This window comes from Nostoc sp. CALU 1950, from assembly GCF_051172895.1.
GTDB lineage: Bacteria > Cyanobacteriota > Cyanobacteriia > Cyanobacteriales > Nostocaceae > Nostoc > Nostoc edaphicum_A.
Window position 1 is genome coordinate 1 of the sequence record NZ_JBDNJQ010000039.1, and the last position, 51169, is coordinate 51169.

At 40.5% G+C, this 51169-nt stretch carries 41 protein-coding genes and 2 pseudogenes; 24 read left to right on the forward strand and 19 right to left on the reverse strand.

From position 1 onward, the window contains the following. The 5 genes and pseudogenes from ABF638_RS13175 to ABF638_RS13195 form a co-directional block, all read right to left on the reverse strand. Positions 1-928: pseudogene (locus ABF638_RS13175) on the reverse strand (hypothetical protein); the annotation flags it as partial. 889 nt (positions 929-1817) lie between these two features. After that, positions 1818-3140, reverse strand: coding sequence for an inorganic phosphate transporter (locus ABF638_RS13180; RefSeq protein WP_435023138.1), 1323 nt, complete (start codon positions 3138-3140; stop codon positions 1818-1820). 170 nt (positions 3141-3310) lie between these two features. Further along, positions 3311-4357, reverse strand: a complete 1047-nt coding sequence (locus ABF638_RS13185; protein WP_435023139.1) for a zinc-dependent dehydrogenase — start codon at positions 4355-4357, stop codon at positions 3311-3313. 57 nt (positions 4358-4414) lie between these two features. Beyond that, a complete protein-coding gene (locus ABF638_RS13190) occupies positions 4415-5251 on the reverse strand; it encodes a PIN domain-containing protein (RefSeq protein WP_435023140.1) in 837 nt (278 codons plus the stop codon). Positions 5252-5255: 4 nt separating this feature from the next. Continuing rightward, on the reverse strand, positions 5256-5717 hold the full coding sequence (locus tag ABF638_RS13195) for a helix-turn-helix domain-containing protein (protein ID WP_435023141.1): 462 nt from the start codon (positions 5715-5717) through the stop codon (positions 5256-5258). Between the two features lie 171 nt (positions 5718-5888). On the opposite strand from ABF638_RS13195, the gene ABF638_RS13200 reads away from it, so the two are divergent. From ABF638_RS13200 to ABF638_RS13210, 3 genes are all read left to right on the forward strand, one after another. Beyond that, positions 5889-7658: an FAD-dependent oxidoreductase gene (locus ABF638_RS13200; protein ID WP_435023142.1), complete on the forward strand. Its 1770-nt coding sequence runs from the start codon at positions 5889-5891 to the stop codon at positions 7656-7658. A 107-nt stretch (positions 7659-7765) separates the two neighbouring features. Further along, entirely contained in the window at positions 7766-7993 is a 228-nt protein-coding gene (patX, locus tag ABF638_RS13205) for a heterocyst-inhibiting protein PatX (protein WP_069071274.1), read from the forward strand. Between the two features lie 104 nt (positions 7994-8097). Further along, on the forward strand, positions 8098-8328 hold the full coding sequence (locus ABF638_RS13210; protein ID WP_435023143.1) for a hypothetical protein: 231 nt from the start codon (positions 8098-8100) through the stop codon (positions 8326-8328). 546 nt (positions 8329-8874) lie between these two features. Here the strand turns inward: ABF638_RS13210 and ABF638_RS13215 are convergent. Continuing rightward, positions 8875-9774 (reverse strand): ferritin-like domain-containing protein, encoded by a 900-nt coding sequence (locus ABF638_RS13215; protein ID WP_435023144.1) that lies wholly within the window; start codon positions 9772-9774, stop codon positions 8875-8877. Positions 9775-10179: 405 nt separating this feature from the next. On the opposite strand from ABF638_RS13215, the gene ABF638_RS13220 reads away from it, so the two are divergent. Next, the gene (locus tag ABF638_RS13220; protein ID WP_012411649.1) at positions 10180-10380 is read left to right on the forward strand and encodes a hypothetical protein; all 201 of its coding nucleotides are present in this window, start codon (positions 10180-10182) and stop codon (positions 10378-10380) included. 122 nt (positions 10381-10502) lie between these two features. On the opposite strand, the gene glnA is transcribed toward ABF638_RS13220, so the two are convergent. Further along, positions 10503-11924 carry a type I glutamate--ammonia ligase gene (gene glnA, locus ABF638_RS13225; RefSeq protein ID WP_181929153.1) on the reverse strand — a complete coding sequence of 474 codons (1422 nt, stop codon included), beginning with the start codon at positions 11922-11924 and terminating at the stop codon, positions 10503-10505. A 357-nt stretch (positions 11925-12281) separates the two neighbouring features. Here glnA and apcB point away from each other — a divergent pair, with 357 nt between their 5' ends. The 4 genes and pseudogenes from apcB (at position 12282) to ABF638_RS13245 (ending at position 14895) form a co-directional block, all read left to right on the forward strand. Continuing rightward, entirely contained in the window at positions 12282-12791 is a 510-nt protein-coding gene (gene apcB / locus ABF638_RS13230; protein WP_069071277.1) for an allophycocyanin subunit beta, read from the forward strand. Between the two features lie 212 nt (positions 12792-13003). Beyond that, positions 13004-13426: pseudogene (locus ABF638_RS13235) on the forward strand (XisH family protein). A 215-nt stretch (positions 13427-13641) separates the two neighbouring features. Further along, positions 13642-14076: a DUF29 family protein gene (locus ABF638_RS13240; RefSeq protein ID WP_435023145.1), complete on the forward strand. Its 435-nt coding sequence runs from the start codon at positions 13642-13644 to the stop codon at positions 14074-14076. Continuing rightward, positions 14077-14895 carry a TlyA family RNA methyltransferase gene (locus ABF638_RS13245; RefSeq protein WP_435023146.1) on the forward strand — a complete coding sequence of 273 codons (819 nt, stop codon included), beginning with the start codon at positions 14077-14079 and terminating at the stop codon, positions 14893-14895. Positions 14896-15009: 114 nt separating this feature from the next. On the opposite strand, the gene ABF638_RS13250 is transcribed toward ABF638_RS13245, so the two are convergent. The 3 genes from ABF638_RS13250 to ABF638_RS13260 form a co-directional block, all read right to left on the reverse strand. After that, complete coding sequence (locus ABF638_RS13250; RefSeq protein WP_435023147.1) at positions 15010-15267, reverse strand: Calvin cycle protein CP12; 258 nt, start codon at positions 15265-15267, stop codon at positions 15010-15012. Between the two features lie 307 nt (positions 15268-15574). Beyond that, on the reverse strand, positions 15575-16930 hold the full coding sequence (locus ABF638_RS13255; RefSeq protein WP_435023148.1) for a GTP-binding protein: 1356 nt from the start codon (positions 16928-16930) through the stop codon (positions 15575-15577). A 160-nt stretch (positions 16931-17090) separates the two neighbouring features. Next, positions 17091-17432 carry a hypothetical protein gene (locus tag ABF638_RS13260; RefSeq protein ID WP_435023149.1) on the reverse strand — a complete coding sequence of 114 codons (342 nt, stop codon included), beginning with the start codon at positions 17430-17432 and terminating at the stop codon, positions 17091-17093. Between the two features lie 128 nt (positions 17433-17560). On the opposite strand from ABF638_RS13260, the gene ABF638_RS13265 reads away from it, so the two are divergent. Next, positions 17561-17743, forward strand: coding sequence for a hypothetical protein (locus tag ABF638_RS13265; RefSeq protein WP_181929162.1), 183 nt, complete (start codon positions 17561-17563; stop codon positions 17741-17743). A gap of 937 nt (positions 17744-18680) precedes the next feature. Then, complete coding sequence (locus ABF638_RS13270; protein WP_435023150.1) at positions 18681-19742, forward strand: PDDEXK nuclease domain-containing protein; 1062 nt, start codon at positions 18681-18683, stop codon at positions 19740-19742. Positions 19743-19955: 213 nt separating this feature from the next. On the opposite strand, the gene ABF638_RS13275 is transcribed toward ABF638_RS13270, so the two are convergent. Beyond that, positions 19956-20657 carry a prolyl oligopeptidase family serine peptidase gene (locus ABF638_RS13275; RefSeq protein ID WP_435023151.1) on the reverse strand — a complete coding sequence of 234 codons (702 nt, stop codon included), beginning with the start codon at positions 20655-20657 and terminating at the stop codon, positions 19956-19958. 395 nt (positions 20658-21052) lie between these two features. Beyond that, positions 21053-21388 carry a hypothetical protein gene (locus tag ABF638_RS13280; RefSeq protein WP_435023152.1) on the reverse strand — a complete coding sequence of 112 codons (336 nt, stop codon included), beginning with the start codon at positions 21386-21388 and terminating at the stop codon, positions 21053-21055. A gap of 809 nt (positions 21389-22197) precedes the next feature. On the opposite strand from ABF638_RS13280, the gene ABF638_RS13285 reads away from it, so the two are divergent. The 7 genes from ABF638_RS13285 (at position 22198) to ABF638_RS13315 (ending at position 31935) form a co-directional block, all read left to right on the forward strand. Further along, positions 22198-22983 (forward strand): HAD family hydrolase, encoded by a 786-nt coding sequence (locus ABF638_RS13285; protein WP_435023153.1) that lies wholly within the window; start codon positions 22198-22200, stop codon positions 22981-22983. A gap of 265 nt (positions 22984-23248) precedes the next feature. Next, on the forward strand, positions 23249-24427 hold the full coding sequence (locus ABF638_RS13290; RefSeq protein WP_435023154.1) for a DNA double-strand break repair nuclease NurA: 1179 nt from the start codon (positions 23249-23251) through the stop codon (positions 24425-24427). Between the two features lie 91 nt (positions 24428-24518). Beyond that, positions 24519-25106 carry a Uma2 family endonuclease gene (locus ABF638_RS13295; protein ID WP_435023155.1) on the forward strand — a complete coding sequence of 196 codons (588 nt, stop codon included), beginning with the start codon at positions 24519-24521 and terminating at the stop codon, positions 25104-25106. A gap of 420 nt (positions 25107-25526) precedes the next feature. Further along, positions 25527-28220, forward strand: coding sequence for a PAS domain S-box protein (locus ABF638_RS13300; protein ID WP_435023156.1), 2694 nt, complete (start codon positions 25527-25529; stop codon positions 28218-28220). An 89-nt stretch (positions 28221-28309) separates the two neighbouring features. After that, positions 28310-29368 carry a substrate-binding domain-containing protein gene (locus ABF638_RS13305; protein ID WP_435023157.1) on the forward strand — a complete coding sequence of 353 codons (1059 nt, stop codon included), beginning with the start codon at positions 28310-28312 and terminating at the stop codon, positions 29366-29368. Continuing rightward, positions 29365-31128: an ATP-binding protein gene (locus tag ABF638_RS13310; RefSeq protein ID WP_435023158.1), complete on the forward strand. Its 1764-nt coding sequence runs from the start codon at positions 29365-29367 to the stop codon at positions 31126-31128. Before ABF638_RS13305 ends, ABF638_RS13310 begins: the two co-directional genes overlap by 4 nt. A 21-nt stretch (positions 31129-31149) precedes the next feature. Then, positions 31150-31935, forward strand: coding sequence for an FHA domain-containing protein (locus ABF638_RS13315; RefSeq protein WP_435023159.1), 786 nt, complete (start codon positions 31150-31152; stop codon positions 31933-31935). A gap of 28 nt (positions 31936-31963) precedes the next feature. On the opposite strand, the gene ABF638_RS13320 is transcribed toward ABF638_RS13315, so the two are convergent. The 6 genes from ABF638_RS13320 to ABF638_RS13345 form a co-directional block, all read right to left on the reverse strand. Continuing rightward, positions 31964-32662 carry a zinc-dependent metalloprotease family protein gene (locus ABF638_RS13320; protein WP_435023160.1) on the reverse strand — a complete coding sequence of 233 codons (699 nt, stop codon included), beginning with the start codon at positions 32660-32662 and terminating at the stop codon, positions 31964-31966. A 7-nt stretch (positions 32663-32669) separates the two neighbouring features. Continuing rightward, complete coding sequence (locus ABF638_RS13325; protein WP_435023161.1) at positions 32670-34067, reverse strand: TerD family protein; 1398 nt, start codon at positions 34065-34067, stop codon at positions 32670-32672. A 100-nt stretch (positions 34068-34167) separates the two neighbouring features. After that, positions 34168-34740 (reverse strand): TerD family protein, encoded by a 573-nt coding sequence (locus tag ABF638_RS13330; protein ID WP_069071297.1) that lies wholly within the window; start codon positions 34738-34740, stop codon positions 34168-34170. Positions 34741-34809: 69 nt separating this feature from the next. Further along, positions 34810-35412, reverse strand: a complete 603-nt coding sequence (locus ABF638_RS13335; RefSeq protein WP_435023162.1) for a TerD family protein — start codon at positions 35410-35412, stop codon at positions 34810-34812. 183 nt (positions 35413-35595) lie between these two features. After that, positions 35596-36171: a TerD family protein gene (locus tag ABF638_RS13340; protein WP_435023163.1), complete on the reverse strand. Its 576-nt coding sequence runs from the start codon at positions 36169-36171 to the stop codon at positions 35596-35598. Between the two features lie 433 nt (positions 36172-36604). After that, a complete protein-coding gene (locus ABF638_RS13345; RefSeq protein WP_435023164.1) occupies positions 36605-38779 on the reverse strand; it encodes a DEAD/DEAH box helicase in 2175 nt (724 codons plus the stop codon). Between the two features lie 351 nt (positions 38780-39130). Here ABF638_RS13345 and ABF638_RS13350 point away from each other — a divergent pair, with 351 nt between their 5' ends. The 7 genes from ABF638_RS13350 to ABF638_RS13380 all read left to right on the forward strand — a co-directional run bounded on the left by ABF638_RS13350 (position 39131) and on the right by ABF638_RS13380 (position 49953). Beyond that, positions 39131-39721 (forward strand): PEP-CTERM sorting domain-containing protein, encoded by a 591-nt coding sequence (locus ABF638_RS13350; RefSeq protein ID WP_435023165.1) that lies wholly within the window; start codon positions 39131-39133, stop codon positions 39719-39721. 562 nt (positions 39722-40283) lie between these two features. Continuing rightward, the gene (locus ABF638_RS13355; protein WP_435023166.1) at positions 40284-41573 is read left to right on the forward strand and encodes a glycosyltransferase family 4 protein; all 1290 of its coding nucleotides are present in this window, start codon (positions 40284-40286) and stop codon (positions 41571-41573) included. Between the two features lie 459 nt (positions 41574-42032). Next, complete coding sequence (locus tag ABF638_RS13360) at positions 42033-42656, forward strand: TetR/AcrR family transcriptional regulator (protein ID WP_435023167.1); 624 nt, start codon at positions 42033-42035, stop codon at positions 42654-42656. 317 nt (positions 42657-42973) lie between these two features. Then, a complete protein-coding gene (locus ABF638_RS13365) occupies positions 42974-44581 on the forward strand; it encodes an efflux RND transporter periplasmic adaptor subunit (protein WP_435023168.1) in 1608 nt (535 codons plus the stop codon). Between the two features lie 174 nt (positions 44582-44755). Continuing rightward, positions 44756-47947: an efflux RND transporter permease subunit gene (locus tag ABF638_RS13370; protein ID WP_435023169.1), complete on the forward strand. Its 3192-nt coding sequence runs from the start codon at positions 44756-44758 to the stop codon at positions 47945-47947. Between the two features lie 82 nt (positions 47948-48029). Further along, positions 48030-48479, forward strand: a complete 450-nt coding sequence (locus ABF638_RS13375; RefSeq protein WP_435023170.1) for an RpiB/LacA/LacB family sugar-phosphate isomerase — start codon at positions 48030-48032, stop codon at positions 48477-48479. A gap of 91 nt (positions 48480-48570) precedes the next feature. Further along, complete coding sequence (locus ABF638_RS13380) at positions 48571-49953, forward strand: carotenoid oxygenase family protein (protein ID WP_435023171.1); 1383 nt, start codon at positions 48571-48573, stop codon at positions 49951-49953. A 415-nt stretch (positions 49954-50368) separates the two neighbouring features. Here ABF638_RS13380 and ABF638_RS13385 read toward each other — a convergent pair whose 3' ends face one another. Further along, entirely contained in the window at positions 50369-50938 is a 570-nt protein-coding gene (locus ABF638_RS13385; RefSeq protein WP_435023172.1) for a hypothetical protein, read from the reverse strand. Positions 50939-51169 lie beyond the last annotated feature (231 nt).

Here is a 51169-nt window from a genome sequence, read left to right on the forward strand (position 1 = left end):
CCCTTTGCGACAAATCTTTGCTGGGAATAGAAATTGGGTTCGCGGCGGTTTCTCTGACAACCGTCGCCTCTGGCGGTGTTTCCCTTTGCGACAAATCTTTGCTGGGAATAGAAATTGGGTTCGCGGCGGTTTCTCTAACAACCGTCGCCTCTGGCGGTGTTTCCCTTTCTAAAAATTTATTCTGGATTGGGGAAATTGGCTCAGGGGAATTTCTTACTACTTCGCTAGACGGTGGGGGGGATGTCTGAAAAGAACTGTTTTTTTCTGGCTCCGTAAACTGCAAAACAGTAGGTATACCTGATGTTGCTGGTTTACGTGAAGTTTCTTCTATAGTTTTTTCTAGTTCTCCATGCAGCCGATTAACAAATTCCGTCAAAATCGTTTCGCCTTGCTGCTGCTGGCTGTACATCCGTGACAACTGCTGGGAAAGATTACTTTGATAGTTTTTTAGCTCTTGTTGCAGCGAGTTAAAGGTAACAGTAACGGTATCATCCAGACTGTCAAACATGTGTTCGACTTTTTCATTGATTTCACCTACTACATTGCTGCTCACTTCAGCAGACTTCAGCGCAGCTTGTTCGTAAGATTTGCCCTCTATGTTTTGGTTAGCTAAAGTTGCCAGAGAGGATTGCAGTTGTGAAGATATATGTTTTGCCAGAACTTCTGCCAGCTGACGAATTAACACTTGCTGCTCAGTGATTTGGCGCACTTGTTGTAAATGCTCTTTTTCCTCTACCAAGCTTTGAATCTCATCAGATAACCGATTTTTTTCTGACTGAAGCCGCTTTACGTCTTCCTGCAAGGCTCTGAGAACATTCTGCTGAAGATTTTCTAAGTCTTCAACTACAGCCCAAAGAGCATTTTCCGCTGCTCTGGATAGTTCGCCTCTGACTCTCGGATTTTCTGGTTGCTTCTCGAATCGCCCCATTAGCTTCTAACCTCTAACACCTTGACGATAAAGCTGCTTCCGGTACACTTTATTGGCGGTCATCCTAATTTCCTGTATTTTGTCAGATAAATTAAAAATTTTAACAGCACTTCCGCATTTCAACGTAATTCTGTCATACTAGACACAGGTTGGCAAAGTATCAAGTTTGCTCCACGGCTTAGTACACCGTATTCTCTTCAGCATTTACAAGTATTTATCCATTCGATTTTGGATTTTAGGTTTTAGATTTTTGAATTATCACCACCACTGAAAGTCCCTTGAACTAAGACTTTTTTTATTTTTGGCCAGCTTAATTTTCATCAATATATTTGCCAATGAGATTTTTACTTTGAAATAAATCTCACTCCAAATAAATATTTATTGTTTTGCTGCCAATAATAATTGTCAAAGACTTGCAGATGCGTACCCTATCGCCACCAAATTGTCTGACTTGCGAAACTAGCTGTAAATTTGTGTGGAATGTAACTTGTGTGACAGTTTATATCTCTAAATGGAGATTAAAGTATCTTTCTGTGGAAATTCAAAGTTACGCTATCCCCTGCACAACATTCTAAATGAATGAGCAGCAATTCTGCAAAAACACGCTTTTTTGGCGTTGTTGCAGTCTAGGTTTTACTTTGAGTAAATGCGGTAGAGGAAAAAGTTAGGAAAATATTATTGAAGAAGAATTCAGGAGTCAGAATTCAGGAGTCAGAATTCAGACCCGCCACTGTCTTGTTGACCACTAAAGCCTTGATTTAGTGGGGGTCTTAAACCCCTGGATTCAGACGCGACGCTCGATGACTCGCTACCGCTGCGCTATCCACCAGTCGCACAAAATTTATTCTGAATTCTGGCGACTGACGCATGTATTCTGTTTCGATAATTCTTAGAAGAATAAAATCCGGGCGATGCTAAAAATGGCAGCACTAAGAACAGCACTCACGGGGATTGTAATTAGCCATGCGGCGGCAATGCCTTTTAGTGTTTGAAACTTAATCGACTTGATATTTTGTACTAGTCCAATACCAACTACACCACCGACGAGAGCGTGGGAAGTTGAGGCTGGTAAACCTAGCCGTGAGGCGATGAGGATGGTGGTAGCAGTTGCAAGTTCGGCACAAAATCCACTACTAGGTTGCAAGGCAATGATGTTTTCGCCAATGGTAGCGATGACTTTTTTACCCCAGACAGCTAAACCACCAACAATACCAGCACCACCAAGAATTAAAATCCACAGGGGGATAGTAATACCATCAGTAGGTACGCTACCAGTGCGATTGATGTAAACGATCGCAGCTAAAGGAGCGATCGCATTTCCCACATCATTAGAACCATGAGCAAAGGCTACGAAGCAAGCACTTAGTAGTTGGAATCGTCCGAATATTTTTTCTACGGGATTGGGGATTGGGGATGGTGGGGCCCCCTCTGGGGATAAGGGGTAATGGGGACTGGGGATTAGGGATTGGGAAGTGAGAAACACTTCTTGCGTCTCTTTTAACTGTCGCCAACTAATGATTGTGAGTCCAACTGCTGCTACTGAACCGGTTAACAGTGGAATGTCGTAAGCGGGGATGTTGAAACCAACTTGCTCAATTACAAAATTGGTGAGCGGTTCAGTCAGAGATGGTAATACAATCACGCCGAATACACCTAGCAGAGCAGTACTCAACCAGGGAATCCATTCTTGTAACTGGACTACTTGATTAGGTTGATCTAAAATCCAGTGCTTGATTTGACTGTAAAATAAAGCGGCGATCGCACCACTAATTAATGGTGTCAAAATCCAGCCAATGGTGATGAAGCCAATTGATGACCAATCAATTGCACCTGCTCCCAAAGCTACCCAACTAAATCCAGCGATCGCACCAACAACTGCATGAGAAGATGAGACTGGTAAACCGCGTGATGTAGCAATTTGCAACCACACACCACAAGAAATTAGTACCGTTACCATCCCAGTAACGAATATTTGGGGTGTAGCTGCGAATAAGGCGGGATTAGCAATTTTCGTTGCGAGAGTTTCCGTTACCTCATGTCCAAACAACACAGCACCCGTAAACTCTAATACCCCAGCAATTATTATCGCTTGTTTGAGGGTAACGGCTTTGGAACCTACAGAGGTTCCCATCGCGTTAGCGACATCGTTTGCTCCGAGATTCCAGGCGACGTAGAAAGCTAGTAGAGCTACGAGAGGTAAGGTAATAAGCATTTTGTTGGGGACAAGGGGAGAGTGGGAGAGTTCGGTTAAGGCAAGAGACGCGATAAATCGCCGTCTCTACAAAGACTGATTATTGTAGAGACGGCGATTCATCGCGTCTTTGTGATGATTTATCTTAACCTAACCGTATTGGGATGAAACTTGAGCTTTTTAGGGTGAACTTACGGATAAATCAATATTTTATAAGTTTCCGCAGTGGGTGCGATCGCTTGCTCTACAGCAGCTGATAAATCTTTTAATGGATAGCGATCGCTAATCAATGCTTGTACGTCAATTCGCTGATTAAATACAATATCAGCTGATAAATTCTGAAGCCGATAAGATGAACTATAACTGCCCATCAAATCAATTTCCCGACGATAGAGGATATTAGGGTTGATGGCAATTTCTAGTTCATCAGGGAATTCTGCGAAAAATAGAATTTTGCCACCTTTGCGGGTACAATCGAGTGCTTGAAAGAAAGCTTTTTCACTAGGAACAGCCAACAAGGTAACGTCAACACCTAGTCCACCAGTTAAGGCAGAGATTTTGGCAGGTAAATCGGGATCACGGGCATCAAAAGCCGCCTCTGCACCGACATTCAAAGCTTTTTCAATTCTAGAGGGTAGTAAATCGGTAGCGATCGCTTTTGCTCCAAAATACTTCACCAACATAATGAACATTAACCCAATTGGCCCAGCACCAGTAACTAACACAGTTTGTCCTGGAGCAATTTGGGCTTTTTTCACAGCCTTCAAGCAGCAGTTAGTTGGTTCTACAAAACTCGCTTCTTCAAAACTGATATTATCCGGGATGGGAATTAACCCACCATTTTCCACAATATGTCCGGGAACCTTAACATAATCAGCAAAACCGCCACCACTGGCGTTAAAGCCTGCGGTTGTGGATATGTTTTTGTAAACATCACACATAGAGAAATTATCATTTAGGCAGTAGGCGCAACGCATACAAGGGATGTGGTGCATCACTGCTACCCGTTGTCCAACTTGCCAACCTTTGACATTATTGCCTAATGCTGCGATCGTGCCAGCAGTTTCATGTCCAAAAATGCGCGGCGGTTCATATAGCGGATAACGAATTTTTTTTATATCTGACTGACACAATCCCACAACCCGCACCTGTACCAGCACTTCATCTGGTTCCAGGATTGGAACTGGGATATCTTCGTAAGAGAGTTGATTGACGCCTCTAAATACCTGTGCTTTCACGTTGGTTTTTCCCCGCTCAACGATACTAGATGTAACATTAGCAGCAACGTTAAGCTATTAGGTTTGGGATTTCTCTGTTTTAGTCTGTTCTAATTGTTGCTCTAAGCTTTGTTCAAATAGTTGGAATGCCTTGATATCCTCTGATGAGAGCTTTCCTTGAATTTCCCCATTCTGAAACCGCAGAATCTCTCCTCGGTTGTCCTTGGCAGTAATTGTTAAAACTTCCCGATTCTGCCAGAGTCGATACCGTTCACCCTCAAAATATCGACCACCCTCTGGTGCTATTCTTGCAAATTTACTCTTCAAAGTTGTTTTGGCAATTTGCACGATTACATCAGAATATTCATGGAAGCAAATACTACCAGCAAATTTTGTAACATTATTTTTTTCTAACTTATCCAGCAATTCAACAATGGTCATCGGAGGGTTTTTGAGATCCTCTGATTGCTGCCGAATTACTTGAATCATTTTTCCTGGGAATTGGTCATTAAGATAAACCAAAAAATCATCTGGATGCCAAGCCTCAATATCCCAAGGCTTTAAAGCTTCTGCTGGAAAGTCATCTAAATCAGCAGTAACAATCACTTTTGCCTTCGCAACTATAGCAGCAGCGACAACATGGTAATCACCTGGATGATTTGTCATTGATGCAACTAGATGTTCTGGTACTTCCACTATTGCTTCAGGAAAATGTATCTTGAGCATTTCTTGAAAGCGTGCAGCCTTGGCATCTGTCATCTTTCCCTTCTTTACAAGATTGCGAGTAGCACCTTCTAGAATTTCTTGTGAAAAATGAATTTCGTAAAGTTCTGCTTCGGCAGCACGGAATAAGGTATCACACAGAGGCATGGGGTAGATAACGCAGGAGTCTAGAACAACAGAGAAAGAAAGCATCTTGTTAGTCTACTTTGCTACTTTCCTCATCATAGAACCCCTCATCTTGCAGAAATTGAGTGAATTCCTTCAAACCTTCTCGGCGCTTGGTGTCTCGGTGTTGTTTATATTTCATTAAATCATCAAAACGAACCCGGCGATGCGAACCCACCTTAATGTAATTAATGTCACCCTGTTCTAATAACTTGATCAGGTAGGGACGTGAGACGTTCAGATATTCGGCCGCTTGTTGTGTCGTCAATTCCTGTTGTTGAGGAATTATAGATATAGCCTTACCTGATGCCATTGCGTGGACAACTTGAAGTAGTACTTGATAAATCGGTTCAGGAATGGTAATTTTTTCTCCGTTAGCCCCTACCAGTTTTGCCTGGGAACCTTTAACGCTCAGTATGCGCTCCAGTTCGATAGATTGAGCTTCTAGCTGTGGAGATATTACAGACTCTGAAAGCACGCTATGCTTAGACATCGTGGTTACTTACTTCCTCCCTCTGTTTTGTGGGGCGTTACGCCGTCACTTATATTCACTATCTTATAATACACACTACATAAACGAAATATCCGAAAAATGAAATAAATTATCTTGTCTGATGCCAAGCTATCTGGGGAGAATATGTCAAAACTCCAGTGAGGTTAAGTGATGGTTAATCAGACATATAAAGCTGATGTCTTAGTTGTCGGTGGGGGAACTGGAGGGACTGCGGCTGCTATCCAAGCAGCGCGACGGGGAGCCAAAACCATTTTGGTGAGTGAATTTCCTTGGTTGGGAGGAATGCTAACTTCGGCTGGAGTGTCTGTACCAGATGGCAATGAATTAGAAGCTTTTCAAACCGGGTTATGGAGTGCATTTTTGCAGGAATTGCGACAACGACAGCCGGGAGGATTAGATAACAGTTGGGTAAGCTTTTTTAGTTACGATCCCCAGATTGGGGCAGAGATTTTTGCAGATTGGGTGCAGGAATTACCCAATCTGCACTGGATTTCTGGACAAGTGCCAATAGATGTGTTCCGCCAAGGTGATTCGATTACTGGTGTGCGCTTTGCTGATTTTGCTGTCACAGCCAAAATTATTCTTGATGGCACAGAATTAGGAGATTTATTAGCTTTAGCTGAAATACCTTATCGTTGGGGCTGGGAATTGCGATCGCAGTGGGGAGAACCCAGTGCCCCAGTGACTTTTAACTCTTTAACTCAGAAATATCCTGTGCAAGCGCCCACTTATGTAGTGATTATGCAAGATTTTGGTGAAGCGATTGCACCAGAAATTCCGGCTGCCCCTAACTATAATCCATCCGAGTTTACAGGTGCTTGGGATGGCTATGGAGCAGAGACGTTTTTGAATTATGGACGCTTACCTGGCGATCGCTTCATGATTAATTGGCCAATCTGTGGCAATGACTACGTCCAAGGAGTAGGGCGGCTGATAGAGTCAGATGTATCCAGAGGTGAATTCATCCAAGAATCTCGCTGGCACAGCCAAAATTTTGCCCATTTTATCCAAAATCAGCTTGGTCGTCGCTATGGTTTAGCAGAAAAAGTATTTCCTCACACCTCTACAGCTTTTGCATTACATCCCTATTACCGGGAAAGCCGCCGTTTAGTGGGGCTAACTACTGTCCGAGAACAGGATATTTTGCCGATCGCTGAAGGTAGAGTTGCATCTATATCTAATGATGCAATCGCAGTTGGTAATTACGCCAATGACCATCATTATCCTGGCGTTCAATTTCCACTGCAACCAAAATCTATCCGTTGGGGGGGACGCTGGACTGGGACTCCCTTTACAATTCCCTACAGTTGTCTTATTCCAGCCACCACAGATGGTTTTTTGGTATGTGAAAAGAATATTTCTGTCTCCCACATTGCCAATGGCGCCACCAGATTACAACCTGTGGTTATGGGCATTGGTCAAGCAGCAGGGATGGCGGCGGCCATGTGTGTTGAGTTAAACTGCCAGCCGAGGGATTTACCTATTAGGGCACTACAAACAGCCTTATTGGAAGATAATCGCTCAAAAACAGCAATTATTCCTTTCTTTAATCTTCCACCCAATCGTTCGGATTGGCTGCACTGGCAACTGTATTACTTAAATAACCCACAAGCCTATCCAGCTAGTGGTTATTGCCCTTTCCCATCGGGGAATGAGTACCCTAACTCTGCTTTTGACAAGGCATCAATTCGGGAAAGTAACTGTTTCAAAGGTATTCTTTCCTGCTTGGATCAACAGGAATACAGATTTACTGTCACAGCACCAGATGCATATCAAGGGCAAAATTGGCAGCTTGTGACTTTGCGATCGCATATCGACGAGCAATTACGCGCTTATCCCCACGAACAATTAGTTACATTGTGGGGTCGTCATAATCACTCTGGCAATTGGTTATTAGTCGAACATTTAAACGGAGGATAAGAAGAGTTTATTTTCAGTAAAACAGAATACTTTTTGATTAATTGTCCGGATATTCATTAAAAAGCTAAGTATCAGTGAAGTGGAGAGTTCCAAAATAGACATCTGCTATGCGTGCTGCCATTTCACTTTTAGTATCGAGTCTGGTGTTCGGCCCCTTAGCTTCTAACTGCCAAGCAATGGTCAATCACTTATCAACAGCGCTGCCTTCCACGCCTACTTCGGAACAGTGGCTCTCGGCGGCATCTGAACAAAATCCAGATGATGCGCCACGTCATCGCGGTAGTGGGCGTAGAGAAGTGACACAAAAATTCCGAAATATCTATGCTGTGGTTTAACTACTGTAGGGTAATACCTTTTTTATTAAAGGAACAAAATTACCAGAAAACAGGATGTTGTGCTAACATCTTTTACACAGCTTTTCTGACAGAGATATATACAGTTGACACACGAAAATCTTCAGCGATCGCTTAGTATTTCAACTGCAAGCTTTGTATATATAGTTGGCATCAATCCTGCCGATCAAAACGCAAATCAAATTCAGTGCCTTGATCAACAGCATTACCAACTCCTCAAAAGCTACACAACTGTTGCTCATATTCGGTGGGAAGCTCTGCGTCTCATCCTCAATTGCTCTAGAAATAGATGTTATTTAGGCTATCAGTTAATCTAAAGCACATTTAATTCAGACATTTTGCTTGTTGAGGAAACAGTCTTAAGGCAACTTCACTTTATTCCCCAATAGGTTTTTTTCTTAATATATTGCCTAGCTGGTTATCTACATCAGCAAGTAATTGATCTTCGCTCCGACGCCTGTTTAGCGTCCTTTGCCGAAGCATAAAATCTCTTTCCTTTCCTCTGATCTGAACTAGCGCATTGATTTGCATAAGTAATATAAGTTTCTTGCACTTGGCAACAAATCTTACTATTCCTGACCTACTCTTGCACTCTGGTTCGTTTTCCCCACAGATAGCTCCCGACAAAATAAATATTAAGAAGGATCTGCTAGATCATCTTAGTCATTTTAATTATTCTACACCCAAGGCCAGATGCAAAATTTTGCATTTGGCCTTTTTAGATGAATTTTACTTAAAGAAAAGGGAGAGGGGAGATGAGGAAGGTTTAGGGGAGTAGGGGGCAAGGTGGAGAATAAAAATTACCTCTTTCTTTCTGCTCCCTGCCCCTCTGCCTCTTTTCAATGCCCAATGCCCACTCCCTTTTAAACAGTTGTTTTCTGGCGGTTATTTTCTCTTCCCTGAATGCCGTTGAGGAACATTGGCACAAACTTCTCAATAAACATCTGTGGATCTCGCTGCCAAGCTTTTTGTGCAGCCTGAATCCTAGTAAATTGCAACTCAGGCGCTAGCAAAGTCTGGGGTAAGCGTTCCATCAGATATTGGGGACGTTGCCAAAGTGGCATGGTATTTGCCACTTCCACCAAGTTGGCAACTCGCCGTAGTTCTGCGCCCAAAGTGATATCCATTCCTGATTCAAATGCCGCTTGTTCAATTGCGGTATATTTTCGCTTGGCTTGCTCTACTTTTTGCTGATTTTCTGGACTTTTACGCGCAAGTTCTCCTAGCCAACGATTACCCCAGCGGACATGTCCTGCTTCTTCTGGGAGAATTTTTTCAATAGTTTCCCGAATTTTGATGTTTTCTGCCGTTTGCACTCCTTGCTTGAGTGCATAAATGTGAGCAGAAAAATATTCACAGCCCCGTTTTTCGGTGACGTTAATTGCGGCAAGGGAAGAAATCACAAAATCTTCGAGGTTTTGAACTGGATCTTGTTGTTCGCTATCGAGTAGGCGTTCAAATTCATTGATATAGGAGGAACCTGGTGGCTTGCCAATATCTGCTCCCAGTTCTGCCAACAAATCAGTTAGCCACATTGCATGACGAGCTTCATCTGAGATGTGGTGAGACAAGTCCCGCACCAGTTCCCGTGGCTGTCCATTCAGTTGCTCAATTAAATCAGTCAGGTCTTTGCAACTGCGTTGTTCACTATAACGGTAGCGGTTGAGGGTAATTAGATGGATTTCGCGATCGCACACCACCCGTTTCAATACATCTCTGGCACTCAAAACATTCTGAAATTTACGTGGGTAGGTAACTGTCATAATTTATGTAAATTTTTGTAAATCTTTATTTCATGGTAACTTAGTTTTTTGCAACTGCTGTGTTTGCGTACCATCACCGAAAAAAACAGTAACAGTTACAAAAATTAATCACTTGAGTTGAACTTAAGTATCAGACCTTTTAAATGTAAATAAAAGTAACAAGTAAATGTTCTCTCTTGGGAATGGTGTGTTTTTTGAGATTAAACAAATCTGAGGGCAGATGATTTTAGTCATAAAAGGTGGATTGAGAGGATTTTTTTGGCTTTTGGGAAAAACACCTGATATTGTGAGCAAAAGCAAATATAAATTTTTGTAAAAAGTAGCTTATGTTACAGAATTTTTGTTATATTAGTTGATGTGAAGGAACAAAAATTATATATTCACAAAATAAAGAGGAGTATGGTTATGTCTATCGCAGATAAATCTCGTGCATTAATGGTGCGTGAACATCAGCAAGTCAAGAATCGCCAACAATCAATGCTGATGCGGGCGGCACAAGAACTAGGTCTTCCTGAAGAAGTATCTCACTACTGGAACCCAATTCAAGGCAAGGTGGATGCTAGCAGTCGGATGATTTATGGCCCCAGCCATGCTTCCATGAGCTAAGTTTCAGGAATTCTAAGCTGGATTTTTTGAGTAAATGTCTCAACTGACAAGTCTGAAAAAAAAGCCACCCTCTACTTTAGGGTGGCAAAACTTATTACTTTTTAGTTAGATACGACTCTTAATTAAGCATCGTAGTAGAGGTAAAACTCGTAGGGATGAGGACGTAGCTGTAACTGCTTGGCTTCGTTAAGCTTGTAGTCAATCCAGTTTTCGATAAAGTCTTCCGTGAATACGCCTGATTCTGTCAAGAAACCGTGATCGTTTTCTAGTGCTTGCAATGCCAGTTCTAAAGAACTTGGAGTTGAGGGAACCTTTGCAAGCTCCTCTGGAGAGAGTTCATAGATATTCTTATCTAAGGGTTCACCAGGATGGATTTTGTTCTTGATGCCATCGATACCAGCACAAAGCATTGCAGCAAATGCCAAGTAGGGGTTAGATGTAGCATCTGGACAACGGAATTCTAAACGCTTGGCTTTGGGATTCTTACCAGATAGAGGAATACGAATAGAAGCAGAACGGTTCCCTTCGGAGTAAGCCAAGTTAACAGGAGCTTCATAACCAGGTACTAAGCGCTTGTATGAGTTGGTGCTGGGGTTGGTAATTGCCAACAGCGCTGGTGCGTGCTTGAGAAGACCACCAATGTAGTACAACGCCATATCGCTCAAACCAGCATACTTATCACCTGCAAACAGAGGTTGTCCGTCTCTCCAGATGGACTGGTGACAGTGCATTCCCGAACCGTTATCGCCAAAAATCGGTTTTGGCATGAAGGTGACGGTTTTGCCATATTTTTTGGCAACGTTCTTGATGACATATTTGTAAATCATCAACCAGTCAGCCGCTTCGATCAACTTGCCAAACTTGAAACCTAGTTCGCACTGACCACCAGTAGCAACTTCATGGTGATGCTTTTCAATAGGCACACCTAATTCTGCCATTGTCAACAGCATTTCTGTACGGATATCTTGGAAAGAATCCGTCGGTGCGACTGGGAAGTAACCTTCTTTGAAGCGTGGTTTGTAACCCAAGTTGGGTTTTTCATCTGTACCGGCTTTACCGGAATTCCAAGCACCTTCTTCGGAGTCTAAGAAATAGTAGCCTTCGTTAGCAGTTTGGGCAAACCTAGCACTATCAAAGATAAAGAACTCAGCTTCAGGGCCAAAGAAGGCTGTATCACCAAGACCACTGGAAACCAAGTAATCTATTGCTTTTTGGGCAATAACGCGTGGGCAACGGTTGTACGGTTCACCCGTGCGGGGGTCTTTAATACTACAAATTATACTTAGTGTTGGGACTTCCATAAATGGGTCGATCCAAGCAGTGTTGGGGTCGAGTACCATCGTCATGTCCGATTCGTTGATCGCTTTCCAACCCCGAATGCTGGAACCGTCAAAAGCTACGCCATCAGTGAATGCAGTCTCATCGATTTGGTTCTGGTACAGTGTGAGGTGCTGCCAAGTCCCTACTGTATCGATGAATTTGAGATCAATCAGCTGAATTTTTTCATCTTGAATTCTCTTCAAGAGTTCTTGTGGTGTTGTCATTGTTACTCCTTCTCTACCAATTTTCTAAAGTAAACCAGAATCTTCCAAAGCATCCTAACCCTGCTGATCTCAATCAGGCCGTGACACACCAGAAATATCTTAAATACTAGACATTAGCGGATTTTGTAGCTTGTACTACAGATATCTGGATTATCAGGTTATATTAACCTTTCAGCGTTCATCTGCACAAAACTGGAAAGTTCATCATATAGGGGTCAACTTTGACATAAAATCCTTATGTAGTGGATAGATCGTTTTTGTGCCGAATCTATTTTTAATAGCACAAAAATTTACTGGTGCATAAGTGCAGCCAAATAAATATCAAACCATAAATAGCAATGATTGGGAGAAGAAGGAATGCGCGATGCGGTAACAAGTTTAATTAAGAATTATGACTTAGCTGGTCGGTATTTTGACCGGAATGCGATCGATAGCCTGAAGTCTTACTTTGACAGTGGTACAGTCCGAGTCCAAGCGGCGGCGGCGATAAATTCTAATGCGGCTGCACTTGTCAAGCAAGCTGGTTTGAAGTTATATGAAGAACTGCCAGAATTGATTCGTCCTGGTGGAAATTCTTATACAACTCGTCGTTATGCGGCTTGTCTGCGGGATTTAGACTACTACTTGCGCTACGCTACCTATGCGTTGGTTGCTGGAAATACAAATGTATTGGATGAGCGTGTGCTACAAGGGCTGCGAGAAACTTATAATTCTCTAGGAGTGCCTATTGGGCCTACTGTTCGCGGTATTCAGATTCTCAAGGATCTGATTAAGGAGCAAGTAGCAGCAGCAGGTGTGGTTAATACTGCTTTTGTAGATGAACCATTTGATCACATCACACGCGAGTTGAGCGAGATAGATATTTAGATTTTAAGTGGGCAAGGTGTCTGCCCCACAAGAATTATAAATAGCGATCGCACTTTTGTCTGTGTTGGGAAAAGAGCGATCGCTTTTTTATGAACCATACCAGGCTTTGAAAAGGGCTTTATTTAATTTTTCGCCGCCAGATGGTAACATCGCGCCTCTGTAAAATAGTTTTGTGAGATTAAAGCTGTGTTTTTAGAGCTATCTTTCGACTAATGCCAGCCAGAGACATCTACCACGCCGCAGTCATTAAAGCACTTGTAGCAGATGGTTGGACAATAACCAACGATCCCTTATACCTTGCATACGGGGGTAGAGAACTTTACGTACATATTGGAGCAGAAAAAGTTACCATTGCTGCGTAGAGAGACGATCAAAAAATAGCTGTTGAAATCAAAAGTTTTCTGAGTCCTTCTCCCGTGAATGACCTCCAGGAAGCTGTAGGACAGTATGAAGTTTATCGCAGTGTGCTTAAAGAACTACAACCAAAACGCCAACTTTATTTAGCAGTTCCCAAGCGAGTTTATGAAGGTATATTTTCCGAACGCTTTGGTCAGCTAATTCTTAATAGTATAGGATTGACGCTCCCTGACCTGAAGGTGCAGGGATTCTTGATTCAACGAGTCCACTTAGGTTAGACCCCTTGCGGTATCTAACCCAGAGGTGGTTCTCTCCTCAAGCGTTAACTTTCCGAGTGCCCCTCGGTAGTTGGATGATTCCAAAATTTGTTTGATTGAAACTCTGATCGCCTAGTCCCCATGAAGATTTTACCTATTCCTGGGTAGGAACTAGAACTATGGACTAGAACCGCTATAAGCCACAATAGAAGTTGCCGATGTTTGAGGCGCTGATTATGGAAGAATTATTAACTCTGAAAGACTTGCTTGTTAAAGGCGATGTTCAAGGAGCATTGATTATAGTTGAAGAATTAGAGGAAATGAGCCGAAATGATATCATCAAGACGATTCGTAGCTATGCAGTGATTTTGCTGTTGCATTTGATTAAACAACAAGCTGAAAATTGCACGACTCGCTCTTGGGAAGTATCAATTCGGAATTCAGTTCGGGAAATTCAACGGGAAAATAAGCGGCGCAAAGCTGGGGGCTACTATCTCACGCCAAAAGAATTGTTAGAAACCTTAGCAGAAGCCTATTTAAACGCCATTGATGAAGCTTCCCTAGAAGTAGAAGAAGGTCGTTATGAAGCCCAAGAATTAGAAAAGCTGGTCAACCAAGAAGAAGTTATCAATCGTGCTTTGACTTTAATCTTACCAGGAGAGTCTAGTTAATTGGCTAAACAGCGACTCGATACACTATTAGTAGAACTAAATTTATGTTCTTCTCGCGCCTTAGCACAACGGCTAATTCAGGCGGGGGAAGTTACTGTTAATCAGCAGTTAGTTGATAAACCTGGTACTGAAGTTGATATTGCAGCTCAAATAAATATTAAAGAGCGATCGCCTTTTGTTTCTAGAGGCGGTGAAAAACTCTCGAAAGCTTTGTCAGTATTTGCCATTCCCATAGCAGAGCGCATTTGTTTAGATGGTGGGATTTCTACTGGTGGTTTTACTGATTGTCTCTTACAAGCTGGAGCAAAACAAGTTTACGGTATTGATGTCGGTTACGGGCAGGTTGACTGGCGGTTACGAAATGATCCGCGGGTGATTTTGCGGGAACGCACCAATTTACGGCAACTACGACCGGATGAGTTATATAGAGAACATGACTCGGTTCCTGATTTGGCGGTGGTGGATGTATCGTTTATTTCTTTAACTAAGATTCTGCCTGCTTTGTGGCAACTAACTCAAGCTAACCGAGAAGCTGTATTGTTAGTCAAGCCACAATTTGAAGTTGGCAGATCCCGTGTGGGTAAAAAAGGCGTTGTGCGCGATCCAAATGACCAAGCTGATGCAATTTTCCAGGTGTTGCAAGCAGCCCACGAATTAGGATGGAAATACAAAGGCTTAACTTGGTCGCCGATCACTGGCCCGGCTGGGAATATCGAATATCTTTTGTGGTTGGGAATGGAAAGTGAAACACCACCACCTGATTTAGAGGCAATTAAGCAAATAACACAATCAGCAACAACTGATTTACGGAAAAGTTAAAGAAGAATGCAGAATTCAGAATCAATTAGTGGGAGACTTTAACCCACATATTCATCTGTACTCAGACTCCAATTCATCCTGAATTCTGACTCCTGACTCCTGAATTCTCTCTTATTAAACGTCGTAGATTAGGCACTCTACGGAATCTGGATGGCGATCGCAGTAATTTTCCAAAGAGGTTTTCTTTGATTTTGCTTGCTGTTGATCAGCTTTTTCAGCTTGTAATTCTTCCACAATGTCCCAGGCTACGGCACAACCAGCAGAATCACTACCATCTAGCTCACAAGTTGTCCGGGCTTCGGTAATGGCTTCAGTAATCGCTTCTTCAAGATTTGTCGCCCCAGCAGTTTCAAATTTTAGGGTAGTTGTCATGATAATTTCACCTTTAATTTACACAGAGAAATATTAGAGGATAGGGGACAATACGGTTCAGTTAAGGGCTGTAGAAAATTTTGGGTTTTCGAGACGCGATAAATCGCCGTCTCTACAAGTGTTTTGGTCTTATCTGAACTGTATTGGGATAGGGGATAGTTTCTATTTCCTATAACCTCTACCCTGTAACCTGTACCCTTAATCTTGCATCCCAAATTCGGAATGTCAGTCAATTGTCAGAAGAGTTTGATAGAAGTTGATAAACACTTATAAACGGTAACAAATGCTTAATAATTCTTATTTATTCTCAATATTTTATGCCTAACTCTTGTCGCAAGCGATACAGAATTGTATTTTGGTCAACTTGAGAGAGAATTTCTTGAATGACGCTGCTAGCGCCTAACTGTCCCCAAGTGCAGCCTTTTTCGAGGTACACCTGAGCGGCCTTGCCAACGGAATATGCGCCATAACCGGCAATACCAGCTTGAGCGATCGCACTACCAGCAAAAGCAGTAATATTAGTGGGATTGTCACCACTGGTGATTGCAGCAGTACTTTTACCTAAACCTAAAAGAAAACTACTACCTAATTCCCCCAGTAGCAAGCCACCAGAACTAAATAAAATCGTTTTTAAAATTTTCCCGGCTTCGTAGCTCGTCATTGGCAAACCATACAATCTAGCTAGAGCGCGAATTAAAGCTAAATCGGCAACAGTTCCGCCAAGGATGTCTAAGAAGGCGATGGGATTTAACGCAACTGCCAAAGCTTTATATTTGGTAAATTGCCAAATGATTTCTTCAGCTTCTTGTTCGCGTAAGTCGATGGTTTTTTGAGCGATCGCGGCTTCTGCATCCCGTGCTTGGATGAGTGCATTTAACGCGAGAAGCGATCGCCCTTCCCGATTCAGAATGTTCAGAATTGTCTCTTTGAGTTCCTCTACTTGCGGTGGTGGTGTCTCCCATTCATAACTGACACGCCCATCAGGCCACTCAACCCGCACTTCCATTGCTGCTGGTTCCGCTGCCACCATCACAATTTCATCAGGTAGTAGAGGCTTCGCTTGAGGATTCCCTGCACCCAGTTGTTGCAAATTTTGGTAAATTGCTCCCTGATCTGTGTCTGGATAAAGGTCTATTTTGTTAAACACTAAAATCAAGGGTTTTTGTGATTTACGCAATTCCAACAGTGCTTGATACTCAGTGCGCGTGATATCACCAGACACGACAAACAAAATCAAATCCGCCTGATGTACTACTTCACGTGCCATATCTGCCCGTGACTCACCCTCAATTTCGTCTAAGCCAGGGGTATCAATTAACTCTACTAGTACCTTGCCACCGGGCTGCCAGCGGACGGAACGCGGCCATTGAGTGACACCGTTTAGGGGCCCAGTTTGCAGAATCTTGTCTCCCAGTAAGGCATTTAAAACTGCTGACTTTCCCCGACTCACCAAACCAAAGACGGCAATTCTAATGACTTTAGAATCCAGTTTGTTGAGTGTGGCGTTCAAAGTTTCCAATTCTGGTTTCACCAAACCTACCAATTCTGGGTTAGATGATAACTGTCCTGACTTACGAAGATATCCATACCAAGACAGCGCTTGTCTAAGACTGGCGCGGGCACGATTTAAGTGAGTTTCTTGCAGATTACGATAAATCGACATAATATCAATACTTTCAGCCTTCACTCTCTCTTAAACGCTCAAATAATACTCTAACAATTCTGGACACTAAGGATATAAAAAGTCCCCGCTTCGAGGATGTCGGGGACTAACTAGGATTTAAAGCATTCCCAGGATCTCTAGTGCTGTATCCAGATGCCATTTAACCCGATACAGTCCAAATAGCTTCTCTTGACTGTACCGCGCTGGGTACTCTAACTTTCTTCCTTCCATCGTCACTTTGAGTAATGCAGACTGTTCTGGTGTAGGTGTTCCCATAGCCTCTAGTGCTGCTTCTAGTAGATTCTACTTGAGAGAATATAGGAGACTTCAATCCTTTATTCTCTGATACTTGCTTGCAGGCGACAACAGGGAAGGTCAGGAGTGCGTTAATGTAGGATGCCTTATCAGCAGGGTTTCCAATTGCTTGGATGCCGTACTGTATCAGGCATAAATCGCGTAACGCTCTCAAGCTTTTAACTTCTAATTCTGTGCGTGTGAACATAAAATAGAGTTACCTCTTGTAAAAGTGGGAATCGGTGGTGAACTGGTTTGTCAGACGGTAACACCATCGATTTAAAACTCTATTCGCTCGTTTACACACAGTTCAAGCTTTATTTATATTTCTCAACAATGCCTAATCCTAAAGGGAACCCAGAAAATCTAAAAAATTTCACCACAGAAAGAGAAGAACCGCTATCAACTACTATCAGCTTCCGCGCTACTGAAAAGATGAAGGAAGAAGTGAAAGCTAAAGACGACCCTCCAGAATTTTGTCGTCAAGCTATCCAAGAGAAGCTAGATAGAGAGAAGTAGCCTGTTTTGTCAAATTAGGCAATTGTTTTGATGATTTGCATACCCTCTGAATGCAATTGAATGCAATCTCCATTCAGAACATGGGACTGTGTTCATTATCCCAACACTTGCGATCGCGCCAGTTTCTCCCCGTATATTCACATTCAGATGCATCATCTATCCAAGGAATCGATGTAGAGTGGTACAAATTTCCAATGGGAGCGAATAAGCTAGCAGTGAATAAGGGCAATAATAAGGATAAAGTTATCAATGTACAAATCGGTAGAGTTATTAAATATCCAGTGATCAGAAAAATGTTACTTTGAGTCCAAAAAAGTGTACCTTTTTTATTATTTTTTGGGCGAGTTTTTAAGCTGGTTGTTGAATTCGAGAAAAGCATAATGCAACCCTATTAATGCCAGTTTATATAGCGATCCCATTTGATTTGTCAAAGCCAAGCTAACCGAGAGATAGCCTGATCAGGTTTTCGCTCTCAGTATATTTAGCAAAAATCAAATAGGAATCCTATATGACTACGGATTTTTACGTAAGAACATTATTGAAGCTATATACTCTGATGTCAAAGGTGCAAGTAACGACTTCTTAAAACTTTTAATTTTTGGATGCTAAAAAATATTTTTCATGAAAATATGTTGAAGTTGTGCCAATATTCTTTGCGTAAATCTTGGTAAATTCAACTCACAGCCTTTTGCCATCAATGCAGCAAAAATACTGTTATAACGTCGGATTATTGTATATCTGTATCTGATACCAAAATCAATACTGCTCGGGTTTTGCATTTTTAACTCGGCATTGGGTTTGGGGTAAAGGTTAAAGGTTTTTTCTTTCCCCTTTCCCCTTCCCCTTTTCCCCTTAACCGACAAGTATTGATACCAAAATTTGGTTAGCAAAATTTTGCGTGATGCTGGCAATATAGAGGTAGCGTTAATTCTTTTTTATGCCTAGAGATGATAAATCCGAAGTTTCACGAAGGGACTCATCTGATATTATCGGTTATGAAGAGTTTTTAACTGAACTAAAAACACGAATTTCTAGCGCTCAATTACGGGCAGCAGTTGCAGTCAATAAAGAATTAGTATTACTCTACTGGCAAATTGGGCGAGATATTCTAAATCGCCAACATCAACAGGGTTGGGGCGCAAAAGTGATCACTCGTCTGGCGGCTGACTTGCAGAAAGCTTTTCCAGAGATGAAGGGTTTTTCGGTTCGCAACCTCAAGTATATGCGGGCATTTGCCGAAGCATATCCAGATGAGCAATTAGTGCAAGAGGTGCTTGCACTAATTAGTTGGTATCACAACCTTGCTTTGTTGGAAAAGCTCAAATCCCCAGAGGAACGTCTTTGGTACGTACAACAAACTATCCAGCATGGATGGAGTCGGAATGTTTTAGTCCACCAGATTGAAAGTAAGTTGTATCACCGTCAGGGTAAAGCAACCACCAACTTTAATCGCACTCTCCCTCAACCACAATCAGAATTAGCACAGCAATTGTTGAAAGATCCCTACACTTTTGATTTTCTCAATTTAGGGGAAGATTTTCTAGAGCGCGATTTGGAACGTGCTTTAATCAACCATATCCGCGATTTTTTAATAGAGTTAGGAGTTGGTTTTGCTTTTGTAGGTAGTCAATATCATCTTGAAGTTGGCGGTGAAGATTTTTATATTGATTTATTGTTTTACCACTTGCGTTTACGCTGCTATATAGTTATTGACCTGAAAATTGAAGAGTTCAAGCCAGAGTATTCTGGCAAAATGAATTTCTATGTTAGTGCAGTGGATGATTTGTTGAAGCACCCTGATGATCAGCCTACTATTGGGATGATTTTATGTAAGAGCAAAAATAAGGTAATTGCGGAATACTCTCTGCGTGATATGCATAAGCCGATTGGCGTTTCGGTGTATCAGCTAAAAGATACTTTGCCGGAAGCTTTGCAAGGTAATTTGCCAACAATTGAGCAATTAGAAGCTGAGTTACAAATTGTGTCAATTATTGAGTAAGTCAATGGACTTAGTGGTTCAGATGGAAAAATGAAAGTAACGCATTATCCACTAGATTAAGTATATCAAAAGCTTAGACTACAGACAAAAAAACCGAGTTTTCACCCGAAGAGATAGGAAAGGAAGTTGCAAAAATCCAGAGCGAAATAAACGCTGATACAACTAAAGATTCTGATTTAATTTAGGTGTATTTCAATGCAGATAAAAATATCTTTAAACTACAGCCTGCTGCCGTGGATGCTGTAAAAACCAGTCATAAAGTTCTGGATTGTTATATGTCTGCGTCCACGAGTCATGATTGGCTTCTGGGTAAACTGTAAATTTTACATTCCCATTCCGGGCTTTTAGTGCAGAAACCATGATTTCCGACTCGCTTAAGGGGACGACATTATCCTTAGCTCCGTGAAATGCCCACACGGGAAGATTTTTCAACTTACGTGCTGCTTGTGGGTTACCACCGCCACAGATGGGCGCGATCGCAGCAAATCTTTCGGGCTGCATTGCTGCTAAATGCCATGTTCCGTAACCACCCATGCTTAAGCCGGTCAGGTAAACCCGATTTGGATCAACAGGATAGGATGAGATAACCTCATCTAAAAGGGCGCTCAATCTTTCTACATTCCAATATTCACCACGCGGACATTGGGGAGAAATGACAATAAAGGGAAAATCCGGTTGCTTCTCGACAATCTGGGCAACGCCTTGCTTTTTCACGTCATCTAAGTCAGAACCTCGTTCACCCGCACCGTGTAAAAATAGGATTGTTGGTAAAAGTGGCTGTTGTGTTTCGTTGCGTAGGCGTAGCCCGTCGTAGACATCGCCTCCCTTGGAGCGTAGCCCATCAGGTAAGAATAGCAGGTAGTTGTAGCTGTCGCTGGAAGTAACTTGCTGTTGTATTGAGGGCATAAGATTCATAAATATTGTTAGTTCAACGGTTTGCAAACAACAATTTTATATAGGAATCCGCTTTGATTTCTGAACTAATTTGCGTAGGCAGGCAATAGGCAATAGTCAAGAAGGCTTCTTAGTTGTACTGAGTTTTTCAGAAATCAAATATGAGTCCTATAACTTGGTCGCTGTGTAGCTTCTCGTTGACTCTTAACTAATCGAAAGTCATTATCTATATACTGATGCTATGGAAAAAAATGACATTTACCATCATCCTTTATGGTGGGAGAATTTTCACATACATTCTAATTGTGTGAATTCATAGACTAACTTTACCAAAAAAGACCCAGTGGGTGGGAGACACTAAGAAACGGAGAGAGTATTTGATAACTTCTCCGCCTCTTGGCATCTTCAATAAAGAACTACCACCAAACTCGATTTCCATTTTCGTCAACTCGCGCTTCCCGAATTACATCAGAAATCTCTTCAGCATCTTTAACGTGGTGGAGTGCCTTCTTTTCGCCATCGGCTTCATCCACAACAAAGTAAGTCGGGACTGTGATTTTGTCGCCTGTAATGTCTGGTACGTCATCAACAGCTACCTGTTCAGCCTTCTCTTCAACTGATTGAGGCTCATCAGCAATTCTATCTCCCGGATTCGCGGTTAAGTTTCTTTCCTTCACATTTGGTTCATCACGAGAATCCCAATCTTCGCTTACTGGTTGATTAATTTGATTTTGTTGTTTATTATCACTCATGGCTCTTTCAGGTATTAAAAAATGTGACTTGGCTAATAACAGCTTAAAAAATCACAGGCATAAAGAGTTCTTTCCCTGGAGAGAGTTTGAGAATAGATTTGGAATAGATTTTGTGAGGAACATCTCTTAGGTTAGATCCTAGTTCTGAGTTTGAGAAATAACCTCTTACTCCAGAAATAAATAGTAATTAAAAATTAAATTTTCAGGAACAACTCTTAAAAAAAGTAAATTTTACGAAAATGAACCTACGGTAAGCACAGATGTACATTAAATCCTAATGCGATCGCGACAGGATAAAAAAGGCAGTCTTGTTCGTTGAGTGAAATCTTGAAAATAATCACTTTATAATAAGAACTCAGGAGTCAGAATTCAGAATTCAGAAATGAATTGGAGTCCGACTGGGTAATGAATATTGCTTTAAAACCTTGCCCGCAAGTGGCGCGAAAAAAATTAAAATATTCTTGCCTTAAAACTCATCCCTTTATGGGTAGAGTATTCTGAATTCTGTATTCTGACTCCTGTTTTATTTGTCCTTGTTATGGCTCTCAATAAGATTTTCAGGGTTGAGTTATTCATGTCCCAGCTAAAAGTTCTCTGCCACTAATCACTGTAGTAGTCAAGTAAAACCAAATTCGTTTAGTTGATCGCAAATCTGCCGTATATTCTCGTTAGCCTAGCAGTATCAAATCAAATAGAACAATACCACCATACTTTTTAAGCAAATTATAAATTATAAAAGACTAACAAAGATTACTGCATGATTTAAAATTGTCGGGTAAGCTGACAAGAGCAGTTTCATTCTCAAACCAATGACCACAAGTAGTCCCAAAATTTTAGCCCTGGACTTTGATGGAGTGATTTGCGACGGATTAATTGAATATTTTGAGGTAGCATGGCGTACCTACTGTGAAATTTGGTCTCCTACTAACGACACACCAGCAGATGATTTAGCCTTGAGATTCTACCGTCTAAGGCCTGTTATTGAAACGGGTTGGGAAATGCCCGTTTTAATTAAAGCCTTGGTAGATGGAATTCCTGATGAAAAGATTCTTCATGAATGGGTAACCATCGCCCCACAACTTTTGTTAAATGACAAGCTACAAGCAAGAGAAATTGCCACAAAACTAGATAACCAGAGAGATAAATGGATTACTACGGATTTAGATGGGTGGCTGAGTCTGCATAGATTTTATCCGGCTGTAGTAGAAAAAATTAAATTAACTATTGACAGTGGAGTTAAGCTATACATTGTGACAACTAAAGAAGGGCGTTTTGTCCAAAAATTGTTGCAACAAGAAGGGGTGAATTTACCACCAGGAGCAATTTTTGGGAAAGAAGTCAAGCGTCCCAAATATGAAATTTTGCGAGAATTAATTCAGTCAGCAGGAGAAAAGCCACTGAACCTCTGGTTTGTAGAAGATAGACTCAAGACATTACAGTTAGTTCAACAGCAAGTAGACCTTGAAGATGTAAAACTTTTTCTTGCAGACTGGGGCTATAATACTCAAGCAGAACGGGAAGCTGCACAAAATGATCCGCGAATTAAGTTGTTATCACTTTCTCAGTTTGCTAAAGATTTCTCAGCTTGGCTTTAAGTAATTCGTAATTATTGGCAAGGTACTCGCGCGTAATTATCTATCTATCTTGCTGGTATTTCCCAGTTGGGGTCTAAATCCCCAACTTTATTTTAATTACGAATTACCTTAGCGAATATTAGAGCCTCATTAGCAATTACGAATTATTTTAATTTTCTGGAAGAATGGAAATGAAGTGACATATTTAAATGATGTATGTAAATAATAAGTAATTAGGAAAATTCCTAATTCATAACTATTCATTCATAACTTAGCACTTACTTTTATGCTTGATCTAACAAAACTAGCGCGACAAATGCAGGGTTTAAGTCAGCATCTAACATTAGAAGCTGCTGCTAGTCGCCAGCGTTTAGAGTTGGCGCAACAACATTTAAAAAATGCTTACGAGTCTCAACAAGATTTAATCGATCGCCAGGAAAAATGGCGCGATCGCATTCTCTTCGCTAATGCTACCCCAATTGAACCGCTAGAAACCTGTATTGATATCCCAGTTCCTCCAAAAATTCATACTGTCATTGCTACCGATGGTTCGCAAATTGCCCCTAATCATCACGAAATTGCTTACTGTTATCTCCTAAATATCGGCAGAGTTGTCTTGCATTACGGACAAAATCGCCATCCGCTACTCGATAGTTTGCCAGAAGTATTTTACCGCCCAGAAGATTTATATATGTCTCGGCAGTGGGGAATTAGAACTGAGGAATGGATGAGTTTTCGCCGCACTGCTTCAGAAACAACGGTGTTAGCAGAACTTGCATGTGGTGCAGCACAAGAGGAAACGCCAGCGTTGGCGATGGTAGATGGTTCGCTAATTTACTGGTTTTTAGAACAGTTGCCGATGGATGCACGCGATCGCATTTTACCCCCAATCCTGGAAGCTTGGCAGCAGATGCGTGATGCTAAAATTCCGTTGATGGGTTATCTTAGCGCCTCTCGCAGCATCGAAACAATGAACTTTTTGCGATTGTTGGCTTGTCCCCATCCAGTGCCAGACTGTAAAAGTCATTGCCCAAATCAGCTAGAAAAAGTACCTTGTAAAATTTTTGAACAGTTGCGAGATACTTCAGTTTGGGCAACCCGACTCAAACCAGGACAACGCAGTACTCTGTGGCGGAGCAATTCCCCCATTCTCGAACTCTACGGCGATCAAACCATTTACTTTTGCTACGTCCACGTTGGTACAGAAATCGCCAGAATCGAAGTTCCGGCATGGGTAGCCCAGAATGCAGCCATGTTAGACCAAGCACTGGGACTGATGTTAGCACAAGTTCAAAAAGGATATGGCTATCCTGTAGCGATCGCTGAAGCCCATAATCAAGCAGTAGTAAAAGGTGGCGACAGAGCGCGTTTCTTTGCCCTTCTCGAACAACAAATGATTAAAGCTGGTTTAAAAAATGTGGGAACTTCTTACAAAGAAGCCAGAAAGCGCGGGAGTATTGCGTGAACAAGGCAGGAGGCAGGAAGTAGGAATTAAGATTATTGACTGATAAGCTGCAATAAATTGTATTTATCTATTTTCGTTTATGGAGGTTTTTATGCGAACACAGGCAGAAAAACGCTACTACACTCGTGAAGAATATTTAGCACTGGAAGAAACAGCCGAATACAAAAGCGAATACTTAGATGGAGAAATAGTGCCAATGGCAGGAGGTACAACTAATCATAACCATATCATCGTTAATTTAGTTGCTCATTTAAAATTTGCTTTAAGAGGGCAAAATTATAATTTATTTACTAGTGATGTGCGCTTGTGGATACCGGGTTACAGAAGATACACATATCCAGATGTGATGGCGATCGCGGGAGAACCAATGTATGAGAATGACAGCACGACCACTGTTACAAATCCCTTAATAATTATTGAGGTTTTATCAAAATCAACCAGAAGTTACGACGAATCAGATAAGTTTCGTTGCTATCGTTCAATTCCTGAATTTAAAGAATATATTCTGATTGACCAATACAAATTTTACGTCGAGCAATTTGCTAAAAACTCGGATGGTAAATGGGTATTAACTGAATACGAATCTCCCGATGCATTGTTAACACTAGCTTCTATAAATTTCCAAATTTCATTCAGTGATATTTATGAAATGGTAAATTTTCAGATGAGCGAGGGCTGAAACATTAAGTTTATCTATGAGGGAATACAAAAAAAATCATAATTGTTACATTTCTTAAATGATCACTTCCTTATTTAAGGACAATGACAGATAAAAGTCCTGAATAATTCAGTTTAAGTAACACTTCTTATTTTAAATTTAAGATAAGAAGTGTTTACTTTATATCTTTTTTGGGAATCCTTTATTTAGTAGAGAACTAAGTCAACAGCTAGCTAGTTTACTCAGTACAAACTAGTAGATACTTCTTGCCTCTACATCAAGTTAAATACGTTTTTATTCGTAAGCTAAACAGTCTTACTCAAAACTGACGTGAGGCAATTTCTAGCTTGAAGCATCTTATTGAAATGGCTACTCAATTTTAATAATAAATGTATTAACTTATTTAACTTTATCCCAAAAAGCTTTACACCTAAAAAACTGATGAAACTAGCTAAATCTGAGTTACAAAAATCTGAAGAAAAATACTCTCGATTTTTCTCACTTTCTATAGATTTATTGTGTATTGCTAATTTTGATGGTTATTTTAAATATTTAAATCCAGTCTGGACAAAAACATTAGGTTGGTCAACTCAGGAACTCGTTGCTAAACCCTTTATCGAATTTGTTCACCCTGAAGACCGTGAATCCACAATTGTCGTAGCCCAAAGAATTATACAATCTGTAGATGCAATCAGCTTTGAAAACCGCTATCTTTGTCGAGATGGTTCTTATAAATGGTTCTCATGGAATGCAACTAGTTTCATTGAAGAAAAGCTGATTTATGCAGTAGCACGTGACATCACTATTAATAAACAGAATGAGATAGCGCTAGAAGAATCTGTCCAAGAATTAGAAGCTTTTAGATTTGCTTTAAATGCCCATTCACTGGTAGCTATTACTGATAGAACTGGGAGAATAACTTATGTTAATGAACTATTTTGTGAAGTTTCTAAATATTCTCCAGAAGAACTTTTAGGTCAAGATCATCGGATTATCAATTCTGGACACCACACAAAAGAATTTTTTACAAATTTGTGGAAAACTATTGCCCAGGGAAAAATCTGGAAGGGAGAAATTCAAAATAAAGCCAAGGATGGGACTTTTTATTGGGTGGATACTCTGATCGCCCCAATGTTGGGACAAGATGGAAAGCCCTATCAATACGTATCAATTCGTACAGACATTACACAACGCAAGCTTTCAGAGTTAGCTTTATTGGAGCGATCGCGTTTGTCAGTTTTGAGTGCAGAAGTCAGTTTAGCCTTATCTCAAAGTGGCACACTTCCAGAAATTTTGCAAAACTGTACAAATACTATTTCCCAATACCTTGATATCGGCTTTGTTTGTATCTGGACATTTGAACGACAGACAAACCAGCTACAATTGCAGGCTGGTGTTCATTGCACAGATATTGCTTGTAATGCTTTGATCGATACCCAAGATTTCCCAGATCATATCGCTTTAGTCAATAATATTATGGGCTTAATGATTCAAAATCATCAAGCTATTTTTAACGAAGAATTATCAATTAATCATTCAGATAAACTTGTCGATTCTACATTCTCAATTTCTCGGTTTTCTGCTTATCCCCTGATAGTAGAGCAGCAAATAATCGGCATAATAGCTTTATTTAGTAAGCAATTATTTACCGAACCAACTAATAGCCTATTAAATTGGATTGCGAATAATATTGCTGTGGCTATTGACCGAATCTGGGCGCGAGAAGAACTCCTCAGCCGTCGGGAAGCCTTATTGTTGCGTCTAGCTAGTCAAATCCGCAGTTCTCTTGACTTAAATATGATCCTAGAAACTGCTGTTAATGAAATTCGCAGCTTATTACAAATTGACCGTTGCTACTTTCTTTCTTACTTACCGCACCCATCCCAACCAAGTCTGACTATTACCTATGAAGCACGAAACCCTAACTTGCCAAGTATGTTAGGCAATATCCCACTACAAAAAAGCACTTTTTTGACCCAAACACTTCTCTCTCAAGAGCTAATTTGTATAGAAAATATTAATAGAAAATCACAACTTGATTATGATATTCAAGAACTTTTAACTGAGTTTGGTATCACATCTCAACTAATGCTACCAGTTAAGAGTAATTCCGGTGAAATTGGGGCAATTGTATGCAGTCATTGTAGTGGCGATCGCATTTGGACTAACAGTGAAATTAACCTGCTACAAGCTGTTTGCGATCAACTAGCGATCGCCATCGATCATGCACAACTTTATACCCAAAGTCGCTCTGCTACTTTAGTAGCTCAAACTCAAGCCGAAAAACTTACCGAAACCTTGCATAAATTGCAGCAAACCCAATCTCAACTGATCCAGAATGAAAAAATGTCTAGCTTGGGACAATTAGTAGCTGGAGTTGCCCATGAAATCAACAATCCAGTTAATTTTATTCATGGCAACTTAATCTATGCTAACGAATACTTTCAAGAGATGTTAACTCTCTTGCACCTTTATCAGCAACATTATCCCCAACCCCAACTAGAAATCGAAGATTTTGCTAAAAAAATTGATTTAGAATTCATTACTAGTGACCTTTCTCAACTCCTATCTTCGATGAATATGGGTACTAATCGCATCCGTGAAATTGTTTTGGGACTGCGAAATTTTTCTCGACATGATGAAGCAGATAAAAAACTAGTTAACATTCATGAAGGGCTTGAAAATACCCTATTAATTTTGCATCACCGTTGGAAAGATAATGGAATTGGGTTGGATATATCTATCGTTAAAGAATATGGTAATTTGCCCTTAGTTGATTGCTATGCTGGGCAGCTTAATCAAGTATTTATGAATATTCTGACTAATGCGATCGATGCTTTAGAAGAGTCAAGAGTCAGCAGGAAAATAACTGATAAACCGCAAATTCTCATTCGGACTGAAATTTTAGACAGTAAATTTGTTGTCATCCGAATTGCCGACAACGGATTAGGAATGGCGGAAGACGTTAGAAAGCGATTATTTGATCCATTTTTTACTACAAAACCCGTAGGTAAGGGAACAGGACTTGGACTGTCAATTAGCTACCAAATTATAGTAGAAAAACATGGTGGAATTTTGAATTGTCTATCAGAACCAGGAAAAGGCACAGAATTCTGCATTCAAATTCCAATTTAAAGTATTGGCTTTGCTCGGCTTTAAAATACTCTGCGTTTAAAAATGCCACGATAGTTCTAGAATTTTTTAGCTATCTATATTTGAATTTTATGAACAAGTATTTAGTAGCACCGTGGCTCTTTGGTAGATATCGCTTATCCAGTAAAACTAGAGTTCTGATTGTAGCGATAATTATGGCGCTACTGAGTGTAGGCTGTACTGGAAAAGTATCAGAAAAAAATCAGTCAGTTGTGGATAGTGTCTCAAGTCAACAGAACTTACCAGCTTTAAAAATTGGGGTGCTACCTACGCAAAGCCGGACAGAGCAAGAACGGATGATTAAACCCCTAAAAGAATACTTAGAGCAATCCCTTGGACGAAGGGTTGATACTGAGTCGCAATCAAAGATAATCGGGGGACAAGGGAGACACAAAAAACCAGAGATCCAGAAGGTACAAGATGCGATCGCCAGTTCAGTAGATTTCCAGATTGCTAAGGATTATCAGCAAATCATTGACTGGCTATTGCAGGATAAGCTGGACATGGCTTATTTAGGGCCTATGAGCTATTTGGAGGCAGTAGATCGGGGTGCTAAAGTAGAACCGTTGGTTGCTCCCATTGATAAACATACGGGACAACCCTGGTATCGGGCGTGTATCATTGTCAAACAAGACAGTCGCATCAAAACCTTAAAAGACCTCAAAGGTAAACGTATTGCCTTTGTAGATAAATTATCAACCTCTGGGTATTTGATGCCGCTGGCAACGTTCAAAAAACTAGGAATTGATGATAATCGAAATTTTGCTCAAGTCCTCTATGCTGGTAGCCATAGCAATAGTATGGCTGCATTAGAAGATGGCATTGTTGATGCCGCAGCAACTAATATTTCCTCCTACTTGAAGCGGCAAAAAAACGGGAAGCTAACACCTCAAAACTCCAGAATTCTGTGGGAATCTGCTCCCATACCAAATTCTCCAATAGTAGTGTCTAAAAAACTCTCACCTGAGTTAATCAAACGACTAAAGCAGGCTTTTATTAGTAGCCCAGAAGGACTTCAGGATATTATCGGAACTGAGTCAGCCGGATACACCCTTGTGACTCCTTCAGACTACACTCCTATCGAGCAACTCCGAAAATATCTCAACTTAATTTCTGTTCCGACAAAATGAAAATCTCCACAAAGTTTTTTACAGGTTCAGTTGTATCTGTCGGACTGATAATAGCTATTCTCGTTGGCAATACTGTAGCTGTTCAACAAATAAAGCAGACTATTCGTGAGAAAAGCAATCAAACTACCGAAACTATCAAAGTCGCTTTGACTGCGGAAAATGCCTTGAAGTCTGAAATTATTGAACTCAAGGATATTGTTCTACTTAAAAGTCAAGATATAGAAATGATTCAATCTTCAAAAAAGTTTCTGGACTCTCTTGACAAGTTAGAACGCTTGATGCCAGATGCCAAAGAAATCTCAATCATTCGTCGCCGTCACCAGTTTCTCAGCCAGTTGTCAACTCAACTAATCCACTGGAATTCTAGCGACACTTCTTTAGCAGATTCTCAGCAGTATTTTAGAGCCATTAATTCCTTTGATAGAGACATTGAATTGTTCCTCAGCCAGCTAATTGAACGTGCTAATCAGCAGAATCTCTTAGTTGAAGATGAATTGGAAAACCTATATCAAGTGCAGAGAATTATTTCTTTTGTAGTTGTGCAAGTAATTATAATTTTATTTGTTGGGAAATTTATAGTGATTTGGCGTCCAACAATTAAGTCTTTGCATAAATTACAAGCAGGAACAGCAGAAATTGCGGATGGAAACCTAGATTACCGTTTAGATATTCAGACAGGGGATGAAGTAGAAGACCTTGCTAAGTCATTTAACTATATGTCACTGAAGCTAGCTGAATCTCGTGAAACCCTAATTAAGAACACTGAATTAACCCAAATGAACCAACGCCTAGAGTTGGAAATTTATGAACGCAAACAGGCAGAATCAGAACTTCAGAAAGCCTTACAAGAACTCCAAAGCACTCAAGCTCAATTGATTCAAACTGAAAAAATGTCTAGTCTGGGTCAGCTTGTAGCAGGGGTTGCACATGAAATTAATAACCCAGTTAACTTTATTTCTGGCAATATTACCTATGCCAGTGAATACACTCAAAAATTGCTAGAACTAGTAAGTCTCTATCAAGAAGAGTTCCCAAATTCTGGACAAAAGATTCAGGAAAAGGTAGAGGATATTGATTTAGAATTTATGCTAGATGACCTACCCAAAATCTTGTCTTCGATGAAAATGGGATCTAAACGAATTCAGCAAATTGTCTTGTCTTTGCGTACCTTCTCCCATTTAGATGAAGCAGATATGAAAGAGGTTGATATTCATGAAGGTATTGATAGTACACTGCTAATTTTGCAGAATCGATTGAAAGCCAAGCCAGAGCATCCCAAAATTGAAATTATTAAGGAGTATGGCCAGCTACCTCTAGTAGAGTGTTATGCAGGGCAGTTAAATCAAGTATTTATGAACGTGATTAATAATGCGATCGATGCCCTTGATATGTGCAATGTTCAAAGTTCTCAGCAAGAGATTGAGAGCAATCCTAGTAAGATTATAATTAGTACTAAACTTGTTAGTAATAACCGAGTGGTAGTCAGAATTGCAGATAATGGACCAGGTATGACCCAAGAAGTTAAAAAGAAATTGTTTGATCCATTTTTTACTACTAAACCTGTGGGACAAGGAACAGGATTGGGCTTATCAATTAGCTATCAGATTGTGGTGCAAAAACACTCTGGAATCCTGCGGTGTGAATCAGAACTGGGCAAAGGAAGCGAGTTTTGGATTGAGATTCCTTTACATCAGATAGGAAAATCGGTAAACTATAACGGATTTAAATTGCCTACTGATTTGCAAGAGTCAAAAGTCTAGAGAAATTATTGACTAAAAACTATGCAAAATTTAAGTACATCCAACGCTATAGGGCTGAATTTAGAGCTTTTTCATGTCCAAAGCAACACTGCTTTTGAGTTACCACCAAATATTGCGGTGTTTCATATCGGTAAACTCAATGACCAAATTCCACCAGATATTGATGTTTCCAACTTGCCAGATGCAGATGTAGTTTCTCGCATCCATGCACAGATTCAGAACCACATAAATAATTATTTTATTGAAGACTTAGGAAGTTCTAATGGGACATTTGTAAATAACACTAGATTAGAACCTAGAACACCCTATCAAATAAATTTAGGAGATAGAATAGACCTTGGTCAAGGAGAAAAATTCACATTTATATTCCAAGATCAGATACAATATCAGCAAAATCCTATCTCTTCTGCAAATACCACAACAATGCAGGCTCGAATTCCTCCGCAAAACAGACAAACTCCGGTAACTCAGACAACCAAATTTGTAGGCTTTGCTTTGATGGTTGCAGGTATGATAATTTTAACTGCAAATATTCGAGTTGGGATATTTTTTGGTATTCCTGGTTTATTGCTATGTGTATCTGGTATTTTCGTCCTTTGTCAACATCGAATAAACCCTAACTTAGGATGGATTTTAATGGCGTTAGGAATTGTAGTCATCGCTTTTACTGGTAATGTATTCGCGTCAGTCAATCTTTTAATTGTTTTGGCATCATCTGCTTTATTCTTCGCCGGATATCAACTTTCTAGTACTGGAAAAATCTTAAATTATGATTTGCGATCGCTCCAGAGTTTAATTAAAAAATAGCTCATTTTAACTAATTACGAATTACGAATTATTTCAATCCTGCTTCTCTGCGAATTGCATTATTCATCGAGTTGATTTGCGATGCATGAAATGATGGTGGCATTGAGCTATGAATGATATGGTCAAGTCCATCATGCATTACATCCGTTGCTAGTGCAGAGTGATCCAGCCCTAATGTATGTCCAATCTCATGGGCAATAGTATTGGCAATTAAGTTAGACAATTGATTAACATGAAGACTGGCATTGTAAGACGCATATAATACTTGATCAATGCGAATGACAGCACGGTTTGTAACCATTCCTAATTTAAAAGTAGCTACTCCTAAATAGTCAACTGGCTGGTTATCAGCAAATATATAGACGTGAGTAAAGTTGTCTCCCCATTCCTTGGGTTCAGGTGGATCTGATGTCAAAAATACTTCAACGCTTCTAAAAGCACCGTAGAGCTTAGAAAAGGCATCACTGAGAATACTATTGATTGCTTCGGTATTTTCCTCTTCGATGTCCATTCCCGAAACGTCTACCCAGATGCAACGGCGAAACTCGCTATTTCTCTCTATGAGAATTTTTCCACAGGAAGGGCAAAACTCCCACTGAGGCTGAATGCGCGAACGACATCCCTGACAACGGAGTTTAGGGGGTCTAGTCAAGTCTATGCGTTCCCAAATCGGGACTTTGAGCTTGCGATTGGGTCTAGTTAAATCCAGGCGATCATAGAGAGACATTGATTTTTTATTGTAATAGATTCTTCGTTTTAGCCAATTTGACCCAGTTTGGATATTCAGTCATCAGTAAATCATAAAGCTCTTGATCTGGTATACTTTCTGGGTCTTCTAAACTGAAAAAATCTGAATTATCAAGATAGCGATCGCTCATTTCGTCAAGCCGCTCTAGAAAAGTAAAATCACTGGTCTTTGCTTTAGCTAGCCAACCTAAAATACCTTTACCTTTAACATCCTTGCGTGACTTGCCAATTGCCATAAATTGCCAAAAAATAGGCTCATACGAAGACTCTTTAAGATATTGTTCTGTTTGTGACTCGTCAGAGGTTGCTCCATCCGTCACAAACATGATATAAACTGGATTAAAACTTTTATGGTTACCTTTTTTAGATATTGGAAAATAGAATTTTCTAATCATATCTATAGCTTTACCATAGTAAGTACCACCTTCTAGTGGATACTCTTTCAAGAGATTTGGAATAAAAGTTTTAAAATTTTCAATAGTCATTTCACCTGCGTTATAGGCTTTAGCTCCGAATAAAAATATATCAATGGAAGCGTTATCATCAAAACGACATCCTAAAGCAAGAATTTTTTCAGCAAACCGCTGAATTTTACCTAAAGTATAGAGCGCACTCATTGAGCCAGAGATATCAAGGCAAAGCACAACCTTAGCCTTATGATTTGTCAAATTTGCTTTTTGTAGTGATATATCTGCTTTTTTAACAAGATTGAAAATATGTGGCGCTTCTCGCTCCAGCTTTTTCTCTAACGATATATTTAGTTTCGCTGTACAGTTTTCTTGGGCACTTTCTACTTTTGTAGATTCTTGCTGCTTAGTTTTGGCAATATATTTATCTACAAAACTTTGTAGTCCAGAACTATAGCCTTCTCCTACCGCTTGAAATCTCCATTCATTCTCTTTTTTATATAAGCGTCCAAATTCCAAAGCTGTCTCTTGAGAAAATGCCTCTCTTAAATTGTACCGAGCCAGAGAATTTTTGCTTTCGTGATTGTAAATCTTGATAAAGGCATTTTTGATTTGGCTAAAATTCTGATTTTTTTCTTGCCCTTCATGAATAGTGACAACAAAAACTATCTCCTGAATATCTGGGTTGACTTTTGCCAAATCAACATAAATTGTCTCATCATCTCCATGACCTTCTCCAGTTCTATTATCTCCTGAGTGTCTTAAAGATCCATCGATTGACTGGAGATTATTATAGAAAACAAAATATTTATCATTGGGAATTTTACCATCTGCGCCTAACATAAATACCGAAGCATCAATATCATAGCTTTGCCCAGCTTTATTTACTTGCCAACCCAAGCCAATAGCTACTTTATTTAAATTTGGAGCTTCTTTAGAAAGATTAAACCTGCCACCTTTGGTTAATTCAATTTCCATCTCATATACATCCTATAAATTAAACTTTTTTAATTAATTTATGCAAAAAAGGGGGTAACAACAATGAATACCCCCTTTGGATTAACTTTTGAGATATTTACTAAGCAGCATATTGGTCTACAAAACTTTGCAGCCCTGATTTATAACCAGCCCCAACAGCTTGGAATCTCCATTCTCCATCTTTTCGATAAAGTTTACCAAATTCAATTGCAGTTTCTGCGGAAGCATCTTCATCTAATTCATATTTAGCAATTTGTTTTTCTGTGGTGTTGTCATAAATTCTGATAAACGAGTTTCTGACTTGCCCAAAGTTTTGCTTTCTTTGCTCTGCTTCATGGATAGTGACCACAAAAACTATTTCTTGAACTGAAGCATCAACTTTGCTTAAATCAACTTGAATTGTTTCATCGTCTCCTATACCCTCTCCAGTTCTGCTATCTCCCTCATGTTTCACAGAACCATCTGGTGATTGTGAGTTGTTATAGAATACAAAGTATTTTTCGTTAGGAATTTTTCCGTTAGCACCTAACATAAATATAGAAGCATCTAGGTCAAAAGCTGAACCTGTATCTGTAACGTTAATATCCCATCCTAAACCAATTCCAGCATTTTTTAAGCTTGGTGCTTCTTTTGAAAGATTGATTCTTTCGCCTTTACTGAGGTTAATTGACATGATTATTACCTATTTTTGGAAATGAATTTGATTCTGAATTGCTATGGATTTGAGTAACTTAAGATGTACTTAAGCATAAACTTTCACAAGTCCTTCCAAACCATTAACGTTAATACCGTTGCCAATAGCTGCCAATTTCCACTCGTTATTATGATTGTAAATTTCAGCCATAACCATTCCGGTCATTCCTTTATATTCACAACCGGATAGATGATACTTAGCGAGTTCTTGATTATTAGATGTATTGACTAGGCGTACAAAGGCATTTTTTACCTGTGCAAATTCTTGCTTCCGAGTAATACAATCATAAATATTAACTGTAAAAACCAATTTTACAATCTCTTTTGGTAGTCGAGCTAAATCTACAAGAACCTGCTCGTCATCACCTTCTCCCGCACCTGTGAGATTATCACCCAGATGGGTAATAGCTCCTGATTTATGGGATAGATTACCAAAGTAAACAAGATTGCTTATATCTGTTATTTTGCCATTTTGATCTAAACAGATTACAGAGGCATCTAAATCAAAGTCTGGAGCGTTACTAAAAGCGCCAAAAAAACCACCACCCGAACGTTTTGCTAGATCCCACCCCAGTCCGCACATCAGTTTTGTTAGCCCAGGAGCTTCTTTAGAAAGTGATATGCGTTGTCCTTTTTGTAAGTTAATTCCCATGTAATTTATTTCAAAGTATATGTAATTTACAAGATGAAATCTAAGGTTTGCTCTATAACTTTAATGTTTTTAATCTTCAAGTTTGAGATTTATTAAAAAATATCAAATATAGAGCAATATAGTTTTCTGAAATCAGCTTTATGTCAGCATTAGAGAATATCTTAGAGACTTCTAGTAGACCTATTAGCTATAGCGTTCAAGTAGTGATTTTAAACCACCTTGATAGCCTGATCCGACAGCATTAAGACGCCATTCACCGTCTTTACGGTAAAGTTCTGCCATGATTAATGCTGTCTCTACAGAGTAGTCTTCAACAAGGTCATAGCGGACTGCTTCTTGCTTTGTTTGAGCATTTACAATACGCACAAAAGCATTTTTAACTTGACCAAAGTTCTGATTACGTTGCTGTGCTTCATGAATAGTTACAGTAATAACTATTTTTTGAACATCTGCGGGTACTTGTTTGAGATTAACTTTGATGACTTCATCATCTCCTTCACCTGCACCGGTAAGATTATCTCCCATGTGCTGAAGCGATTTATCAGTATCAGGACTTGTGAGGTTATTATAAAAAATAAAGTGGTTATCAGAAATAAGCTTTTCGTTAATACCCAACATGAACACTGAGGAGTCTAGATCAAAGTCATAACCTGTATCTGTAGCCTTAACGTCCCATCCAAGTCCAATAAAGACATCTGTTAAGCCAGGAGCAACTTTTTCAAGTGAAACTCTTTGTCCTTTTGTTAGTGAAACTGCCATAATTTTTCTTCCTATTTATAGCAAATTGATGCACAAACTAAGCAAATTTTTTATTGTTAATTTAAAATAATTGGGAATTTTTTAAATAGCAACAAAAAATTAATCAGCTATGGCGCTGATTGTTTATAAAAACTTCACCAGTAATTATTTAATTTTTGAATTGGCTAGTTTTGAAGTTTGATTGTATCAACCTACTTTTCTATCAAAATTAACCAATAAGTTTAACTATTTACAGTTGAGTCATAACACGCCACACAATTGAATGTATGTCATATTTGTTATGCGCTCTATCGTAGTCACCTTCAAGAAGCACTGAAATCAGGAAAAATACGTAAACTCAAAAACTCTGTTTTTGGGGCTACTGGTGTCTCCCACTCTCTGCGAAAGAGCGTCTTTCTGAGGTAAGGATTATGCAACTTAAAGACAGATTAGTTTATTCTCTCCACATTGCCACTTGCTGTTTGAGTTCCCTCATATCCAAATAATCGTGAGCAAAAGCTTTCCGTAAAAGTGGATGAGGAATAAAACCATCATATTTTTGAAGTTCTGGTGCTTCTGAAGTACTGACTAAATCTTCTGAGGTAATTCTTTGTTCACACAATGAAGCAATTTCATTGTAAAGATGTTTAAATTTATTCTTGCCTAATTTAATTGTCAAATAATAGGGATTTACTCCGCCAATACTTGTAATTTCCAAGGATTCCCGGCAGTAGGAGTTGAGTAATCTTTCTAAGGTGCGATAAGCAACCGTACCCATCCAAGGAAAAATGCAACATTTACCTTTTTCCAGTTGCAAAATATTCTGTTTATCTAATCCAACCTGCTGCGCCAACTGGCGAACTTGGCGTAATCGTTGCAAGGCATTTTTTTGCAAGTAACTATACTCAAAATTTTCCAATAAAATTTGCTGCATTCGTTGTAAAACTTTGGTATGAATAGTACCACTACCACCACGCCAATAAATACTAGCTTTACCCTCAGTTTGTTTAACGAAAATAGCCTTCTTTTTAAAGTCAACTTCTAAGACTTCCCAAGTTCTCCCAGCTAAAGCAAATTGATTGCCAACCGGAATCGGCGTGACGATACTGCCAATTTCTGTTGCACCTTGCTTAACAATATATTCTTGCTGTTCAGCAAAGACAGCATAAAACTGAAATTTCCTCACCACCTTTTCTCCTGCCAAACCCAGGATTAATTTACCTTGTTCGGTATGCTGAATATGACCAATATCAATTAAATAGCGTAGCAATAGTTGGAAATCTTCTTTTAAAATAGCAGCAAAGGGCGGCAGACTAAAAATTTGTTTAGCTAAAGCATTAGCTGAAATTTCACCTGTTGCTGTTAAAATACTCATTGTCTGGTGATAAAGCAAACTCAAAGGATATTTAATTGCTTTGATTGGTTCAATCCATTTCTCCTCTAAATAAAGTTGAATAATAGCGATACACTGCAAAAGTTGCCAAGGGATTTGCTCTGGTAGAGAAGCTTCTGCTAATGGCTGATCTTCAGCACAGACAAAGCGCATATCAGCAGCTTCACCTCTTCTACCACTGCGTCCCAAGCGTTGTAAAAAACTAGCTACAGAGAGGGGTGATTCTAACTGAATAACTCGCTCTAAATGACCGATATCTATGCCTAATTCTAGAGTCAGAGTGGCAGCGGTAACAGCGGGATTGTTGGATTCACGCATTGCATTTTCAGCAGATTGCCGCAAGCTAGAAGATATACTCCCATGATGTACATGATATATATCCGGTAGTCCTTGTTCTGTGGCAATTTTTCGTAAAGATGCAATTACAGATTCAGTACGCGTGCGATTATTAGCAAATATTAGACATTTGCGAGACTTGCTAAGGTTGAAAATATATTGTTCATCATCTGTCGCCTCTGATTCATCTACTTCATCATTAATATAAAAATGTTCTACAGCTAGTTTTATTTGGCGTTTTATGCTGTCGATTTTCGGTGTAATAACTGGCTTGTCTGTTCCTGAACGCAACCACTCTTCAGCTATTGAGTAATCACCAAGAGTTGCTGACAAACCAATACGGCGCGGTTGTTTTTGCGTCAACTTTGCTAAACGTTGTAATTGGCAAATAATTTGACAACCGCGTTCTGAACCCATAAAGGCGTGAATTTCATCAATGATGACAAACCTTAAATCACCAAATAAGCGAAGTAGGTCGTTATTTTTGTTGATTAACAAACTTTCTAAAGATTCTGGTGTAATTTGGAGAATGCCTTGAGGATTCTTTAAAAGCTTATTTTTTCGAGTTTGCGAAACGTCACCGTGCCAGTGCCAAACGGGAATATCTGCTTCTTTGAGTAAGTCGTTGAGACGCTCAAATTGATCATTAATCAAAGCTTTGATTGGACTAATATACAATGCCCCTATGGTTGCAGCAGGGTTGGCATGTAATAGAGTCAAAACTGGCAGAAAGGCTGCTTCTGTTTTACCAGCAGCAGTTCCAGCAGTAACTAGCAAGTGAGCATCAGTATCAAATATGACTTGACAAGCGGCAATTTGAACTGGCCGTAATTCAGTCCACTGGTGATGATAAATATATTCTTGGATGAAGGGTGCGAGTCGGCTAAAAGCATCGCTCATATTTATTTTTTATAGGTAATTAGTAACAGGTAATGAATTGACTGCATTTTTACAGACAGGGAAAATACTTAAAATCATACCGTAATGCTTGATAGGTATAGCTTTTTAGGGAAGAGGTTAGAGTGTATTACATAGAAACGAGCGTAGATGCAAAGCCGCTTGTCGTAAGACATCGCTACAAACTTGAGATTTTATGTAAAACTTCACAAAAAAGTGTTTCTCTTTATTGATTTATTACAATTTTTGGCGTAGTTTTATGCGGTATTTACGTATACATATTTCTATCTTAAGCTTAGTGTTGTGTGATGCATATATCAATGCATCATGTCACTCAATTTTGGAGTTATGACAATGAAAAATATTTTCGCCAAAATCGCTGTTACCACAGCAACCAGTGCTGCTTTTAGTGTTGCGATCGCAGCTAGTGCTAACAACCCAGCCCAAGCTATTGATTTAAACTTCAACTGGCTAGGTAATGCTGGTTATTCAGCAATAGGTTCATTCAGCTACGACGAGACTACAGCACCTACAATTATTTCAGAAAGTGGTAGTGGAGCGACCAATTTTTTACAATCCTTGAATGTCTCTTTCTTAGATCCATCTAATAATCTGCTTGGAACTTATAACACCGTTTCTGGTGGAGTCTCAGAATCTGATTTCTTCGCTTTCAACTTTGATACTTCCACTCATACCTTGTTTGGCCCCTTTGATGTAGCAGGAGGGACGGGTGTAATCGGAGAATATTTTTTCCAGGGAACCGTTGGTGATTCTTTGTCCTTACGTCAGGATATCGATCAACAGACAGCATTTATAACATTAGATCAAAATTCTGGTTCTATTCAGGTATCCAAAGTCCCTGAACCTGCTTCTATGTTGGGTTTACTGGCATTTGGGATATTGGGTGTAGGCTCATCTCTGAAGAAAAAGCAAGCCTCTTGCTAGAAAGTAGGGCTTCCTAGTTAGAGGTTGCCAATTTTAGTTTAATGAATCTCTATTCTAGCTCCAATGGTTAAGTGAGTTGGTGAGTCTATTATTCAGCCTTATCAGTTCGCGATCGCTCGAATACTTATGTCAACAAGTATTCGAGCAGTCACTAATGACTTGGTTAAAAATACTTCATGTGCCAGTTGAAAGGGCGGTATGAGGGTTATATGCACAAGCTTGAATATAATGCTACAATCCCCGAAGTTTAAATTTAGACATTATGCATTATTCAGGAGCTAGCAAATTAACTATTGTGATCATCACCAAAATCTAAGGTCTGTGTTTATAAAGAGCCTAAAGTGTTTACATAGTCTGAAATTTTAATTTTTAAGTCTTTTATGCAATACAAAAATTATCTTTTAAAATTAAAATTATTCAGAAAATTTATAAACAGGGCTTAATTCAATCTTAATCAACAAATCATTAAACTTAAATTAAGTAATAAAAGTGGCAGCCATTACTGAAATTAGCAATAAGTCCGCTGATCTCAAGCTGTCTTTACAAAATTCACAAATAGCTCATGCACATTCTGATCTATTCCTACAACTATCATCCAGAGCCGATTGGAATTGCTCCATTAATGACTGAATTGGCAGAAGGACTAGTAAAGCGAGGTCATGAAGTGCGAGTGATTACGGGAATGCCCAACTATCCTCAGCGCGAAATTTACGATGGATATCGGGGTAAGTGGTATATTACTGAGCAAAAAAATGGCGTCACCATTCAGCGAAGTTACCTGCGAATTAAGTCTAAACCTAACCTCATAGATCGGTTGTTGTTGGAGTTGAGTTTTATTTTTACGAGCTTACCCCAAGTCTTTAAAGGCGGACGCCCGGATGTGATTATCTTAACGGTTCCGCCTCTATTCGGTACGTTGCCAGTAACAATATTTGGTTGGTTATACAACTGCCCGGTAGTTCTGAATGTGCAAGACATTTTACCAGAAGCTGCGGTACGTATCGGACTATTAAAAAACAAGTGGATGATCCGAAGTCTTGCAATCCTAGAGAAGTTTGCATATCGGACTGCACACACTATTAGTGTCATCGCTGATGGGTTTCGTGACAATTTAGTGAATAAGGGAGTACCTGTTAATAAAATCGTTTGTATTCCCAATTGGGTGAATGTAAATTTCATTCGCCCTTTACCGAAACAGAACAACTCTTGGATATCTAGCCATCAACTCAATGGTAAATTTGTTGTACTTTATTCGGGCAACATTGCTCTAACACAAGGTTTAGAAACAGTAATAGAAGCAGCAGTTTGTTTGCGTCATATCAAGGATATTGTCTTTGTGATCGTCGGCGAATCAAGAGCATTGCAAAGGTTGCAGGAATATTGTCTTTTAAATGGAGCAGATAATGTTTTGCTGCTACCGTTACAGCCACGAGAAACACTTCCCGAAATGCTAGCAGCATCTGATGTAGGGCTGATTGTGCAAAAGCATAATGTGATTTCGTTCAATATGCCTTCAAAAATACCACTGCTGTTGGCGAGTGGTCGCCCGATTGTGGGTTCTGTTCCTGCCACTGGTACTGCTGCGAAAGCAATTCAACTCAGTGGTGGTGGGATAATTGTTGAGCCAGAATCACCCGATGCAATGGCTGCTGCGGTGCATGATTTATATACTAATCCTGCTCTAGGGGCAAGGCTTGGTAATACAGGAAGACAGTTTGCCGAAGAAAACTATTCGTTGGAGCAAGCACTTGATCGGTATGAAGGGCTGCTTTCTTATATTGTTACTAACCGAAAATCTACTCTGAGGATATTGCCGGATTTGGATTCTAAGGAATCAGTTGTAGATGGTTGAAGGCTGTTGAGGAATGCTCGCTTAATTAGCGAACACCAGGCGACTGCACAGACAAAACCCTGATTGGGATAAATTAAATCACCCATTCGGGTGAGTTAAAAATCAACCGATCGGGTGACCTAAGTGTAGGAAGTTGAGACTGCTAAAAAATAGGACTCTAGAGAACACTGATTGATTGCATGTCGTTCTTGGTGAGGATAACTTGATGAAACTCGTAACCTTGATTAATAGAGCTGGATTAATCAGCGTAGGCGTAATCCTAGGTCGAAGCAAGCTACGCGCAGCGTGTCGCAGACAAGCCTCAGAAGGCATCGCTCCCTATGCTTTTCTTCCCTAAGATCACTATTCACTATGAATAAAGACCGATAAACTCATCTGTAACTTATACCAATCTCGTCTTCTATGTGGTTATAATGCAAGCAAGCACTTACATGTGCAAGCAAGCGCTTGCAAACCCTCATGGAAAACTTAGCATCAAGGACGGCACAAACTCGTGCACGCTTGATCAAAGCGGCAACTAAGGTGTTTGCAACGGCAGGTTTAACAGGAGCTACAACGCGAGAAATTGCTCGTGTTGCTGCGGTCAACGAGGTAACTTTATTTCGTCATTTCCAGAGCAAAGAGCAACTACTAGCTGCTGTGATTACCGAAGCGATCGCTTCCCAATCCCAAACCTTAGCTGATCACAAGGACTGGACTCAAAACCTGTACATTGACCTCAAGAATTATGCAAGGCTTTGCAACCAGATGATGGAGGAGCATGAAGACCTGATTCGGACATTGATTGGAGAAGCGAAGCGACACCCCCAAGCAGCCAGTCTGATGTTATACGAAGCTAACAAATCGATGCGCGAAAAGCTGGTTGTGTATTTGCAAAACAGTCAACAGAAGGGCACAGTGTCCTCAGATATAGATTTGAAAGCATCTGTAGATAGTTTCACGGCTATGTTGCTTCACGGTATGCTGCGTTTTAGCGATATCCCCACCACATTAGATTACAGTCGTCAATGTTACATAGAAACTTGTGTCAATTTATTTGTGCGCGGTATTAGCACTTTGCCATTGAAAGAGGCTGGAGGTTAAGTTGATTCACCTGCAACAAGATAAATCGTGTTTTCTCTTAGAGTTAAGGCTCTGATTTTACACTGACTAAAAAAGTTTTATAAATTACACTTTAAAAAATTGACAGGAGTTAAGTAATTTACAAATTAACTATAAAGTGATAGACGATATTTTTTTGTTTGAGGTGCTAGACATAGTGAGCGATCGCCCAAATACCCAAATATATATTTGATTTGGCACCAACATCAAGAAACAAGGGCTAAAAAACTATTCAAACAATGCTTTTTTAGCGAAGAGTAGATTGCCCAAGTCTAAATCCATAAGACGAGAAACCGAAGATGTCCCATTCTGAGTTCCCTGATTCTCACCTGCCCGTTGAAATAGAACAGCCTGCTGTTAATGATTCTAATCAAGAATCACAACCATTGTTGGAGCGATCGCCTAAGCCACCGCAAAAACGCCGTTGGCCCCTAATTTTGGGAATTGTTTTGTTAGTTACAGGTGTTGGTTTTGGTTGGCGCTGGTGGCAAACTAGTAGCGCTAGCGATGCACCTGCTGGGGCCGCAGCTGGTCAACCGATGGCAATTCCCGTCAAGCTAGCAACTGTGGAAACTGAAACCGTGCAGGAAAGTTCGGAGTTTATTGGCTCCTTAGAGGCTCCACGTTCGGTAATCATTAGACCACAGGTTGACGGACGAGTTACCCAGATTTTCATCCAAGAGGGCAACCGTGTTCAACAAGGGCAAGTCATTCTTAGCCTGCAAAGTGATGATGTCCAAGCTCAATTATCACAAGCAAAAGCCGGATTAGAACAAGCTCAAGCAAGGCTTGCTGAACTCCAAGCCGGTACGCGACAAGAAGAAATTGCCCAAGCTAGAGCGCAGTTAACCCAAGCCCAAGCTCGCTTTCGAGATGCCCAATCGGGATCGCAACCAGAAGAAATTGCTCAGGCTGAAGCTCAAATTCAGTCAGCTAAATCTGATGTGGAACTAGCACAGTCACGAGCCAAGCGATACGCACAATTAAGAAAAGAGGGTGCAGTTTCCCAAGATACCTTAGAAGGATATGTCAAAGAACAGGAAAGTGCTGAAGCTGCCCTGGTTGTAGCTCAGAAACGCCTAGACCAACTCCGCCAAAGCAGAAATTCTAGTATCAATGAGCTAGGTGGTGCTTTGGAACAACAGAGGCAAAACTTAAGGCAACTAGAAAATGGTTCTCGCCCAGAAGAAATTGCCCAAGCGCGATCGCAAGTAACTCAAGCAGCGGCCCAAGTCAAATCTGCTCAAGTTCAACTGCAATACACAAAAGTCCTTGCACCTTTCACCGGTATTGTTGGTGATATTCCAGCAAAGGTGGGAGATTATGTGCAACAAGCAGATCAACTCACTACACTGACTAGAAATGACTCTTTAGAACTGAATATTTCCGTTCCCTTAGCCGAATCCAAAAAGTTACGCTTGGGATTACCTGTGCAAATGCTGGACACCCAAGGCAAACCCATCGCTACTGGTAAAGTGAGTTTTATCTCTCCAAATGCCAGTTCAGATTCGCAGACAGTTTTGGCTAAAGCCAACTTTGGTAATTCCAGAAATCAACTGGTTAATCGCCAGGCAGTGCAAACCAAAGTCATCTGGAACGAACGTCCGGGAATCTTAATTCCAGTTACAGCAGTGTCTCGCCTGGGTGGAGAGACTTTTGTGTTTGTGGCTGAAGCGCCGCAGGAAAAGCCTAAAGCTGAAGCACCGGCAGAAAAACCCAAAGCTGGAGCGCCATCTTTAGTAGCTCAACAAAAGCCCGTGAAATTGGGAGTTATTGAGGGGAATAATTATCAAGTTATCGAAGGATTAAAAGCTGGGGACAAAATTGTTGTTTCCGGTATTCTCAACCTAACCAATGGCGCTCCCATCACTCCTGCACCGGAACAAGTAAGTAGTCGGAAGCCTTAGTTGAAGATGAGAGAGCAGGGGGAAGTAGGGGAGTAGGGAGAGCAGGGGGAGATGAGGGAGATGAGGGAGACAAGGAGAATAACCAATGCCCAATTCCCAATGCCCCATGCCCAATGCCCCATGCCCCATGCCCCATACCCAATGCCAAATACCCAATCCCCAATTTTTTAAACTATGTTTGTTGACTTCTTTATTAAGCGGCCAATCTTTGCGTCGGTCTGTGCGATCGTTATCCTTTTAATAGGATTAATCAGTATTCCTACACTACCGATCGCTAGGTTCCCAGAAATTAGTCCTACCCAAATCAGTGTGACTTCCAACTATAGCGGAGCTAGTGCCGAAGTCGTAGAAAGCGGAGTGACAAATATCTTAGAAAGGCAAATCAACGGGATTGAGGGACTAAGATATCTCACTTCCAGCAGCAGTAACGATGGCACTAGTACCATTACAGCCACCTTTGATTCTTCACGAGACAAAGATATTGCCGCTGTGGATGTGCAAAATCGTGTTTCTGTTGCTCAACCACAACTACCAGAGAGTGTACAACGCACGGGAGTGCAGGTATCAAAAGAGTCAAGCAACATTCTTTTAGCAATTGGTTTATACGCTGAAAATAAAGAGTACGACAATATATTTTTAAGCAACTATGCTGACCTTTATTTAGCAGATGCCTTAAAAAGAGTCAAAGGTGTAAGTGACGCACGAATTTTTGGTGAACGTCGCTATGCAATGCGTTTGTGGTTAGATCCGAGTCGCCTTGCTAGTCGCGGACTAACAACTCAGGATGTAGCCGATGCTTTATCCGAACAAAATTTGCAAGTCGGTGCAGGGAGAATTGGACAAGAACCGGCTCCTGAAGGACAAAGGTATCAACTTGATGTACGTGCTGTCAGCCGATTAGCAGAACCATCAGAATTTGAAGAAATTGTCCTCAGAACTCAAGAGGATGGCACCTTAGTTAAGCTCAAAGATGTAGGTAGAGCCGAACTGGGTGCAGAAAACTACAGTTCATTTTTACGATTTCGTGGCAACGATGCTGTCGGTTTAGGGATTTATCAGGTTCCTGGCAGTAATGCCTTGGATGTAGCTAGAGGAGTCAAAGCCGAAATAGCGCGATTGGCTCCGAATTTTCCGCCAGGGATGCGATATCAAGTAGCTTTTGACACAACATCCTTTGTAGAAGAGTCTTTGGCAGAAGTGATCAAGACTCTGATTGAAGCGGTGGTGTTAGTGGTGATTGTAATTTTTGTGTTCTTGCAGGATTGGCGAACCACTTTAATTCCCGCGCTAACTATTCCTTTAGCACTAATTGGGACGTTTGCCTTCATCAAAGTTTTTAACTTTTCCATTAATAGTTTGACTTTGTTTGGTCTAACTTTAGCATCGGGGATGGTGGTAGACGATGCGATCGTCGTGGTGGAACAAATCAGCCGTTTTATTCAGGATAAAGGGATAAATCCTCGCCGAGCCGCTAGTGAATCAATGGCGGAACTATTTGGCGCGGTTATTGCCACTTCACTCGTGTTGATGGCGGTGTTTGTGCCAGTGGCGTTTTTTCCGGGAACTACAGGCGCACTTTATCGGCAATTTGCGCTAACGATCGCCTTTTCCATTGCGATTTCGACATTTTTGGCTTTGACCCTAACACCTTCTTTGTGTGGGGTGCTGCTGCGTCAAGACCAAAGACCTCCCAGGTGGATTGCCTGGTTGTTTGACCTGATTAATCGGTTTCTAGAATGGGTAAGGTCAAGCTATGAGCGATCGCTTACCTTTCTCACACGATTTAAAAGCGTCGTAATTGGGTTGTTTATTGTCTCTTTGGGTATGACTGCTTGGCTCTACACCACAGTACCTACAGCCTTTCTCCCAGACGAAGATGAAGGCTACTTCCTCACAATTATTCAAGGCCCCCAAGGCGTTTCGCTGCAATATACCAGCGATGTCATGGCACAGGTAGAAAAAGAAATCCTGCAAGTTCCAGAAGTACTAGGGACTTTCGCCGTGGGAGGATTTGGTTTTAGTGGTAGTACCGCCAATAGTGGCATCATCTTTACAACTTTAAAACCTTGGGCAGAACGTTCAAGACCCAATCAATCAGTACAAGCGATTATTGGCAGCTTGCAAGGGAAGTTGTTGGCAATTCCAGAAGCCAGGGTTTTCCCTGTGAATCCACCGCCAATTCAGGGTTTAGGTAACTTTGGCGGGTTCGTCTTTCAACTACAAGACCGCAGAGGTAACAGTGGCTTAGAAAGTCTAGTGCAGTCGATGGGTCAGTTGTTGGGTAAAGCCAATCAAACACCAGGATTACAAGCTGTATTTAGTACTTTTGCCGCAGATACACCACAATTACTTGTGGAAGTAGACCGTAATAAAGCTAAGACATTGCAAGTTTCTATAGATGATATCTTCAGTACATTACAAACTGCCTTGGGATCACAATATGTAAATGATTTCAATCTCCAGCAGCGCAATTACCGCGTATATATCCAGGCAGATCAACAGTTTCGTTCTAACCCCAAGGATATTGGTAAACTGTACGTTCGTTCCCAAAAGAATCAAATGATTCCTTTGAGTAACTTAGTCACAGTTACTTCGACTGTGGGAGCGCAAACGATAAATCACTACAATTTGTTCCGTTCAATTGAAATTAATGGTTCCGCCGCTCCTGGCTCTAGTTCTGGAGACGCAATTAAAGCAATGGAACAAGTTGCTAAAGAAGTTTTACCCGCAGGTTATGGTTATGAATGGTCAGGAACTGCATTAGAAGAAATAGACTCTGGTGGTTTAGCACCCCTGATCTTTGGATTAGGAATAATCTTTGTGTTTTTGGTACTAGCTGCTCAATACGAGAACTACGTTGACCCTTTTATCATTCTGTTATCAGTTCCCTTAGCTATCTTTGGAGCGCTGATAGCTCAATCAATGCGGGGTTTTGCTAATGATGTTTACTGTCAAATTGGTCTAGTAATGTTGATTGGTTTAGCTAGTAAGAACGCAATTTTGATTGTGGAATTCGCTAACCAATTGCGAGATCAAGGACTTTCGATTACCAAAGCAGTAATTGAGGCTTCACAAGAGCGTCTACGTCCAATTTTGATGACTGCCTTTTCTACACTATTGGGGATTTTCCCGCTAGCTATTGCCACAGGTGCCGGGGCGGGAAGTCGTCAATCATTAGGAACAACAGTATTTGGAGGGATGTTAATTGCGACTTTCTTGAGTTTGTTTGTAGTCCCGATTTTGTATATTGTAATTAAGACGACAACAGAGCGTTTTATCAAACCAAATCGGCGTCAAGAACTACAAGCAGAAGCAGTGTCATTGAATGGTAACACTGCTGTATATTCAACAAAAGCTGAGGATTAATTCGTAATTTGTAATTCTTCCCTGTCTCCTATAAACATCGTAGTATGAGGAGATGGGGAAGACTAATTTCAAAGGGGAATGCATGAAAATCGCTATTGGCAGTGATGAACGCACCAACCTTACCGATAGGGTACTGGAAGAACTTAAGCAGCGAGGGCATGAAGTTATACTCTTCGGTTCCCTAGCCGAGAGTGATCCTGAAGTTGATTGGCCTCTTAGTTGTAGTAAAGTTGCTTTGGCAGTGGCAACCCAGAAAGCAGATGAGGGAATTGTCTTTTGTTGGACTGGTACTGGCGCATCTATTGCCGCCAACAAAGTTTCTGGGATACGTGCAGCCTTGTGCCATGATGCTGAGACGGCACGCGGGGCAAGAATTTGGAATCATGCGAATGTCCTTGTATTAAGTTTACGTGCTACTACAGAAGCGATCGCTAAAGAAATATTAGATACCTGGTTTAGCACACCCTTTTCTGATGATGAGTGGAACCTGCTGCAAATAAAACGAATTAAACAGTTAGAGAAAAAGGTTTAATTTGTAGACAGATTGCAAAAATTCCCCAACGCCCTCAAAATTTATCCGTGGGCATTGATAGCAAACCCAAATGTATATTTAAATCAAAACAATGCCAACAATAGCAGTCAATCCATATCTCGATCGCAACTTCGCTCCAATCCGTGAAGAAATCACCACTGACAAATTGTCAGTTATCGGTGAATTACCACCTGAACTATCGGGGATGTTTGTGCGGAATGGCCCTAACCCTCAATGGACACCCATCGGTCAATATCACTGGTTTGATGGCGATGGAATGTTGCATGGTGTGCAAATTAGCAACGGCATAGCCACTTATCGTAACCGCTACGTGCAGACAGCCGGATGGAAAAAAGAACGAGAAGCGGGTAAAGCTATCTGGAGTGGGTTATTAGAACCACCGCAAATGGATAACCCTCACGGTGGCTACAAAAATACTGCCAATACTGCCTTAGTGTGGCACGCCGGTCAAATGTTGGCGCTGAATGAGGGTGGTAAACCTCACGCCATCAAACTGCCTGAATTAGAAACCATTGGCGAGTATAGCTACAATGGGAAGCTGGTTTCTGCCTTCACAGCCCATCCCAAAGTAGACCCAGTTACAGGCGAAATGATCTTCTTTGGCTACTCTGTGTTTGTGCCACCGTACCTGCAATATAGTGTAGTCTCAGCACAAGGCGAACTGTTGCGGACAGTGCCAATTGAACTGCCCATAGGGGTGATGATGCACGACTTCGCCATCACTGAAAACTACACAATTTTCATGGATTTGCCGCTGACTTTTAATCCTGAAAGAGCGCAACGAGGAGAATCTGTAATGATGTTTGAGCGCGATCGCTCCAGTCGCTTTGGGATTGTACCACGTCACGGTGACAACAGTAATATCCGCTGGTTTGAAAGTCCCTCTTGCTACGTCTTCCATACCCTCAACGCCTACGAAGACGGAGACGAAGTAGTGCTGATTGCCTGTCGCATGACTTCTACTACTGTTTTGGGTTTAGATGATTCTCAACCAGACCCAGAAGCAAATATCCCCCGTTTACATCGCTGGCGATTTAACCTCAGCACGGGGACAGTACATGAAGAAATGTTGGATGATGTAGCTTCCGAATTTCCTCGCGTCAACGAAAACCTATTGGGGCGAAAAACCCGATATGGCTACAGCAACAAAGCGGCAGACAGTCCCCTACCTTTATTTGAAGGTATTATTAAGTACGACTTCAGCAGTGGAAAATCCCAAACCCATGAATTTGGGGAAGGACGCTATGGCGGTGAAGCTGTGTTTGCGCCGCGTCCTGGTGCAACGGCTGAAGATGATGGTTGGCTTATGACTTTCGTCCATGATGAGGATTCAGATACTTCCGAATTGGTAGTGGTGAATGCCCAAGATGTAACTGCTGAACCCGTAGCGCGAGTAATAATTCCTCAGCGAGTGCCTTATGGGTTTCATGGTGCCTGGGTTGCAGAGGAATAAGTTAGGTAGATAATACTGTTCGGTTAAAGCAATAGACGCGATGAATCGCCGTCTCTACAAAGGACTAATTATTGTAGAGACGGCGATTTATCGCGTCTTTGAACCTCAATGTTGAGCCTCTGAACCTCGAAGTTGCGCCTTTTAAACAACTCAACTTAGAAATATATCTAACTATTCTTGAATTTACAGGGGTAAGCGTGTATTAAAATTTGCTCACCTCCGTAAAGTGGAACATAGCTTTAGATTTCTCCGGGCAAAATCTTCGAGGACGCAACTCAGAGCAAAAACCGCAATCACCATGTTGAAAGGGATATTTTCTAGTTTATCTGCGATCGCATCCCTGGTTGAAGCGGGTAATAAATTATTACTTGCGATCGCCAAGCTATTCAGTTTGGGATAATTTTGACAGTATCCTTTACTCGTCGGATACTTTTGCTCGAAATAAATCAAAAACTTCCATTCCCTCTTGTAAGAACAATTCAATCTGTTCTGGTTCAAGACGTACATTTTCACGGTAATAGATCAAACAGGCGTCATCTGCCTCTAGACATGGTGTTGTTTGTATAGCTGGGTAAAATCCTATTTTGCCTTCAAAAAAATTAACTACATTGTCAGTAAATATCTGGCGAATGCCTTCCTCATGACTACCACGTAACAGATATTGTTCAGAAAATCTGGGATATTTTTCAAACTTTATATCCTGGTATCCTAAAAAATGACTGAGTTGGTCTAAAATTCCTTTTGGTTTTAACAAAAACTTAGGAATACGCATATTGTCGTCATAGAAAAAAGCTACTGTTTGCCAAGGTTCGTGTCTAGTTTTAGCACTAGATATTGAGTATCTATATTCAAATATGTATATTTTAAAGTTTGTTTTTTCTTCCGACAATATATTTTTAACTAGCTTTATCCCTCCTTGCTTGAATAGTCTAAAATTATGTAAATGCTGCATGATGTTGTTACTGTCTTCTGATAAGAAGTTCATTGTTAACTGAGCAGCAATAAGTTTTATTTTGTCACTTCTCTGTTGTTCTTTTTTTTGTTTTCATTGAAAATATAAAACATTTACAACAACAGCTACAAGAGTAAAAAATACTATAAAAACAATAAAATCTCTAGACATAAAACATACAATTTTGGATTTTAGATTTTGGATTGGGACTGGAGTTTAGACTAAAAGCGATATGAGAGAACGCAAACCAAATGGAATTAGAGG

Coding starts and splice junctions, on each gene's coding strand:
- patX (WP_069071274.1), top strand. CDS start 7,766: ATGCGTGCTGCCATTTCACTTTTAGTATCGAGTCTGGTGTTCGGCCCC.
- ABF638_RS13285 (WP_435023153.1), top strand. CDS start 22,198: ATGACCACAAGTAGTCCCAAAATTTTAGCCCTGGACTTTGATGGAGTG.
- ABF638_RS13335 (WP_435023162.1), bottom strand. CDS start 35,412: ATGGGAATTAACTTACAAAAAGGACAACGCATATCACTTTCTAAAGAA.
- ABF638_RS13365 (WP_435023168.1), top strand. CDS start 42,974: ATGTCCCATTCTGAGTTCCCTGATTCTCACCTGCCCGTTGAAATAGAA.
- ABF638_RS13195 (WP_435023141.1), bottom strand. CDS start 5,717: ATGTCTAAGCATAGCGTGCTTTCAGAGTCTGTAATATCTCCACAGCTA.
- ABF638_RS13360 (WP_435023167.1), top strand. CDS start 42,033: ATGGAAAACTTAGCATCAAGGACGGCACAAACTCGTGCACGCTTGATC.
- ABF638_RS13355 (WP_435023166.1), top strand. CDS start 40,284: ATGCACATTCTGATCTATTCCTACAACTATCATCCAGAGCCGATTGGA.
- ABF638_RS13325 (WP_435023161.1), bottom strand. CDS start 34,067: ATGGAAATTGAATTAACCAAAGGTGGCAGGTTTAATCTTTCTAAAGAA.
- ABF638_RS13305 (WP_435023157.1), top strand. CDS start 28,310: ATGAACAAGTATTTAGTAGCACCGTGGCTCTTTGGTAGATATCGCTTA.
- ABF638_RS13180 (WP_435023138.1), bottom strand. CDS start 3,140: ATGCTTATTACCTTACCTCTCGTAGCTCTACTAGCTTTCTACGTCGCC.
- ABF638_RS13345 (WP_435023164.1), bottom strand. CDS start 38,779: ATGAGCGATGCTTTTAGCCGACTCGCACCCTTCATCCAAGAATATATT.
- ABF638_RS13260 (WP_435023149.1), bottom strand. CDS start 17,432: ATGTTCACACGCACAGAATTAGAAGTTAAAAGCTTGAGAGCGTTACGC.
- ABF638_RS13310 (WP_435023158.1), top strand. CDS start 29,365: ATGAAAATCTCCACAAAGTTTTTTACAGGTTCAGTTGTATCTGTCGGA.
- ABF638_RS13375 (WP_435023170.1), top strand. CDS start 48,030: ATGAAAATCGCTATTGGCAGTGATGAACGCACCAACCTTACCGATAGG.
- ABF638_RS13215 (WP_435023144.1), bottom strand. CDS start 9,774: ATGACAGTTACCTACCCACGTAAATTTCAGAATGTTTTGAGTGCCAGA.
- ABF638_RS13370 (WP_435023169.1), top strand. CDS start 44,756: ATGTTTGTTGACTTCTTTATTAAGCGGCCAATCTTTGCGTCGGTCTGT.
- ABF638_RS13220 (WP_012411649.1), top strand. CDS start 10,180: ATGTCTATCGCAGATAAATCTCGTGCATTAATGGTGCGTGAACATCAG.
- ABF638_RS13300 (WP_435023156.1), top strand. CDS start 25,527: ATGAAACTAGCTAAATCTGAGTTACAAAAATCTGAAGAAAAATACTCT.
- ABF638_RS13200 (WP_435023142.1), top strand. CDS start 5,889: ATGGTTAATCAGACATATAAAGCTGATGTCTTAGTTGTCGGTGGGGGA.
- ABF638_RS13250 (WP_435023147.1), bottom strand. CDS start 15,267: ATGACAACTACCCTAAAATTTGAAACTGCTGGGGCGACAAATCTTGAA.
- ABF638_RS13265 (WP_181929162.1), top strand. CDS start 17,561: ATGCCTAATCCTAAAGGGAACCCAGAAAATCTAAAAAATTTCACCACA.
- ABF638_RS13385 (WP_435023172.1), bottom strand. CDS start 50,938: ATGAACTTCTTATCAGAAGACAGTAACAACATCATGCAGCATTTACAT.
- ABF638_RS13240 (WP_435023145.1), top strand. CDS start 13,642: ATGGAAGAATTATTAACTCTGAAAGACTTGCTTGTTAAAGGCGATGTT.
- glnA (WP_181929153.1), bottom strand. CDS start 11,924: ATGACAACACCACAAGAACTCTTGAAGAGAATTCAAGATGAAAAAATT.
- ABF638_RS13290 (WP_435023154.1), top strand. CDS start 23,249: ATGCTTGATCTAACAAAACTAGCGCGACAAATGCAGGGTTTAAGTCAG.
- ABF638_RS13315 (WP_435023159.1), top strand. CDS start 31,150: ATGCAAAATTTAAGTACATCCAACGCTATAGGGCTGAATTTAGAGCTT.
- apcB (WP_069071277.1), top strand. CDS start 12,282: ATGCGCGATGCGGTAACAAGTTTAATTAAGAATTATGACTTAGCTGGT.
- ABF638_RS13255 (WP_435023148.1), bottom strand. CDS start 16,930: ATGTCGATTTATCGTAATCTGCAAGAAACTCACTTAAATCGTGCCCGC.
- ABF638_RS13190 (WP_435023140.1), bottom strand. CDS start 5,251: ATGCTTTCTTTCTCTGTTGTTCTAGACTCCTGCGTTATCTACCCCATG.
- ABF638_RS13275 (WP_435023151.1), bottom strand. CDS start 20,657: ATGAATCTTATGCCCTCAATACAACAGCAAGTTACTTCCAGCGACAGC.
- ABF638_RS13350 (WP_435023165.1), top strand. CDS start 39,131: ATGAAAAATATTTTCGCCAAAATCGCTGTTACCACAGCAACCAGTGCT.
- ABF638_RS13280 (WP_435023152.1), bottom strand. CDS start 21,388: ATGAGTGATAATAAACAACAAAATCAAATTAATCAACCAGTAAGCGAA.
- ABF638_RS13295 (WP_435023155.1), top strand. CDS start 24,519: ATGCGAACACAGGCAGAAAAACGCTACTACACTCGTGAAGAATATTTA.
- ABF638_RS13330 (WP_069071297.1), bottom strand. CDS start 34,740: ATGTCAATTAACCTCAGTAAAGGCGAAAGAATCAATCTTTCAAAAGAA.
- ABF638_RS13380 (WP_435023171.1), top strand. CDS start 48,571: ATGCCAACAATAGCAGTCAATCCATATCTCGATCGCAACTTCGCTCCA.
- ABF638_RS13340 (WP_435023163.1), bottom strand. CDS start 36,171: ATGGCAGTTTCACTAACAAAAGGACAAAGAGTTTCACTTGAAAAAGTT.
- ABF638_RS13320 (WP_435023160.1), bottom strand. CDS start 32,662: ATGTCTCTCTATGATCGCCTGGATTTAACTAGACCCAATCGCAAGCTC.
- ABF638_RS13270 (WP_435023150.1), top strand. CDS start 18,681: ATGCCTAGAGATGATAAATCCGAAGTTTCACGAAGGGACTCATCTGAT.